General features: G+C 69.0%; 54 protein-coding genes, 8 pseudogenes and 1 riboswitch (1 of these 63 cut by a window edge). Of the genes and pseudogenes, 34 read left to right on the top strand and 28 right to left on the bottom strand.

All coding sequences use genetic code 11. The annotated features are described in order from the left end of the window. The 9 genes and pseudogenes from ADK54_RS30115 to ADK54_RS46325 all read left to right on the top strand — a co-directional run. Positions 1-614, top strand: the 3' portion of a protein-coding gene (locus tag ADK54_RS30115; protein ID WP_053728905.1) for a cupin domain-containing protein. It extends 100 nt beyond the left edge of the window; 614 of the gene's 714 nt are visible here — the last part of the coding sequence; the start codon falls outside the window, past its left edge; the stop codon is at positions 612-614. Beyond that, positions 611-1,384 carry an SDR family oxidoreductase gene (locus tag ADK54_RS30110; RefSeq protein ID WP_053728904.1) on the top strand — a complete coding sequence of 258 codons (774 nt, stop codon included), beginning with the start codon at positions 611-613 and terminating at the stop codon, positions 1,382-1,384. The genes ADK54_RS30115 and ADK54_RS30110 overlap by 4 nt, the downstream gene beginning before the upstream one ends. A 14-nt stretch (positions 1,385-1,398) precedes the next feature. Further along, positions 1,399-2,148: an SDR family NAD(P)-dependent oxidoreductase gene (locus ADK54_RS30105; RefSeq protein WP_107090652.1), complete on the top strand. Its 750-nt coding sequence runs from the start codon at positions 1,399-1,401 to the stop codon at positions 2,146-2,148. Between the two features lie 42 nt (positions 2,149-2,190). Further along, positions 2,191-3,480: an MFS transporter gene (locus ADK54_RS30100; RefSeq protein ID WP_234392256.1), complete on the top strand. Its 1,290-nt coding sequence runs from the start codon at positions 2,191-2,193 to the stop codon at positions 3,478-3,480. Then, complete coding sequence (locus tag ADK54_RS30095) at positions 3,473-4,627, top strand: aminotransferase class I/II-fold pyridoxal phosphate-dependent enzyme (protein WP_053728901.1); 1,155 nt, start codon at positions 3,473-3,475, stop codon at positions 4,625-4,627. The genes ADK54_RS30100 and ADK54_RS30095 overlap by 8 nt, the downstream gene beginning before the upstream one ends. Positions 4,628-4,637: 10 nt before the next feature. Continuing rightward, positions 4,638-4,955 carry a chorismate mutase gene (locus ADK54_RS30090; RefSeq protein ID WP_053728900.1) on the top strand — a complete coding sequence of 106 codons (318 nt, stop codon included), beginning with the start codon at positions 4,638-4,640 and terminating at the stop codon, positions 4,953-4,955. Further along, the gene (locus ADK54_RS30085; protein WP_053728899.1) at positions 4,952-5,245 is read left to right on the top strand and encodes a Dabb family protein; all 294 of its coding nucleotides are present in this window, start codon (positions 4,952-4,954) and stop codon (positions 5,243-5,245) included. The genes ADK54_RS30090 and ADK54_RS30085 overlap by 4 nt, the downstream gene beginning before the upstream one ends. Before the next feature lie 366 nt (positions 5,246-5,611). Then, positions 5,612-5,797: pseudogene (locus ADK54_RS30080) on the top strand (IS110 family transposase); the annotation flags it as partial. Between the two features lie 76 nt (positions 5,798-5,873). Beyond that, positions 5,874-6,038 carry a hypothetical protein gene (locus ADK54_RS46325; protein WP_159047937.1) on the top strand — a complete coding sequence of 55 codons (165 nt, stop codon included), beginning with the start codon at positions 5,874-5,876 and terminating at the stop codon, positions 6,036-6,038. 31 nt (positions 6,039-6,069) lie between these two features. Here ADK54_RS46325 and ADK54_RS47790 read toward each other — a convergent pair whose 3' ends face one another. Together ADK54_RS47790 and ADK54_RS47785 are read right to left on the bottom strand one after the other, a co-directional pair. After that, the gene (locus ADK54_RS47790; RefSeq protein WP_234392262.1) at positions 6,070-6,222 is read right to left on the bottom strand and encodes a hypothetical protein; all 153 of its coding nucleotides are present in this window, start codon (positions 6,220-6,222) and stop codon (positions 6,070-6,072) included. A 97-nt stretch (positions 6,223-6,319) separates the two neighbouring features. Beyond that, positions 6,320-6,373, bottom strand: a pseudogene (locus tag ADK54_RS47785) (hypothetical protein); the annotation flags it as partial. A gap of 229 nt (positions 6,374-6,602) precedes the next feature. Here ADK54_RS47785 and ADK54_RS30075 point away from each other — a divergent pair. Further along, the gene (locus ADK54_RS30075) at positions 6,603-6,863 is read left to right on the top strand and encodes a DUF6332 family protein (RefSeq protein WP_053728897.1); all 261 of its coding nucleotides are present in this window, start codon (positions 6,603-6,605) and stop codon (positions 6,861-6,863) included. A 370-nt stretch (positions 6,864-7,233) separates the two neighbouring features. On the opposite strand, the gene ADK54_RS30070 is transcribed toward ADK54_RS30075, so the two are convergent. Continuing rightward, entirely contained in the window at positions 7,234-7,704 is a 471-nt protein-coding gene (locus ADK54_RS30070) for a cupin domain-containing protein (protein WP_053728896.1), read from the bottom strand. Between the two features lie 582 nt (positions 7,705-8,286). Between ADK54_RS30070 and ADK54_RS30060 the strand changes: the two genes are divergently transcribed. Next, positions 8,287-8,538: a hypothetical protein gene (locus ADK54_RS30060; protein ID WP_053728894.1), complete on the top strand. Its 252-nt coding sequence runs from the start codon at positions 8,287-8,289 to the stop codon at positions 8,536-8,538. Positions 8,539-8,837: 299 nt separating this feature from the next. Here ADK54_RS30060 and ADK54_RS30055 read toward each other — a convergent pair whose 3' ends face one another. Then, positions 8,838-9,098, bottom strand: coding sequence for a hypothetical protein (locus tag ADK54_RS30055; RefSeq protein WP_053728893.1), 261 nt, complete (start codon positions 9,096-9,098; stop codon positions 8,838-8,840). A 583-nt stretch (positions 9,099-9,681) separates the two neighbouring features. On the opposite strand from ADK54_RS30055, the gene ADK54_RS30050 reads away from it, so the two are divergent. Next, positions 9,682-10,923, top strand: a complete 1,242-nt coding sequence (locus tag ADK54_RS30050; RefSeq protein WP_053728892.1) for an MFS transporter — start codon at positions 9,682-9,684, stop codon at positions 10,921-10,923. Positions 10,924-11,081: 158 nt separating this feature from the next. Here ADK54_RS30050 and ADK54_RS30045 read toward each other — a convergent pair whose 3' ends face one another. Both ADK54_RS30045 and ADK54_RS30040 read right to left on the bottom strand, forming a co-directional pair. Then, positions 11,082-11,636: a hypothetical protein gene (locus tag ADK54_RS30045; protein ID WP_053728891.1), complete on the bottom strand. Its 555-nt coding sequence runs from the start codon at positions 11,634-11,636 to the stop codon at positions 11,082-11,084. A gap of 620 nt (positions 11,637-12,256) precedes the next feature. After that, on the bottom strand, positions 12,257-12,553 hold the full coding sequence (locus ADK54_RS30040; RefSeq protein ID WP_053728890.1) for a hypothetical protein: 297 nt from the start codon (positions 12,551-12,553) through the stop codon (positions 12,257-12,259). Positions 12,554-12,649: 96 nt separating this feature from the next. Between ADK54_RS30040 and ADK54_RS30035 the strand changes: the two genes are divergently transcribed. Next, positions 12,650-13,567 carry a LysR family transcriptional regulator gene (locus ADK54_RS30035; protein ID WP_199827060.1) on the top strand — a complete coding sequence of 306 codons (918 nt, stop codon included), beginning with the start codon at positions 12,650-12,652 and terminating at the stop codon, positions 13,565-13,567. Positions 13,568-14,420: 853 nt separating this feature from the next. Here the strand turns inward: ADK54_RS30035 and ADK54_RS30030 are convergent. After that, positions 14,421-15,611 (bottom strand): DUF418 domain-containing protein, encoded by a 1,191-nt coding sequence (locus ADK54_RS30030; RefSeq protein ID WP_053728889.1) that lies wholly within the window; start codon positions 15,609-15,611, stop codon positions 14,421-14,423. A 166-nt stretch (positions 15,612-15,777) separates the two neighbouring features. Here ADK54_RS30030 and ADK54_RS30025 point away from each other — a divergent pair, with 166 nt between their 5' ends. The 4 genes from ADK54_RS30025 to ADK54_RS30010 are packed head-to-tail and all read left to right on the top strand — an operon-like array spanning position 15,778 to position 17,516. Continuing rightward, positions 15,778-16,008 (top strand): hypothetical protein, encoded by a 231-nt coding sequence (locus ADK54_RS30025; RefSeq protein WP_159047936.1) that lies wholly within the window; start codon positions 15,778-15,780, stop codon positions 16,006-16,008. Next, positions 15,992-16,174 (top strand): heavy-metal-associated domain-containing protein, encoded by a 183-nt coding sequence (locus ADK54_RS30020; RefSeq protein ID WP_053728887.1) that lies wholly within the window; start codon positions 15,992-15,994, stop codon positions 16,172-16,174. The genes ADK54_RS30025 and ADK54_RS30020 overlap by 17 nt, the downstream gene beginning before the upstream one ends. Then, the gene (locus ADK54_RS30015; protein WP_234392255.1) at positions 16,171-16,728 is read left to right on the top strand and encodes a hypothetical protein; all 558 of its coding nucleotides are present in this window, start codon (positions 16,171-16,173) and stop codon (positions 16,726-16,728) included. Before ADK54_RS30020 ends, ADK54_RS30015 begins: the two co-directional genes overlap by 4 nt. Before the next feature lie 44 nt (positions 16,729-16,772). After that, positions 16,773-17,516, top strand: coding sequence for a YcnI family protein (locus tag ADK54_RS30010; protein ID WP_053728885.1), 744 nt, complete (start codon positions 16,773-16,775; stop codon positions 17,514-17,516). 456 nt (positions 17,517-17,972) lie between these two features. Here ADK54_RS30010 and ADK54_RS30005 read toward each other — a convergent pair. Continuing rightward, a pseudogene (locus ADK54_RS30005) lies at positions 17,973-18,391 on the bottom strand (hypothetical protein); the annotation flags it as partial. 134 nt (positions 18,392-18,525) lie between these two features. On the opposite strand from ADK54_RS30005, the gene ADK54_RS30000 reads away from it, so the two are divergent. Further along, the gene (locus ADK54_RS30000; protein WP_053728937.1) at positions 18,526-18,927 is read left to right on the top strand and encodes an ArsR/SmtB family transcription factor; all 402 of its coding nucleotides are present in this window, start codon (positions 18,526-18,528) and stop codon (positions 18,925-18,927) included. Between the two features lie 35 nt (positions 18,928-18,962). On the opposite strand, the gene ADK54_RS29995 is transcribed toward ADK54_RS30000, so the two are convergent. Further along, positions 18,963-19,634, bottom strand: coding sequence for a mechanosensitive ion channel domain-containing protein (locus tag ADK54_RS29995; RefSeq protein WP_053728883.1), 672 nt, complete (start codon positions 19,632-19,634; stop codon positions 18,963-18,965). Positions 19,635-19,835: 201 nt separating this feature from the next. Continuing rightward, a riboswitch (M-box (ykoK) riboswitch) is annotated at positions 19,836-20,009 on the top strand. 295 nt (positions 20,010-20,304) lie between these two features. Here ADK54_RS29995 and ADK54_RS29990 point away from each other — a divergent pair. The 6 genes from ADK54_RS29990 (at position 20,305) to ADK54_RS29970 (ending at position 24,273) form a co-directional block, all read left to right on the top strand. Beyond that, the gene (locus tag ADK54_RS29990; protein ID WP_053728882.1) at positions 20,305-21,948 is read left to right on the top strand and encodes an NRAMP family divalent metal transporter; all 1,644 of its coding nucleotides are present in this window, start codon (positions 20,305-20,307) and stop codon (positions 21,946-21,948) included. A gap of 85 nt (positions 21,949-22,033) precedes the next feature. Beyond that, complete coding sequence (locus ADK54_RS29985) at positions 22,034-22,372, top strand: hypothetical protein (protein ID WP_234392254.1); 339 nt, start codon at positions 22,034-22,036, stop codon at positions 22,370-22,372. Positions 22,373-22,379: 7 nt separating this feature from the next. After that, on the top strand, positions 22,380-22,640 hold the full coding sequence (locus tag ADK54_RS45175; protein ID WP_053728881.1) for a hypothetical protein: 261 nt from the start codon (positions 22,380-22,382) through the stop codon (positions 22,638-22,640). Between the two features lie 177 nt (positions 22,641-22,817). Continuing rightward, positions 22,818-23,285 carry a winged helix-turn-helix domain-containing protein gene (locus ADK54_RS29975; protein ID WP_053728880.1) on the top strand — a complete coding sequence of 156 codons (468 nt, stop codon included), beginning with the start codon at positions 22,818-22,820 and terminating at the stop codon, positions 23,283-23,285. Between the two features lie 53 nt (positions 23,286-23,338). Continuing rightward, positions 23,339-23,461, top strand: coding sequence for a hypothetical protein (locus ADK54_RS48375; RefSeq protein WP_267887051.1), 123 nt, complete (start codon positions 23,339-23,341; stop codon positions 23,459-23,461). A gap of 434 nt (positions 23,462-23,895) precedes the next feature. Further along, positions 23,896-24,273, top strand: coding sequence for a hypothetical protein (locus tag ADK54_RS29970; RefSeq protein ID WP_053728879.1), 378 nt, complete (start codon positions 23,896-23,898; stop codon positions 24,271-24,273). 277 nt (positions 24,274-24,550) lie between these two features. On the opposite strand, the gene ADK54_RS29965 is transcribed toward ADK54_RS29970, so the two are convergent. Continuing rightward, on the bottom strand, positions 24,551-25,279 hold the full coding sequence (locus ADK54_RS29965; RefSeq protein ID WP_053728878.1) for an MgtC/SapB family protein: 729 nt from the start codon (positions 25,277-25,279) through the stop codon (positions 24,551-24,553). Between the two features lie 110 nt (positions 25,280-25,389). Here ADK54_RS29965 and ADK54_RS48900 point away from each other — a divergent pair, with 110 nt between their 5' ends. Next, the gene (locus ADK54_RS48900) at positions 25,390-25,626 is read left to right on the top strand and encodes an SGM_5486 family transporter-associated protein (RefSeq protein WP_107090649.1); all 237 of its coding nucleotides are present in this window, start codon (positions 25,390-25,392) and stop codon (positions 25,624-25,626) included. Between the two features lie 480 nt (positions 25,627-26,106). On the opposite strand, the gene ADK54_RS29960 is transcribed toward ADK54_RS48900, so the two are convergent. Next, positions 26,107-27,480 (bottom strand): FtsW/RodA/SpoVE family cell cycle protein, encoded by a 1,374-nt coding sequence (locus ADK54_RS29960; RefSeq protein ID WP_053728935.1) that lies wholly within the window; start codon positions 27,478-27,480, stop codon positions 26,107-26,109. 418 nt (positions 27,481-27,898) lie between these two features. Between ADK54_RS29960 and ADK54_RS29955 the strand changes: the two are divergent. Further along, positions 27,899-28,738: pseudogene (locus tag ADK54_RS29955) on the top strand (cytochrome c oxidase assembly protein). A 93-nt stretch (positions 28,739-28,831) separates the two neighbouring features. Here the strand turns inward: ADK54_RS29955 and ADK54_RS43905 are convergent. The 3 genes from ADK54_RS43905 to ADK54_RS29945 all read right to left on the bottom strand — a co-directional run bounded on the left by ADK54_RS43905 (position 28,832) and on the right by ADK54_RS29945 (position 30,232). Beyond that, positions 28,832-29,119 (bottom strand): hypothetical protein, encoded by a 288-nt coding sequence (locus tag ADK54_RS43905; RefSeq protein WP_199827059.1) that lies wholly within the window; start codon positions 29,117-29,119, stop codon positions 28,832-28,834. 197 nt (positions 29,120-29,316) lie between these two features. Next, on the bottom strand, positions 29,317-29,679 hold the full coding sequence (locus tag ADK54_RS29950) for a hypothetical protein (RefSeq protein WP_053728877.1): 363 nt from the start codon (positions 29,677-29,679) through the stop codon (positions 29,317-29,319). Positions 29,680-29,812: 133 nt separating this feature from the next. Further along, positions 29,813-30,232, bottom strand: a complete 420-nt coding sequence (locus tag ADK54_RS29945) for a sec-independent translocase (protein WP_053728876.1) — start codon at positions 30,230-30,232, stop codon at positions 29,813-29,815. A 288-nt stretch (positions 30,233-30,520) separates the two neighbouring features. On the opposite strand from ADK54_RS29945, the gene ADK54_RS29940 reads away from it, so the two are divergent. From ADK54_RS29940 to ADK54_RS29920, 5 genes are all read left to right on the top strand, one after another. Then, entirely contained in the window at positions 30,521-30,751 is a 231-nt protein-coding gene (locus tag ADK54_RS29940) for a hypothetical protein (RefSeq protein ID WP_053728875.1), read from the top strand. Between the two features lie 462 nt (positions 30,752-31,213). Beyond that, positions 31,214-31,663 (top strand): DUF6542 domain-containing protein, encoded by a 450-nt coding sequence (locus ADK54_RS46315; protein ID WP_159047934.1) that lies wholly within the window; start codon positions 31,214-31,216, stop codon positions 31,661-31,663. Continuing rightward, entirely contained in the window at positions 31,656-33,218 is a 1,563-nt protein-coding gene (locus ADK54_RS29930; protein WP_078966740.1) for an LCP family protein, read from the top strand. The genes ADK54_RS46315 and ADK54_RS29930 overlap by 8 nt, the downstream gene beginning before the upstream one ends. Positions 33,219-33,308: 90 nt before the next feature. After that, positions 33,309-33,533: a cold shock domain-containing protein gene (locus tag ADK54_RS29925; RefSeq protein ID WP_053728873.1), complete on the top strand. Its 225-nt coding sequence runs from the start codon at positions 33,309-33,311 to the stop codon at positions 33,531-33,533. A 299-nt stretch (positions 33,534-33,832) separates the two neighbouring features. Continuing rightward, the gene (locus tag ADK54_RS29920; protein WP_053728933.1) at positions 33,833-34,189 is read left to right on the top strand and encodes an ArsR/SmtB family transcription factor; all 357 of its coding nucleotides are present in this window, start codon (positions 33,833-33,835) and stop codon (positions 34,187-34,189) included. A 131-nt stretch (positions 34,190-34,320) separates the two neighbouring features. Here ADK54_RS29920 and ADK54_RS29915 read toward each other — a convergent pair whose 3' ends face one another. Continuing rightward, positions 34,321-35,688, bottom strand: a complete 1,368-nt coding sequence (locus tag ADK54_RS29915; RefSeq protein WP_053728872.1) for a hypothetical protein — start codon at positions 35,686-35,688, stop codon at positions 34,321-34,323. A 12-nt stretch (positions 35,689-35,700) separates the two neighbouring features. Next, entirely contained in the window at positions 35,701-37,248 is a 1,548-nt protein-coding gene (locus ADK54_RS29910; protein WP_053728871.1) for an LCP family protein, read from the bottom strand. Between the two features lie 145 nt (positions 37,249-37,393). Here ADK54_RS29910 and tatA point away from each other — a divergent pair. Further along, a pseudogene (gene tatA / locus ADK54_RS29905) lies at positions 37,394-37,677 on the top strand (Sec-independent protein translocase subunit TatA). An 11-nt stretch (positions 37,678-37,688) separates the two neighbouring features. On the opposite strand, the gene ADK54_RS29900 reads toward tatA, so the two are convergent. The 10 genes and pseudogenes from ADK54_RS29900 to ADK54_RS29855 all read right to left on the bottom strand — a co-directional run bounded on the left by ADK54_RS29900 (position 37,689) and on the right by ADK54_RS29855 (position 51,766). Then, the gene (locus tag ADK54_RS29900; protein ID WP_053728870.1) at positions 37,689-37,928 is read right to left on the bottom strand and encodes a hypothetical protein; all 240 of its coding nucleotides are present in this window, start codon (positions 37,926-37,928) and stop codon (positions 37,689-37,691) included. Between the two features lie 851 nt (positions 37,929-38,779). Further along, positions 38,780-38,949 (bottom strand): annotated as a pseudogene (locus ADK54_RS47775) (regulator); the annotation flags it as partial. A 288-nt stretch (positions 38,950-39,237) separates the two neighbouring features. Beyond that, positions 39,238-39,798: a GNAT family N-acetyltransferase gene (locus ADK54_RS29890; RefSeq protein ID WP_053728868.1), complete on the bottom strand. Its 561-nt coding sequence runs from the start codon at positions 39,796-39,798 to the stop codon at positions 39,238-39,240. Between the two features lie 4 nt (positions 39,799-39,802). Then, a complete protein-coding gene (locus tag ADK54_RS29885) occupies positions 39,803-41,020 on the bottom strand; it encodes an MFS transporter (RefSeq protein ID WP_053728867.1) in 1,218 nt (405 codons plus the stop codon). Positions 41,021-41,033: 13 nt separating this feature from the next. After that, positions 41,034-44,186 (bottom strand): amidohydrolase family protein, encoded by a 3,153-nt coding sequence (locus ADK54_RS29880; protein WP_063802080.1) that lies wholly within the window; start codon positions 44,184-44,186, stop codon positions 41,034-41,036. 126 nt (positions 44,187-44,312) lie between these two features. Next, complete coding sequence (locus ADK54_RS29875) at positions 44,313-45,773, bottom strand: NAD(P)/FAD-dependent oxidoreductase (RefSeq protein WP_199827058.1); 1,461 nt, start codon at positions 45,771-45,773, stop codon at positions 44,313-44,315. A gap of 77 nt (positions 45,774-45,850) precedes the next feature. Then, a complete protein-coding gene (locus ADK54_RS46895) occupies positions 45,851-48,046 on the bottom strand; it encodes an aminotransferase class I/II-fold pyridoxal phosphate-dependent enzyme (protein ID WP_078966739.1) in 2,196 nt (731 codons plus the stop codon). After that, the gene (gene pabB / locus ADK54_RS29865; RefSeq protein ID WP_053728866.1) at positions 48,043-50,190 is read right to left on the bottom strand and encodes an aminodeoxychorismate synthase component I; all 2,148 of its coding nucleotides are present in this window, start codon (positions 50,188-50,190) and stop codon (positions 48,043-48,045) included. Before pabB ends, ADK54_RS46895 begins: the two co-directional genes overlap by 4 nt. Positions 50,191-50,214: 24 nt before the next feature. After that, entirely contained in the window at positions 50,215-50,547 is a 333-nt protein-coding gene (locus ADK54_RS29860) for a chorismate mutase family protein (RefSeq protein ID WP_053728865.1), read from the bottom strand. A 1-nt stretch (position 50,548) separates the two neighbouring features. Continuing rightward, positions 50,549-51,766, bottom strand: coding sequence for a phenylacetate--CoA ligase family protein (locus tag ADK54_RS29855; protein WP_053728864.1), 1,218 nt, complete (start codon positions 51,764-51,766; stop codon positions 50,549-50,551). A gap of 924 nt (positions 51,767-52,690) precedes the next feature. On the opposite strand from ADK54_RS29855, the gene ADK54_RS29850 reads away from it, so the two are divergent. Then, complete coding sequence (locus ADK54_RS29850) at positions 52,691-54,037, top strand: class II 3-deoxy-7-phosphoheptulonate synthase (RefSeq protein WP_267887052.1); 1,347 nt, start codon at positions 52,691-52,693, stop codon at positions 54,035-54,037. A gap of 14 nt (positions 54,038-54,051) precedes the next feature. Here ADK54_RS29850 and ADK54_RS29845 read toward each other — a convergent pair whose 3' ends face one another. Then, positions 54,052-54,828, bottom strand: coding sequence for an alpha/beta hydrolase family protein (locus ADK54_RS29845; protein ID WP_053728862.1), 777 nt, complete (start codon positions 54,826-54,828; stop codon positions 54,052-54,054). A gap of 268 nt (positions 54,829-55,096) precedes the next feature. Between ADK54_RS29845 and ADK54_RS29840 the strand changes: the two are divergent. After that, positions 55,097-55,501 (top strand): annotated as a pseudogene (locus ADK54_RS29840) (hypothetical protein); the annotation flags it as partial. A gap of 132 nt (positions 55,502-55,633) precedes the next feature. On the opposite strand, the pseudogene ADK54_RS29835 reads toward ADK54_RS29840, so the two are convergent. Next, positions 55,634-55,954 (bottom strand): annotated as a pseudogene (locus ADK54_RS29835) (hypothetical protein); the annotation flags it as partial.

Below are 55,954 nucleotides of genomic sequence, written 5' to 3'. Positions count from 1 at the left end.
AAGTGCGGGTCTCTTACCTCCCGCCGGGTGCCGTGGTAGCGGCCCAGTCCCGAGCGGAGGCGCAGGTAGGGATGGTCTTCCATGGTGAACTCTCCGCGACGGTCGGGGGAGTGACGAAGCTGATGAAGCCCGAGCATGACGTCTATGTCGTTCCGCCCGGCGTCGAGCTTTCGGCCGTCAACACATCGTCGAGTGAAACCGTCGTACTTGAGATCAGGCGCGACAAGGCGGGAGAGAACTGCCCCGCCCCGAGCGGATACTTCCTCGAACCGCTCGAATCCCGCAAGTTCGTCAAGATGGACGTCACGTTCTTTCTGGCCGACTGGATCGAGCTGATGATCGCCGATATCCCCGGCGGCGGAGAGATGCCCTACCACAAGCACTCCCACGAGCAGATCGGGATATGCCTGGAAGGGCGGTACGACATGACCGTCGAGGAGACGAGCCACGAGTTGCGGTTCGGGGGTACATATTTCTGCGCGAGCCAGGAAGGGCACAGCGCGGCGAATCCCCATACCAGAATGGCGCGCTCCTTGAACATCTTCATTCCGCCTCGGTATCACCGGGTCCCCAAGCCGGGGGACGACCAGGACAGTGAGCAGGAATCCCCGTGACGCGGGTGGCGGTAGTTCTGGGCTCCAGCCAGGGCATCGGGCGCGCAACCGCATTGCATCTGCATTCCAAGGGCTACACGACGGTTCTGTGTGCGCGCAGCAAGAGCGCGTTGGAGAAAGTCGCGCAGGAATCCGGCGGCGGGCAGGACACTCGCGTACACGTCCTTCCGGGCGACATCACGTCGCGAGCCTTCCGCACCGAACTGGTCGGCGACGTCGAGCGCAGATTCGGCCGGATCGACGTGCTGGTCAACAACATGCCCGGCCCGGCACCGGGATCCTTCGACAGCGTGGATGCCGGCGACGTGACATCCGCGATGGACCAGAAACTGGTGCCATACCTGGACCTGATCAAGTCCGTTGCACCAGTGATGGTTCGCCAACAATTCGGCCGGATCGTCAACATCGTCGGCAACATCGGCAAGGAACCCGCCTCCGGCATGTTCCTCTCCGGCCTGGTCAACGCGGCCGTCTCGAATGCCAGCAAGTACCTGGCAACCCGGTACGCCAAGGACAACGTGACGGTGAACTGCGTGCACCCCGGGACCATCCGGACGCAGCGCTATGACCGTGCGGTGGACCAGGTGAGCCGGACCCGCGGACTCTCGCGGCAAGAGGCCGAGGACCGGATGAGACGGGCGATTCCCATGGACAGGCCGGGGGGCGCCGACGAGGTTGCCGCGGTCATCGGATTCCTGGCGTCCGACGAGTCGTCGTACCTCACCGGCCAGCAGATCTCGGTGGACGGCGGGCAACTGACATGCGTGTGAAAGGAGATGGGCTCGTGTTCAAGGACACCGTGGCCGTGGTCACCGGCGCCGCATCCGGCATCGGTAGGCAGACCGCGATCGAATTCGCCCGGCAGGACGCGAGGGTCGTCGTCGCGGACATCGACGAGAGGCGAGGCACCGACGTCGTCGCCGACCTGAAGAACGACGGACACGACGCGCTGTTCGTCAGGACCGACCTCACCAGCGAACCGGACTGCAAGAACCTCATCACCACAGCCGCCGAGACATTCGGCAGGGTCGACGTCCTGGTCAACAACGCCGGCATGGAGATCTCCACGCCCTTGCACGAGATGCCGGTGCACGAGTGGGACACGCTGGTCGACACCAACCTGAAGAGCATGTTCCTGTGCTCGAAGTACGCGTTGCGCGAGATGATCGAGGCGTCCACGGGAGCGATCGTGAACGTCTGCTCGGTGAGCGGGCTGGTGGCATGGCCCGGCATCGCCGCGTACAACGCCACCAAGGGCGGCGTCATGATGCTCACGAAATCACTCGCCGTCGACTACGCCAAGTACGGCATCCGCGCGAACTGCGTCTGCCCCAGCATCATCGACACCCCCATGACGGACGTGTCCATCGGCCATGACGCGGCAGTCAAGGAACAGAAGGCGAAGCTGAATCCGATCGGGCGCCTGGGAACACCTGAGGACGTCGCGAACGCGATCCTGTTCCTCGCTTCGGACAAGTCGTCGTTCATCACAGGTGCCGCACTCACCGTCGACGGCGGTTACACGGCCATCTAGCCGTCCTTCTCATTCACCCGCACCGAGGAAAGGTTGGCTGGAGTGTCGGACCGATTGACCGGCGAGGAGCGTACCGGGGGGTTCCCCGTGCTGACGGTCCTCGCCCTGATGGCGGGGATCTTCGCGGTCGGCTCGGAGGAGTTGGTGGTCTCCCCGCTGCTCGTGGACATGGCTGAGTCGTTCGACACGTCGGTGGCCGTGATGGCGCTGTCGGTCACCACGTACGGCATCGGTACGGCGATCGGAGCGCTGCTCTACGCCCCGCTCGGGGACAGGGTGTCGCGGCGTGTCGGTCTGGCGATCGGGATGACGGCGTTCATCTTCGGGACCGTACTGTGCGCGTCCGCCGCCGGACCGGGCGTGTTCTTCGCGGGACGGGCGCTGGCCGGCCTGGCGACGGGCGTCTTCGTGCCGACCGCGTACGCCTTCGTCGGTGACCAGATTCCGTACCGGCACCGCGCCAAGGCCATGGGCATCATCGTGTCGAGCTGGTCGATCTCGCTGGTCCTCGGCGTACCGATGGGATCGTTCGTCGGGCAATGGCTGAGCTGGAGGTGGGTCTTCGGACTGCTTTCGATCCTCGGAGTCCTCCTGACCTGCGTGCTGCTGCGCACCAACAGCCAGAACGCCGCCGATGACGCTTCCGCTGCATCGGCGGAAGCCAACACGGCCTCGCCGACGCAAGGCTGGCTGCGTTCCGCCGCCGGGGTCTTCCGTACACCGAAGGTGTCCGTCTATGTGGCGGCGACCTTCTTGAACATGCTCGGCTTCTACGGGATGTACACCTATCTCGGCAGCGCCCTGCAATTCCGGTTCGGCAGCGGAAGCTCCATGACAGGCATCATGATCCTTCTGTACGGCCTGGGATTCTCCACCAGCTTCGTCACCGGCAGATGGGCCGACGAACTGGGCAAGGAACGCGTCCTTGTCACCTTGCTGGCCGGGCTGGTTCCGGCCCTGGCGGTCATCCCGCTGGTCGTCCACTGGACAGTGCCCCTGGTGCTCTGCCTCTTCCTGTGGGGTGCGATGCAGAGCCTGGTCGTCACTCTGCTCAGCACCCTCCTGAGCGAGTGCTCGCAGCAGCACCGCGGGACCATCCTCGCCTTCTACAGCTTCGCGACCAACCTCGCCGTGGCCCTGGGGGCCGCCGTACTCGGCCCGCTGTTCACGGCGTACGGATTCTCCGCCGTGGGCTGGGTCTGCGCCGCCATCACACTCATCGCCTTCGCCCTGAGCGGATGGGCGCACCGCCGACGCGACGCGCAGGCCCCGGCCCGCGACGGCGAAACCGGCCAGGCTCTCCCGGCAAAGGCGGCGGCAATTGATGACTGAACTCGCGCAGCGGCTCCTCGATCTGCCGCGAAGCTCGTTCGCGACGACCACGGGCAGAATCGACCAACTCATCGGGGCAGGCGAGGACGTCGTCAACCTGTGCCAGGGAAATCCCGACCTCCCCACACCGCCCCACATCGTCGAAGCGTTGCGCGAGGAGGTGCTCGACCCCGCCACGCACCGGTACCCCTCTTTCTCCGGGCTCCTCGAACTCAAAGCCGCCGTCGCCCAGTGGTACGTGGACAATTACTCGGTACGGCTGGACCCGGAGAAGGAAGTCGCGATCCTCTTCGGCGCGAAGGCCGGCCTCGTGGAGATCAGCCAGTGCTTCCTGAACCCGGGCGACGTATGCCTGATGCCGGACCCGGCCTTCCCTGACTACTGGGCAGGCGTGGTACTCGCCAGGGCGCACATGCACACCGTTCCCCTCCGGCGGGAGAACAACTTCCTGCCGGACTATTCTGCTCTTGACCCGGCCGTGTGCGACCGGGCCAAGCTGATGTTCTTGAACTACCCGAACAATCCCACCTCGGTGACGGCGCCGGTGGAGTTCTATGAGGACACGGTACGGTTCGCCGCCAAGCACAAAGTGATCGTGGCATCCGATTTTGCCTACGCGGCGCTGGGGTTCGACGGACAGGCTCCGGTCTCCTTCTTGCAGGCGTACGGTGCCAAAGAAGTGGGCGTCGAATTCATCTCGCTCTCGAAGATGTTCAACATGGCCGGATGGCGGATCGGCGCCGTCGTCGGAAATCCTGACGTCATCGCGGCGATCAATCTCATCCAGGAGCACTATTACGTGTCGCTCCCGCCGTTCATCCAACGGGCCGCGGCCGCAGCCTTGAGTGGCCCCCAGGAATGTGTCCACGAACTCTCGAAGATCTACGAACGCAGACGGGACATCTTCGTGGCCGGAGTGCGGGCCGCCGGCTGGGACGTCGAGGTGCCCAGGTCGATCTTCGCCTGGCTGCCGATACCCGGCGGCGGCGGTTCCGTCGCGTTCGCGGACGACCTGCTCACCCGAGCCAAGGTGGCGGTGGCGCCCGGGCGTTGGTTCGGAAAGTACGGCGAAGGATATGTGCGGGTGAGCCTGCTGGCACCCGAGGACCGGCTTCGGGAAGCAGTTGCCAGGCTCGCCGAGTTTTGAAAGGACACAGATGGACAGCTCGACCATGACCGACACAACCGAACCCGAAGCCCGTATGGAGGAAGCCAGAGGAGCGATTGACCGACTCGACATGGGAATCATCGACCTGCTCGCCCAACGGGCCCGGATATCTGCCGGCATCCAGCAGAGCCGCATCAGTTCCGGCGGCCCGCGCACGGTGTTCTCCCGGGAAATGGACGTTCTGGCCCGCTACCGGAACGAGCTCGGTGCGGACGGAACGCAGATCGCAATGAACGTCCTCAAACTGTGCCGGGGCGGCGCAGATCCGGTTGATTCCTCTTCGCGACCCACAGGAGACGTTCTGTGATACGCCACGTCGTACTCTTCAAATTCAAGCCGGGAATCAACTGGGACGATCCACGTGCGGCGGCAGCGGAACGCACCGCGGCCAAAGTGGGCAGCGAGGTTCCCGAACTCCGCGACTGGCGCTACGGCCGCAACATATCCCCCCGGGATGTCGCCTACGACTTTCTCGTCGAGGGGCTCATGGACGACATGGCGACCGTCGAGCAGTATCTGATCCACCCCTTCCACCAGGAGGCGATCCGCCAATGGCGGGAGATCAGCGAGTGGGTCATCGCCGACGTGGAGGTGTGACAGACGACGGCGGCTCGCCTGGTCATGACCGCTGGGGTACCGGTGGTTTGTTGGACCCGGAAGGGATCAAGGGCGGCAGTGAGGTGACCCTCGGAGGAACTCTGAGGCGAAAACCTTCCGCAGTCGGTCGTCAGACTGCTCTACCTTTTTGCCCGGGTTGGTCCTCCTCCTCGCAGGGTGAGGACACCCAAGGGTGCCGGGTGCGGCTGTCAGGCCGCCGCCGACTGTGGCTTCTGTCGCTTCGCCGCCCGGCGCCCCACGACGACTCGGCCGCCGGTTAGGAAGTGCGAACAAGTCGCTGAGTAGAGCAATGCCGGCGAAGTCGTCCGTGGTACGTACAGCACCAACACGCACGTCAGGAGCACGATGAGCCGGATATGGGCGGGGATCGGCAGAGGCACGAGCCACCATCACGGCCTCGCGCTGGACACCGAGGACAAGTCCCTGCTGTCGAGGTGGGTCGCCAACGACGAGCCCGAGCTGTTGAAACTGACCGGTGATGTTGTCGACCTGGCCGACGGCCGGCCGATGACCTGGGCCATCGGGGGCACGAGTCCCAGGGCCCTGGTCGGGCACCCGTTGGGGGAGCGGCTCGAACTGGATACCACGCGGGGAGCGTGAACGAGACATGGCTGATGAAGCCAAGGTCCTCCTGGTCGACGACCGCGACGACAGCCTGTTCGCCGTCGCGAGCGCCCTCGCCCCGCTCGGTTGTCACCCGGAGCGGGCCGCGAGCGGGCCCTCAAGGCCCTGTTGCACGGCAACGTCGCGCTCGTACTTCTGGACGTACTGATGCCGGATGTCGGCGGGCTGGAAGCCGCCCGCTACATCCACCGCCTTGACGTGTGATGGTTGGTCATGAACCAGGTTCCGCCCTTGCTCTGGCGGCCCATGTAGTCGTCGGGGTGCTCGAACGCTTCGGCCGCGAAGTGGCCGATGTCGTCGGTCTCGATCGTCTGCAGGGTCGTTTCGGGCAAGAGCCAGGGTCAGGGTGAGTTCGCCGCCCTGCCAGACCGGGCCCATTCCGGCGAAGTTCTCGATGAACATGGCGGGGCGCAGCACAGTGGCGGGCAGGCCGAGCGCGGTGATGTGTTCTTCGATGCGGCCCTTGTTCTCGAAGTGCTGCACTCCGCTTGCGCGTTCCGCGCCGGAAGCTACCGGGTTGGCAGCGGCCGGCTTCGCTCAACATCCGGGCCACGAACGGCGTCGGGGTAGATGAGGAGGTCTGGCGCTGCGGGACTGACACCGGCCCGCACGTTCGGGGGGCGGGGTCCATGGGCGAGGCGAACACCTGGTCCATGGGCTCCGCCTCTGCAATATTTTTCGGGATGACACGCGCGGGGCGGGAGCGATTGCCATGACCAACACACGCACACGCAGGACTCAGGCCGAACGGGACGCGATGACCATCGAGACCGTCTCCGCGCTGTTCTCCTCGACGCTGTATGCCGGCGCCACGTTCCTCCTGGTCATGCTGCCGGTGCTGTACGGCCTGGTGTCCGGCGCGGCGAAGAGCGGACTCGTCGCCGCAGCGGGAGCTGCAGCAGCCGTGGCGTTCGTCGCCCGGATGGTGGAGGCGCTGTGGCGGTTCGGGCAGCGCGCCCCGGAGACCGACTAGCTGGACGAAGGAGCGGGAGTGCTTGCTGTCACCAGCTCATCCTGAAGCTCTGCACCTCGCGGTGGTGAGGCGACCAGGGGCGCGAGGGACCGAGGCTCCCCCCTCGATCGGTCCTCGCGCGGGTGCCCTTCCAGCAGAGGGCCGGGGCTGGGGGAGTTGCCCTGCTTGTCGTCGAGCCCGCAGGGCGGCGGCCGGAGCCGTGGTGTCGGCGGTACGGCTCCAACTGGTCGCACTGACCCGGCACGGCCCGGGGGCTGGGAACCGCAGCGTGCGGGCCAGAGCCCAACTAGGCGTGACTTCAGGGTAGTTGGGTGGTCGGGATGACCGGAAGCGGGGTTTCTGGTCGTGGGCGGAGGTTTCCGCTGAGGCACTACGGCATCTCGAAGTCCTGGAAGTCGAAGCCCGGGGCGACGACGCACGTCACCAGGACCGGCTCGTCACCCGCGGGTTCGGCGCTCTGCCAGACGCCGCCCGGAACGAGGAACTGCGGCTGCTCCCCGTGCTCGATCCCGTTCCCCACCATCACCTCGACCGCCCCGCCTTCGTCCGGGGCGTCACCGGGTCCGCTCAGCCGCATCCGCAGCGGGCCGCCCCGGTGCCAGAGCCAGAGTTCGTCCGAGCGGACGCGGTGCCAGCGGGAGACCTCGCCGGGGTGGAGCAGGAAATAGATCCCGGTCGCGAAGGCTCGCGGTCCGCCGTATCCGTCGGGGACCGTCCCGCCCGAGGTCTTCCAGGTCTCGCGGAACCAGCCGCCCTCGACGTGTGGCTGCAGGCCGAGAAGGGTGACCAGTTCGGAAGGGGCCGACGCGGAGGGATCCGGAGTATCAGCAGTGTCCACCATGGTCACACATCCTCGCGCACGGCCGCGGCCACCGCATAGACGTCGACGGGGCTGTCGTGATGAACGGGGGGATCCGGCCCGACAGCTGGCGGATCAAGGCGTTGTGGCTGCCCTTGGGCAGCCAGGTGCGAGTGCTCCGCAGGTCCATGAAGAGGTACGTCGTGACGCTCTCGCCCGGCACGCGGAACTGGACGAGGAACGTCATCGGTTCCCCCGTTGCCGGACGAGAGGGGCCACTGCGGAACGTCCAGCCACGCTGGCTCACCGCCCAGTCGGCTCAGGGAGCTTCGTCCGTCGCCGCCTGCAGGGGCGAAATCCAGCGGGTGTGCCGGGACCACGTCACGGCTGCCCGAAGGAGTGCACCGCGAACGCGCCCAGCGCCGCCAAACTCACACCGGCAGTGCTGATCTGCTCTGGCGGCGGGGGTTCGGTTTACCCCACCCTTCGGTTTCGTGCTGGCACCATCGATCCGGCGCCGTGGATCGGTGAGCCTGGATCTATGAACGTCACGCAGCAGCACACCGCCCCCACTCCCGCTCCCGCCCGGTGTCGGCCCGGCCTCGTGGCCAGGGCCGTGGGGAAGTGCTGGACACGCACGAATACCGGCATTCCTGGGGCGGGCCGACCCTGATCGGTGCCTGGGCCGTACACGCGGCGCTGGCTGTGCCGCTCGTTCTCGCCGCCGCCTGGGCGCTGCGTGGTTTGGCCACCCTCGACGTGTACAACCAGCAGGAGTTGAGTGGTGCGAAGCGTCGCTGGTGGCCGGTGCCGCTCTCGCTGGTGGTCGTCTTCGGGGTGGCGCAGCTCGTGCAGGCGTGGGTCAGCCAGCGGTGAACCCGGAAATCCGGGACCAGTCGTCGGCCGGTACGTACGCCGCCACGGCGCCGTCACCGGTCCGGCGGGGCTTTTCTCTACGAGAAGGAGGGAAGGGCGATCGGACCGCCGGCACCTTTCCTCCACGCGATAGCCGTGGAGAAACCGGCTTTCCAAGCGGGGTGTGTCCTGTCCAAGGCGCCGCCCCTGGCTCCGCGTTCTGTGTCCTGCCCGGGGGCCTGCCGGTGCTCCCACCTCATCCGTCCTGCCCGCGGACCCGCTTGGACGGGACGACCGGCCACGGCCGCGGTCACCGCGGCCTACGCCCAGTCGATGCCGAGTTCGGCGAGCTGTTTCTGCTGCTCCGCATTCAGCCGACCAAGGTCGCTTTGCTGGCGGGCGGGCCGGCGCCCGGTGTCATCACCGCGGTACGTCACCCGGGCACGAACTGCGCGAGCTGTGGCCCTGTCGTCCAACAGAGCCTTCAGGCCGACATAGTGGCGTTGCCAATCCACCGTCCACCTCAAGACCGCAGGGTTCCGGTCCTCTTCGATCGTCGTGAGCGGAGTGAGCAGGTGCATCCGTACGCCTTTCGAAGAGCACGCCGGGTTCGATCAGGGGTGGGAAGCCGCCGGTCTCGGTGTCGGCGAGTTGGGCGAGGACGCGGTCGTGGGTGCCAGTCCGGTGGCCAGGGGCAGTTCCAGTCGGGTCGATGTCGGTGAGCTGTTTCGCCCGCTGCTCCGCCCGGTTCTCGTTCTTGCCGAGACCACCATGGCGCCGGAGGCTGGCCTTGATCTGGCCGACGGGTACGGGCTCGGTGATTTCGCTGTCAGCGCTGACCGATTACGACTTCGGCAGCCTTCAGCCGGGCCGTCTTTGCCTCCGCCTCCGTGAGTCCCTTATGCGGCTGCCCGATCCACGTCGCGCGGCTCGCCGGACACGCCCGAACGCCACCGCGCAAGGGCCGTGTGCTTGCGCGCACTTGGCTCCGGGCCTCCAGGTTGACGGGTCGTTCGCCGATACCGAAGGAGGGCAGGGGTGACGCGGGCGAAGCACATGGAGAGAGGGGAGATACGGAGCATGGTGGGGGAGCAGGTGGGAATCGGGAGGCAGGGCGGCGGCGGGGGCAGGCGGAGGGCGGGGAGCCGCAGCCTGTGGGCGGCCATGGCGGGCAGCGCGGTCGAGACGTTCGACTGGACGCTCTACGCGCTGCTGGTCCCGTACTTCTCCGGCCAGCTGGTCGGGCCCGGCGCGGCGGGGACACTGGTTTTCTACACCGGATTCGCCGTGGGCTTCCTGGCGAGGCCGCTGGGCAGTGTTGTGCTCGGACGGTTCGGTGACCGCCGGGGCCGGCGGGCTGCCATGCTGCTGTCCATGACGGTGCTGGCGGCCGGCTGCTTCGCCCTTGCGGCCCTGCCCACTGCCGACCGCTTCGGCCCGGGCTCTGTGGTGCTCCTGGTGCTGGTACGCATCGTCCAGGGCCTGGCCGTGGGCGCCGAGAATTCCACCGTGGCCGCGTACGTGACCGAGACGGCTCCGCCGGAACGACGGATGCTCTACAGCGGCGTCTCCTACGGTGGCGTGATTCTCGGGACGGTGCTGTGCTACCTGGTGCTGGCGGCTCTGCTCGCCCACTTCGGGCCGCAGCAGCTGCGCGACGGCGGCTGGCGGGCCGGATTCGCCCTGGGCGGACTGCTCGGTCTCGCCGCCGTGCTGATTCGCCGCTGGGCCGCGGAATCCCCGGAATTCCTGGCCTGCGCCCGCTCCGACCGCCACGACAGTGACGCACGGGGCTCCCGTTCCCGGCGCCTGGTCAGGCGCAACGCCACAGCCGTCTTCTTCATGACGGCCGGCCTCACCTCCGGCTACTACCTCACCATCACCTACCTGCCGCAATACGTACGGCACACCGCGGGAACGGCCGACGCACGGGGCACCGCGGCAATGGTCGCACCGCTGCTGTTGCTCCTCGCCCTGATGGCCGCCACAGGAGCACTGGCGGACCGCGTCGGCGCCCGGCCGGTCTTCCGCGCCGGCCTGCTGCTCACCGCGCTGGCCACGGTCCCCGCCTACGCGGCGGTCAGCGCACGGCGCCTTCCCGCGTGGATCGCGGCGACCCTCGTCCTGGCCTGCCTGGCCGGCCCCCTCGCCACCGCCAACGTCTTCTTCGCCCGCCTCTTCCCCGTACGCATCCGCGTGGTGGCCATGGGCCTGCCCCTGACCCTCTCCATCGCCCTCTTCGGTGGTGCCTTTCCCCTCCTGGCCGAAGCTCTGGCCGACGCCGGACACGTCCGCCTCGTCCCCTGGGCCGCGACCGCCGCCGCCACCCTCTCCCTCGCGGCCACCTGCCTGGTACGCGAACCCATCCAACCCTGCGCGGGCCAGGACCCGATCCCGGCCGGCTGAGCTTGTTACTTGCTGCCACTGGACGAGACGGTGGCTCGTGTGATGACTGCTGGTATCCGGGAGGCGATCGGCGATGCCCGCCGTTCCGTCGTGGTGCTCGCGGAACGGGTGATGGCCGCGCACGTGGCCCGTGTGTGGGTCGGGGAGTCCGCGGACACTCACCGTTTATGGGTGGCTTGAGGCGGTGGCGTGTTCGGCGCGGCGGGCCACGGCGCGCAGTACCTCGATCCTGAGTATGCCGCCCCGCCCAGCTGGATGAGCAGCCAGTAGGCCGGGAAGGCGCGTCGGGCATGGGCATCGGTGGAGTGCACCCGGGTCTCGAACGACAGGAGCGAGCCGCCGGTGTCCGGGACGACGCGCAGGTTCAGGGCGGCTTTGGCCCAGCCCGGCTCGTCGAATGCGATGAACGCCGCGACGTCCCCCGGGGTGACCGGGGCGGGCTGGGGGCGGGTCTTCCAGAACCGGGCGACCATGCCCTTGACCAGTTCCTCGCCGTCCACGGTGACCAGGGTGGGGGTGGGGAAACCGTCGACGAACGGCCCCTGGACCCTGCCCCGGCCACCCAGGCGCAGCCGCATCAGCGTCCGGTAGACGGGCAGTTCCCCGGCGGTGACCTCGGTCAGTGCCCGCCACACGGTCGCCGGGTCCGCCGTGATCCGCCGGGCGAACCGGGAGCGAAGGTCGTAGACGGGAAGCAGGCGGTCGAGTTCCATCGCATCACTCCGGATAGATCGAGCCCGGCAGCCACTGCGCACGTGGTCCGCGCGGCGACCGGGCAGGATCGGTGACCAGGCGCCAGGACGTGCGCCCGGGTTTCGGCAGGTGTCTGTTCGGACGGGCCGTCACGGCACTCGCGCGGACAGCACGCCCTTCGGTCGGTGCTACCGCATACGTGGGCCGCGCCCCGTCCGCGACACGGGGCAGCAGGGCCCCGACCCGCAAAGCTATTGGTTCATACCCGCACCGATACCGCGGACACTCCCGGTCACGGAGTCAGTCGGAGATCGTGGCGTACTGGTAGTGGGTTGGGCCGTGCTCGTCGCCGGTGTGCTATTGGCCGACCATGATCTCGTGGTCACCCCGGAACACCTACCGTTTCGGATCAATACGTGGTGATCGGTTGACTGTCGTGAAGCGCCTAGCGCAAGCGCCGTTTCCTGTCGTGGAGTTGCCTGTTCCTGCGCGTGCGTTCTGGGGTGCGGCGTGTGATGGCTGGTATGGCGAAGAGTCGGCCGTCGAGTGCGGAGGATCCGTCGATCGAGTCTGTGCCTGTGGCGCCGCAGGAGGCCGTGGTCTGGCGTCTGCTCTCAGCTACAGGGAGTGCCCAATTCGACTATGTGGCAAGGTTGATGGCCAGTGCGGTGAGGCCGGTGGCGAGGCCGAGTGCGGCCTGTTTCGTGCCGACGCCGTTGAGGCGGCGGGCGTTGGCCAGTCCCGTGGCGGCGAGGGCGATGGCGGGGACGGCGAGGCTGCCGGTGAACTGTCGGACGGCGGGGAGAATGCCGGCCGTGATGGCGATGATGCCGTAGGCGAGGGCGAGGGTGGCCAGGCCGTTCAGGGGCGGAAGCGCGGGCCGAGGCTGAGCTGCGCCCCGTTCGTCGCGTGTGGGGGTGGGGGTGGGGGTGGTCATGGAGGAGAGTCCTTTCGTCCAAGTCGCCCTCCACGTTAGAAACGTCGCCGGTATAGTTCAAAGACGAAATTTCACATCAACCCATAGAGTTTGCCTATGTCGATGACCACGCTCAGGCAGCTCGAATACCTCCTCGCCGTTGTCGACCACGGCTCCGTCACCGAGGCAGCCGCGCACCTGCGTGTCAGTCAGCCCACCCTCTCCCAGCAGCTCAAGGCCCTGGAGCGCAGCGTGGGCACGCTGCTCCTTGAGCGCACCCCGCGCGGTGTCCACCTCACCCCGGCCGGTCGTGCTTTCCTGCCGGGTGCCCGCCACGCGCTGTCCGGTGCCCAACGGGCCACCGGCGCCGCCCGTGCTGTGGCCGGGATGACCCACGGCGAGCTGCACCTCGCGTCCGTGCTGTCGGTGACGCTGGGGGTGCTTCCTTCCGTGCTGGCCTCCTGGCATCAGCACCACGGGCTTGTCGATGTCGTTCTGCACGAGTACGCGGACCTCGACGACTTTGCCGCCTCCATGACCGACGCCACCGCCGACGTCGCAATCGGCCCCCTGCCGGAAGACTGGTCCGGGCCGCACCACCCGCTGGGGGAGGAGGAGGTCGTCGCGATCGTGCCGCCCGGCGACGCCCTGCACAGTCGCCGGACAGTGCGCCTGACCGAGCTGGCCGCGCGCCGCTGGGTCCTGTACGACTCCGCACACGGCCTGGCCGCGACTGTCCAACACCTATGCTCCCAGGCCGGTTTCACCCCCAGCGCCGCGATCCGCTCCCGCCAGACCGCCGCGATTCCCCGACTGGTGGCCGCAGGCCTGGGCGTCGCCTTGGTGCCTGCCAACATCCTCACCCCGGACTTTCCCGGCACCGTCCTGCGTCTCACGCCGCGCCAACGCCGGGCGCTGGCCGTCTTCGCCCGACCTGCTCCGCACCCCCTCGTCAGCGAGTTCCTCACCCTCGCCCGCGACAGCGCCCGTCTTCTCCCGCACCACCTCGCTGACCTGCTGGATACCCGCGCCTGAACATCGGCACCGGCTCGCGTACGCCCTCGTGGTCACCGCCCTCGACGGAGAGTCTGGGCTGACGTGCCGGTCGGTGAGCGGCTCGCGTATTCTCCCAGGCCAGCCCGCCGCCCCGCTCGCACAGCAGGTGCACCAACTGGTCGGCGCGCAAGTCGAGTTCTGCGTACGTCAGCTGCTCCGCTCCGCACACCACGGCGATGGAGTCCGGTGAGCGGTCGCACGATCGCTCGAAGAACTCGGCCAGCGATTGCGCTGGGGGCACGTCGTATGGATGAGCCTGTGCGGCGGGGGCGGATCTGATCTCTGTCACGAGCCGTGCCTCCCCAGGGGCCGGGGCGTCCCCATGTCCTCGGTCGATGGATGTGGGGCTCGAACGGCGAAACATCGTGGCAACGCTGTGAAGTCATGACGCACCGTCAAGTCGCACACGGATACGTCGATCCCCCGCGGGGAGGGTCCGAATCAGGCTGCGTCTCATTTGAGGCACGTAAAGGTTGCTCCGGAAGCACCCTCGGCTTTTGAAAAGCCCGGCAAAGGAACCCCATTTCTGTAGTCCTTCGGCAATGTCCGGAGGGCTGGCGGCGGTTTGTACGGCACCGCGACGGAGCCGGATCCGCAGCGCCCGCTGGGCGCTGGGCCTCCCTCTGGCATCTACAGATGTGATCACCGATTCCGTCATGGCTGAGCACCGCGCCCACTCGTGCGTTCGACTCGGTCGGCGGCGGGGTGCGGGAGACTCCCGGCCGGTGGCGGAACGAGTGGGCCCCGCGCATCCGGCCGTCGGTAGGCACCGCCGGTCTTCCCTTCGCCCTCGGACAACTGTGGCGCGGGGAATCCATGCCGCGCCGCCGCGCTATCCCGGTTGGGCGGTACGCGGTGCAGGACGAAGACCGCGTACCGCGAGGCTGGCCGTTCCGGAGGAGGCGTGGTGGAGAAGGTGCTCAAGAGGCCCGCGGGAGAAGAGGCGGAGCCATACCGTGGCGAAGAGGGATATGGCTGACAGGAAGCCGAGGAGGACGAGCAGAGAAGAGCCCGGAACGTTCTTGATGTTCAGGGCCGCTATACCGGCGATGTTGAGGACGTAGGCGGTCAGGGACATGGTGCCGACGGCGATGACGGGACGAGCCGCCCAGCGTGCCCGGGGAAAGCGGTCGGTGAGGGTGACGGACAGGGCGAGGACGACTAGCGCGACTCCGGTGTTGCCCACGATCGAGAACGTGGTCTCACTGTGCGGGGCGCCGACCACGAGCCAGGCGGCGGTCGGTGAGTCGGGGTTGCCGACGGTGTCCGACCACCATGCCGCCGACGCGGAGCCGTTCCCGTTGCCCGTGGCGGCGATGACGGCGCGGGCGTGCGGGAGCAGGTGCAGGGCCAGCCACGATCCGCCGTACCCCAGTACGGCGAGTGCCGCCCCGCCCGCTGCCAGCCAGCGGCGCACCCGCGCCGACTCCAGGTCGATGCGGGCGACGGCCATGCCCGCGATGACGTAGGGCATCCAAGTCAGCACTGGGTAGCTGCCCGTGAAGAGGAGATCGACCACCCCGTTCGTGCCCCTGATCCGGGCCAGGGGGTCGTAGGAGATGACGGTGGAGGCCCACTGCCCGTCGTTGATCCAGCTGCACATCGCATACAGCGCCTGTGGCAGAGCGAGCGCACCCCCGGCAGCTATCAGGGCCAGGCGGCCGGCCGACAGCTTGCGCAGCGGCAAGGCCAGCAGGAAGTACACGGCGTAGTAGGCGAGTATCACTTCGACTGGCGTCCCGGTCGCGGTGAGGGCACTGCCCAGGGCGAGGAGTATCAGGGCGCGGACGACGACCCGCGCTACTGCCCGGCGGCCTGCTTCGCCGGTCTTGGTGGCGCGGCGCCCGGTGATGAGGATCAGCGAGAAGCCTGCCAGGACGGCGAAGAGCGCGGAGGCGCGGCCGTGTCCCAGTTCCATCAGGGGCCCGACCGGGCCGCCGGCGGATGGATCCGGCCCGACGTGAGCTGCGTACATGCCGAAGACGGCGAGGCCGCGGGCCAAGTCGACACCGATGAGGCGCACCGTCGGCCCGCCGGACGGTGCGTCGAGGGGTAATGGAACCGGGAGCGGGGGCTGTGTGTGAGGCGTGTATTGGCGCATGACCCGAGCATGCGCTACCCCTCTTCACGAAAGGTGCGGCACCGGATGTTCTCAGGAAACTGTGAGGGAACGGAGGGAGGGGCGGCGGGTGGTCGACAGCCTTATGGCGGCCGCGTACGCCATGGGTGAGTTGATGCTCGAAGTCGCCCCTGCCTGCCTGGTCGACAATGAGCCCGGCGTCCGTGTGGCGCTGTTCTGCGGGCAGATCGGCGAACCCCTCGAACAAGGCCTCGCGGCCCGCTACTACGCGCTGAGCGGCGACCGCCGCGCCCTGTACCGGCCTATCGGACAAGGTCTCCGCGGTGGCGGGCGTCCGTGAGGTCACTGTGGACCTGGCGACCCGTACGGTCGTGGTCGACGCCGTGGAAGGGGCCGATGCCGACGACGCGGAGGCCGGTTACGGCGTCGTGGAGGCGGACGCCGACTTGTGGGCCTGGTCGCCGGTGCTGCGTGGGAGGATGCGGCCACTATGGGTGTCTCCATGACGGTACGAGGCGTGCGCGCGGCGGTGTTCGCCGCGATGTGCGTGCTGCTCGCCGTCGGGGGTCATGGCCTGGCGATGGGGGAACTGCCACCGCTGTGGGCGGACGGCGCCGGATTCTTCGGGATCTTCGCCTTCGGCTTCCTGCTCGGGGGCCGGGAGCGTTCACTGGCGGGGATCGGGGGCGCGACACTTGCCGGGCAGGCGGGCCTGCACTTCGCGTACGAGGCCGCCCGGCCCCGTACCGCCATGGCCATGCACGGCATGCGGATGACGCACGCCCACGCGGTGACGCCCCATGCGTTCGCGGCCCATACCGCGGCGGCGCTGGTGGCGTCCTGGTGGCTGCGGCGTGGGGAAGCCGCCGTCTGGTCCCTGCTGCGCAGGGCCGTGGCGTTCGTACCCGGCCTCGCGGCCTGGTGGCGGGCCGGGACGGATGCGCTTCCGGATCCCGCGCGCCGTGGACCTGTACGACGGGCGGCGGCTCCGCAGGCGCTGAGGCAGGTGCTGCTCCGGTACGCCGTGTCTGGTCGGGGGCCGCCGGCGGCGCGGACGTAACCACGCTGACCCCAACCCGACTTCTCCCCTTCGGAGCTCCGCTCATGATCCCCATACGCACTTCCCTCCGGCGTGCCCTGCGCCGGACCGCGCTCACGGCAGCGCTCGCCTCGGCCGGAGTCCTGGCCGCCGCCGGAGTGGCCTTCGCGCACGTCACCGTCCACCCCGGCAGTTACGCGAAGGGCGCCACGGACGGCGTCCTGACCTTCCGCGTCCCCAACGAGGAGGACAACGCGAGCACCACGAAGGTCCAGGTCTTCGTGCCCACCGACCACCCCGTGCTGGGCGTCCTCGTCACTCAGACGCCGGGCTGGACCGCCCAGGTGGCGACCGCCAAGCTCAAGACCCCCGTCAAGACCGACGACGGCACCATCACCGAGGCCGCCTCGGAGATCACCTGGACCGGCGGCAAGATCGATCCCGGCCAGTACCAGGACTTCAACGTCGCCTTCGGCCAACTGCCCGACGACACCGACCAGCTGTCGTTCAAGACCCTGCAGACCTACTCCGACGGCAAGACGGTCCGCTGGATCGACGAGGCCAAGCAGGGCCAGCCCGAACCGGCGAACCCGGCGCCGGTCCTGAGCCTCACCAAGGCGGTGACCGGGGACAGCGGGGCGGCCCCCGCGTCCCCGAGCGTCTCGCCCGCCGCCCCCAAGGCCGCCACCGCGTCGTCCAGTGACGGCACGGCCCGTGGTCTGGGCATCGCGGGACTGGTCGTCGGCGTGCTGGGTCTGGCCGCCGCCGTGATCGCGATCCGTCGCGGACACCGGTCGCCACAGGTCTGACCCGACGGTGGTCCGCCCCGTCCCGGTGAACCGGTTACGGGGCGGACCACCGCGCTCCTGTGACCCGCGCCACCCGGGCGGCCCGGAACCCGCGCCCCCGACGGGCCGACTCCTCGAAGGGCGCGCGGTGCCGGAGTGCCGCCGACACCGCGCGACTTGGGGGAGAATGGTGAGCTGGCGTCAGCGGACGGGCCTCCCGGTCCCGACGGCGACCACCCTCCGCAGATGGGGAAGTTCCCCGGCATCGGGCGAGCAGGTCGGCCGCATGACTCACCTGCCACTCGCCGACTGGCTGGGCGCGGTGGCCGGACTCCCATCGGCGGTCGTCGCCCTCGGCATCGCCCTGGTGCCCTCGGCGACGGCCTGCTGCCAGGCGGCGTCGCGCAGCAGGCGCAGGCCGTTGAGGCCGACGATGACGGTGGAGCCTTCGTGGCCGAGGACGCCGAGCGGCAGGGGCAGGGTGCCGGCGAACACCTCATCGCCCAACTCCTTTGCCACGGGGAGCGGTTCACCGGTGATGGTCGCCTGGTCGACGTCGCTGGCCCCCTCCAGGACCCGGCCGTCGGCGCCGACGCGCTCCCCGGGGCGTACGAGAATCGTGTCACCGACCGCCAACTCCTGGACCGCGACGGGCTGTTCGCCCCGGTCGGCATCGAGCCGGGTGGCGGTGGCGGGCGCCAGGTCGAGCAGGCAGCGCACCGAGTCGGCGGTCCGTGCGGTGGCCAGAGCCTCCAGGGCACCGGAGGTGGCGAGGCTGTGGCCGCGGCTGCCCAGCGGGCCTCCGGCAGTGCGAAGGCCCGGGTGCGGCGCCGGGGCGCGGCGGTTTCGAGGGCGGGTGCCGCCTGGACCGGCGACGAAGTGAGTGTGGAGGTCATGACGGGGGCGGTCCTTCATGGGGGCTCAGTGGGCGCCACGGCGTACGGGCGCAGGAGCGCGCCTGGGCTAGCTCTTCACCATGCAGGAACACGTGAACACTCATTCATGATTTCATGTCCGTAGGATGGAGGGCATGGGCCACGGAGCTGACGACAAGAACGCCGCCACTGCACGCGACCGCCTCGAAGCAGTGGGCGCCGCCGATGTCGCCGCCACCCTCCAGGCCCTCGCCACCCCGTCCCGGCTGCGGATCCTGGCCCGCCTCCAAGAGGGCCCCTGCGCCGCGACCGAGCTCGCCGGCGCCGTCGGAATGGAGCAGTCGGCCTGCTCCCACCAGCTGCGCCTGCTGCGCAACCTCGGTCTGGTCACCGGCGAGCGGCACGGCCGTTCGGTGATCTACGCGCTGTACGACAACCATGTGGCCGAACTGCTTGACCAGGCGCTCTTCCACGTGGAGCACCTGCGCCTCGGCCTGCGCGACACCCCCGCCACCGCCGCTCGGGCCGACCGGACTCCGACCGCCTCCGTGCGCTGACGCCGCTCAGCACGGCGCGTCGCGAACGTCGGCCTTCAGGCCGTGGGCGTCTCATGGGCGGGCGGGCCGATGGCCGAGCCAAGTACCGCGTTGTTGGGCAGGAGCATCTTGCCGTCGTCGGTGTGGAGTTGGACGAACAGCAGGGTCATGTCGGTCACTTCGCCCTCGATGCGGCCGCCCAGCGGACCCGACTGGACGCTGATCCGCTCGCCGATCGTGAACGGGTGCGCGACCAGGAGGACCAGGCCCGCGAAGATATTGCCCAGGACCGGCTGGGCGGCGATGCCCAGAATCACTCCGGTCAGCGCACCGCCGACCAGCAGCTTCTCCCACGGCACCCGGACCAGGCTCAGCGCGCCCAGGATCACCAGGGCATAGCCGGACAGGAGGCATATCACTCGCAACGCGGCGGACCGGTTGTCGCTGATCCGGCCGGTCAGCAGTTTCACCAGGTCGTCCGTGGCCCCGCGCACCGCGATCAGCGCCCCCACCAGGAAGACGCCGGCGCTGATGCCGGCGACGACCCGGGACGTCACGGACTGGTGGCTGTCCGGGTTCCCGAGCAGGCCGCCGAAGGTGAGCGACACGACGAGCCCGCCGAGGGCGAGCGACGTTGTGATGACAGCGCGCCTGGTCCGGATCACCCCGCGCCAGTGCACGTGATGCCCAACGGCGGTGCTGCCTGCGGTCTTGTGGTCGTGGTTCACCGATGAGCCCCCTGTGGTGCGGATGTTCGCGGAGCAGAGTAACCGTGCCCGGGGTGGCAGTCGGGCGGCAGTGTCCACTTGGCGGGCGCAGGTGGCAATGACTCCGAGCGGGGATGCTCATAGACGGTCGCCCGTGTCAAGAGTTCACCAAGTAGTTGCGTGATCGCGCAAGAAGGGGGTTATGCTTCTGGAGGTTTGAAGAGGGCACCTCGTTCGGTGAGGCGTCTGTACGGACACAGGCCACTGACCCCACGACGTCGAGAGACGCCCAGGGTCAGGACAGGTCTCCCCGACTTAAGGGGTGACTCCAAGTGGCTTCCCCGGTAGGGGGATTACGCCGTGCAGTGCCAAAGCTCTGACGAGTTGGGGTGAACCGGGATGGGCCCGGTCCGCTCCTTGCCGCGTCGTCCAGCACCCGCGTGTGCTCCGGCCGGAAGGAGGCGAGAGACGTGGACTGTAGTTGCAGTAGTCCGGGCCACAGTCGGCCCCGCATCCGATCGACCTCGCCCGTCCTCGGCACGCGATAACGACACTCCCTGCGCACACTTCTTTTCACCCGCACCCGTACGGCCTCTGGCCGTCCCGGGCGGCCGGGCTGCTTCGGTGTGCCGTACGTGACTGCCGCGTGCCCCCATGTTCTCCCCCTGCCAGGGGAATTGGGAGGCTCACCATGACCACCGCACCCACCAGGCCCGTCATTCCGGAGCCCCGCACTGCCGTACTGGACGACGCCCACGTCGGCGACATCCGCGGCGCGCTCGGCACCATCAAACTGGACGACCACGGCGAGCGCCGGGGACTGTCCGCCAAGCTCAAGACGCTCCTTGCGATAGTCGGCCCGGGCCTGATCGTGATGGTCGGCGACAACGACGCCGGCGCCTTCGCCACCTACGGCCAGGCCGGGCAGAACTACGGCACCAGCCTGCTGTGGACCCTGCTCCTGCTGATTCCGGTGCTCTATGTGAACCAGGAGATGGTGCTGCGCCTGGGTGCGGTCACCGGCGTCGGGCACGCCCGCCTGATCCTGGAGCGGTTCGGGAAGTTCTGGGGCGCGTTCAGTGTCATTGACCTGTTCCTGCTCAACGCGCTGACCCTCGTTACCGAGTTCATCGGTATCACGTTGGCCGCGGGGTATCTGGGGCTGCCCAAGGCGACGTCGGTGATCCTGGCCGCCGCGGTCATCATCGCCTCGGCGTTCACCGGGTCCTTCCGCCGGTTCGAGCGCATCGCGATCTTCCTGTGCGCGGGTTCGCTGCTGCTGGTTCCGCTGTACTTCATCATTCACCCGGCCTCTTCACAGATGGCACACGACTTCGTGGTGCCCAACATGCCGGGCGGATCAGGGGAGTTGGCGACGGTGATGCTGTTGATCATCGGCATCGTGGGCACGACGGTGGCGCCGTGGCAGCTGTTCTTCCAGCAGTCGTACGTCATCGACAAGCGGATCACCCCGCGCTTCATGAAGTACGAGAAGGCCGACCTGTGGATCGGCATAGCCATCGTCATCATCGGCGCCGCCGCGGTCATGGGCATGGCCGCCGCTGCGTTCGCCGGGACCAACGGCTTCGGCAACTTCGACGACACCGCCGGTGTCGCGGCCGGCATCGAGGCCCACGCCGGCAAGGTTGCCGGCGTGCTCTTCGCCGTGGCCCTGCTGGATGCCTCGATCATCGGAGCGTTCGCGGTCTCGCTCTCCACCGCCTACGCCATCGGTGACGTGTTCGGCATGAAGCACTCCCTGCACCGCGGGGTCAAGGGCGCCAAGGGCTTCTACGCCATCTACGCCGGCCTGGTGGCCGTGGCCGCCACGATCGTACTGATCCCCGGCTCCCCGCTCGGCCTGCTCACCCAGGGCGTGCAGACCCTGGCCGGAGTCCTGCTGCCCTCCGCGTCCGTCTTCCTGCTGCTGCTCTGCAACGACAAGGCCGTCCTTGGCCCCTGGGTCAACGGTCCCAAGACCAACGCCTTCACCGCAGCGGTCGTCGGCGTCCTGGTCACCCTCTCCGTCATCCTGACCGCCTCCGTCCTGTTCCCCGACATCACCGCGAACGCGATCCTCGACATCATGGCCGCCTGTGGGGTGGCCGGAGTCCTGGCGGCCGGGTACTCCTTCACCCGGCGGCGCACCGGCACCAAGGAAGACCCCATCGACCGCACCGGCCGCGACGGTTGGCGGATGCCACCCCTGGAGACACTCACCAGGCCGACCATGTCCACCACCCGCAAGATCGGCATGGGCGCCCTGCGCACCTACCTGCTGATCGCGATGATCCTGGTCGTCATCAAAATCGTCCAGGTCGCCCTCGGCCAGTAAGCCCCGCGCGGGGCGGCGACCAACGCCGCCCCGCGGGCCGGAGCGCCAGACCGCCCCCAACTCCCCTTCGACAAGGGAGGATTCCATGCGCTTTCTCCAGTACGTCACGAGACTGACCTCGTCGGCCGTCCGGCGTGTCGCCCCTCCAGGATGCGCCTGTCCGTCGCTGCCCCTGACGCTGTTCGACGGCACCCCGCGCACCTATCTCCTGAACGACCCGGCCGACTGCACCGGCCCGCACGCCCGGCACGCCGCCTACCACCCCCGCGTCCACCTCGCCTACCTGCTCGCCCGTCAGGGCCGCGAAGCGCGTTGGGTGGCCCAGTTCACCGATCTGCCGCTGACGGCCGCCCAACGCATCAGCCGAGCCGCCACCGCCACCCCGTCCCCTTCCGCCCGCGCCCTGCGCCCCGCACGGAGGTGAGTCGCCCATGTCCGTCCTGACCGCCATCCACTTCCCCGTCCGCCACGCCACACCCCGCAAGCACGGTGCCGTACGCGCACGGCTCACCAGCATTCTGCGGCGCCTCGCCGACAGCCCGCTGGACAGCACCGTCATCCGCGCGGCTCCCGGCCCGGCGGCAGTGCGAACCACTACGGGGCGTGCCCGGAGCGGCTCAGCCCCGCACGCCCACTGGCACCCCGCCACCGGCCCCGACGGCCGACGTCACCTCGAAGCCACCTGGCACTAGCCCCGGCTCCCGGTCCGGCAGGCGGCAACGCCCATGAGCGCCCCGGAGCCCTTCGCCCGGCACGGGGCTGCCCGCTTCAAGCTGCCCGCACCGATCCGCTGGGGGCGGCTTCACTTCCCTGGGGCCCGATGCCCGCAGCGCGCACTATGCCCCTGTGCTGACCCGACAGGAGGGGACATGCCCTTGAACTACCGATTGGTCCACCGAGTTCACCGCGATCTGCTGACCGCACCCACGGGGGCGCGGTGGTCACGTGGGGCCCGGCCGCCCGTACCGCAGTCGGCCTCCCGGCCCGAAGCCGCAGAACTTCCCAAGGCCCCGGTGCACCGTGTGGGCGGCCTGGTCGTCGACTGCGGAACCCGCCGCGTCTCCGCCGAAGGGTGCCAACTGCAGCTCACCTGCATGGAGTTCGAGCTGATCGCCCATCTCGCCGCGCACCCGGACCGCGTCTACACCCGCCAGCAACTGATGGAACTCGTCTGGCAGCAGCGTCCCATGGGCGACATGCGCACCGTCGATGCCCACATCGCCCGCCTGCGCCGCAAACTCGGCCCCGGTCACCGGACTCTGATCCGCACCGTACGGCAGGTCGGTTACGCCCTCGACCCGTCACCCGCCGCGGCGCCACCCACGACCGAACACTGACCCGTCCCCCCTAGCCGACGCCCGGCGAAGGGTATGTCTCAAGGAGGTGCCACGTGCGATTCCTGCGCCGCGTACGGGCGAGGAGGGCGGGGCGGCCCGCCCCTTCGGCGTCGTCCCTTTCCAACGTCCACAGCGACTACGACCGGCGTGCGGAGATCAAAGTACGGGCACTGTGAGCGCTGGCCCTCACTGCGCCCAGTGCACATCTGCTTGGCTTGAACATCAGCCGCCACGACACGGCCACCGCGCATCTGAGACTTGCGATCGCCCTGGACGGCCCGGGAACCGCACCCCTGGACCGCTGGTGGATCAGCTGTCCCGGGAACCCGGCGTGCGCGACCTGCACTGGCGCCAGCACCGTGAACCCAACGCCCGGATGCGCAAGCCCCAGTCGACAAGGAGGCCCTTCCATACACACTGCCACGGAGCCCGACATCATCCTCCCGGCCCTCGCGGCGGCCGTGCCGCTGAAGGACGCCGAAGTGGGTTCGGCGGTAGCCGTGTTGAAGGCGCTGGCCGGCTCCATCCGGTTACGACTGCTCCAGGCACTGGATCATCGGGAACTCTCGGTGGGAGAGCTGACGGAGCAAGTGGGTGCGCGCTACGCCGCATGCTGCGTCTCGCCTCACCGGGACTGCGCCCCGGGATTACGGGGTTTCTGCTCGGCGCATCCGTCGCCGTTCTCGTCATGACGGCCGTCCTGGCACACCGGCACCGGAGGATCGTTGCCCGCCACAGCCCCTCCGTGTCGCCGGAGTCGGTTGACGCGTCCTGGTTCACCGCCCGGACCCTGGACGGCTTCCCGATGGAGGCTGTTCGCCCCTTGCTGCTGGGCCCCGATGCCCCGGACCTCAACCGTCTCTACACGGCGTGGGTCCTGGCACTCCACGGCCACGACACCGCCTGGATCGTCGGACGCCTCGGCCTGCCGCACAACGTCGCAGCCCTCCTGGTCGACGCGGCCCACGCACACCAAGACCGCGACTGATGCCAGGCCGCGGAGGGGCATGGGCGCCTGCCGAATCCCGGCGACGGCGGCCACACAGGCACGTGGGCGAGGGCAGCCGCGAGTCCTCGGCCATCGTGCTGCGGTGGGATGCCTGCCCTCCACGCGGTGAGCGCGGCCTGCCGCAGGGTGTCCGCGCGGGCGGCCAGGCCGGCACGGAGCACGTCGGCGGAGGCCGCCACCAGATCCGGCGCCTCCTCGGCCAGGTGGTGGGCGGCGAGCCGCACGGCGCGGCGTTCCGGTGGAAGGCCGTGGTCGTTCATGCCACGGCGTCCCGTTCGTCTTCGGTGGCGGTTGGGTCCAGGTGCCAGTGCAGGTCGTGGATGCCGGGTTCGAGCGACAGCCGGGCGATGAGCTGTTCCAGGGCGCGGGCGGGGTCGCCGCCGACTGCGACGACTGCCCGCAGTTCGGTGGTGTCGTCGTCCTCGCGGCGCACGCGCAGGCCGGTGGGGGTGAGTCCGCTGCTCGCCATGGACTGCAGGAGCAGGGCGCGGATGTGGGCGTCCTCGCTGCGGTCGCACACGAGGTGGACGGTGGCGCGTACCCCTTCGGTGTCGGGGTCATGCTGGGGAACCCGGTCGATGAGCCGTCCGGCGGGCCGCAGCGCCAGGTGGACGGCGAGGACCGCGCCCGTGCCGATCAGGGCCAGTTCCAGGTGGCTGGAGGCTGCCAGGACTCCGACGGCGGCCGAACACCACAGGGTGGCCGCGGTGTTGAGGCCGCGTACGGAGGCGCCGTCGCGCAGGATGACGCCACCGCCGAGGAAGCCGATGCCGGAGACGACGTAGGAGGCGACTCTCGTCGGGCTGCCCGCGTCGCCGACCGCCTCGCTGTAGAGGACGAACAGGGTCGCACCGGCTGCCACCAGCGCATTGGTGCGCAGTCCCGCCATGCGGGCACGCCACTGCCGCTCGATACCGATCAGGGCCCCGCAGCCGACACCCACGGCGAGCCGCAGGGCGAAGTCGAAGGTAGTCAGGTCAGCCATGGCGGCCTCCTATCGCCCCTTGCCGGCAGGGTGGCCGACCAGACAAGGCGCACAACGGACTGGCGTTACAGCGTGTCGGAAAGGTGTGTGGACAGACGGATGCGGGGCCGATGCCGGCCCTGTCTACTGTGACTGTCATCCATGCGCCCCGCCTCCTCACCGGCTCCAGGCTCCTACGGGGAGCTTCTGGGGCGCAGTTCGGTCCTCGTGTGAGGCTGAAGCGCCTGCCTGTTCTTGAACCGAATCCCATGGACGGTCACCGAAAGCTGCTGAGGATGCTCGCCGTGATCGCGGGCATCCTCGGTGCCATCGCCATCGGGGCGGTGATCGCTGCGCGGATGGCGTGAAAGACCGCAGGGAGCGAGACCGCCCCCTCACGCCCCATACCATAAGAAGCACAGGCCCGCCCACGCTCGTCGCCGAACGCTGGGGCGGGTCAGGCGCTCTCCCGGTCCCCGCCGGGAGAGGGGTGCTGCTACTTCCCGTGCTTCCAGATGCGGTGCTTGGCGTCCCAGCGGTCCGCCTTCTTGTCGACGGCCACGTCCCAGCCGAGGTGACGGTGCAGGCCGTGGTCCCCCTTGTTCCTCGTGTGCGTCTCGGGCTCGCAGGAATCCGCACGCTTGGTACGAAGTGCATCTTCGAGCCGCCTCGGCCGGGATCGACGAGATCCCGGCGGTTCCCGCCTGACCGGATGACCTGACGGTCCGCTCGCTGACGGCGGGTTCACCCTTGACCTCCCTGCTGGGGTCGCTGTAAGGGAGGAGCGGCGCCTCTGAGGGGTATTCATCGGCCCATGGGTTCGTATCCTGTCGGGTGGGTGTGGGATGTTACGGCTGAGGTGAGGGTTTGGCGGTCGGTTCGCGCCGGCGCTGGGCGCTGTCGCTGATGCGGATCAGCAGGGCCACCATCAGCCAGTTGGCGACCATGGAGGAGCCGCCCTTGGCGAGGAACGGCAGGGCCTTGCCGGTTAGCGGGATCAGGCCCATGACGCCGCCCGAGACGACGAATACCTGGAGCAGGAGCGCGCTGGACAGGCCGACCGCCAGGAGTTTGCCGAACGGGTCGCGGGCCAGGACGCCGATGCGCAGTCCGCGCTGCGCGAGGAGGCCGTACAGGAGCAGGACGGCCATCACCCCGGCCAGGCCGAGCTCTTCACCGACGGTGGTGAGGATGAAGTCGCTGTTGCCTGCGAACCCGATGAGTTCGGGGTGGCCCTGGCCGAGGCCGGTGCCGGTGATGCCGCCGCTGCCGAAGCTGAACAGGGCCTGGCCGAGCTGTTCGGAGATCCCGGCCTTCTGCCCGGCGGGCGTGAAGGCATCCATGGGGTGCAGCCAGGCCACCACTCGGCCGTGGACGTGCGGCTCCATCGAGCCGACCACCCCGGCCCCGACCACGGCCATGAGCAGGCCGCACACCACCCAGCTGGTGCGCTCGGTGGCCATGTACAGCATGATCACGAAGAGGCCGAAGAAGATCAGGGACGTACCGAGGTCTCGCTCGAAGATGAGCACCAGCAGGCTGAGCACCCAGATCGTCGCGATCGGCGCCATCTGCCGGCCGGGCGGCAGCCTCATGCCGAGGAGGCGTCGGCCGGTCAGGGCGAGCGCGTCGCGGTTGACCGTGAGATAACCGGCGAAGAACACCGCGATCATGATCTTCACGAATTCGCCGGGCTGCACGGACAGCGGCCCCAGCATGATCCACCGCTTGGCGCCGAACTGGTCGGCGCCGAAGAACGCCGGAGCCATCAGCAGTACCAGGGCGACCGCCATCATCAGATACAGGTACCGCTGCAACCAGCGGTGATCACGCAGGATGACCAGCACGCCGACGCAGACGGCCACCCCGATGACCGTCCACATCAGCTGGCCGCTGCCGGCCTGGGGGATCCTCAGGCGGGGCTCGGCCGCGTAGGTGATGTCGAGCCGGTACATCAGCACCAGGCCGAGCCCGGTCAGCAGCAGGGCGAGCGGCAGGAGCAGTGGATCGGCCCTCGACGCCCAGCGCCGCACCGCCAGGTGCGGCACCAGCGCGAGCAGGAAGACGGCGGCGGCGAACCCGGGCAGCCCCGAGGGCAGCCGGCCGTCCATGGAGAGACCGGTGCAGGTGTAGCCGCCGACGGTGATCAGTACGACGAAGCCGAGCAGCCATGCCTCGGCGCGCCGCCGGTTGGGCGCCTGCGCGAGCGCCGCGAACGACATCGTGTGCCCGTAGTCGTCCTCGGAGCCCGCACCCATTGCAGACCGAGATCGGGTCACGTTCGCCACTCTCCGCACGAAAACCTCCCACCCTGAAAGAGCCACAGCCCCGGGTGCATGGCTACGCCGTTGCTCGCGATGCCAACGCATCGAAGGACGGCGGGCGGCCTGAGCCGGTTCCGGGTGTGGCTCTCTTCATAGACACTTGCTAAGTTGCGCCATTATGCAACTAATCGCGACCACAATACGGCCCGCCGTCCGAAGCGGCGGACACCGGGTGAGCCGCCTAACGACGGAGCACCTGGCGCTGGGAAGGCGCTGCTGCCCTCTTGCCCGCTCCCGCGACACCCGGCCCGCCAGGCGGGTCTAGCGTGAACCGGGTTGGGGCCCCAGCGCGAGCCGGGAGCGAGGGGCGGTCGGCATGGCATGGAGTGCGGCTGAGGTGAAGGAGCTGACCGCGGGAACGGCCGTGTCCTGCTGGGAGTTGGACGTTCCGGCGCTGTTCTCGTCGCCGTCCTGGGCGGGCTGTACGGCTGGGGGGCGCTGCGTCTGGAACGGCGCGGTGTGCGCTGGCCGCTGGTTCGTTGTGCTGCATTCGTGCTGCTGGGGCTTGGCGCGCTCGTGGTGGCGACGATGTCTGCGCTCGCTGTGTACGGCCGCGCGCTGTTCTGGCCGGCCGCGGTCCAGAACGTGCTCCTCGACCTGATCGCACCACTCGGCCTCGCGCTCGGCGACCCGCTGCAGCTGGCTGCTCGCGCGTTACCCGACCGCGCGGCACAGCGGGTCCGGCGGGCGACGACCGGGCTCCTGGTGCGGCTGCTCACGTTCCCGCTCGTCAGCACCGTCCTGGTGCACGCATCCGGTACGCGGGGCACTGGTCTTCCTCGACGGCATCGTCGACGCCCTGCCGGGCATCGTGGTGATGGCTGGCAGCACCTTGATCGCGGGCGACTGGTGCCGGCACCACGCGCCGTCCTGGGCGCCCGATGCCCACCATGACCAACAGCTCGGCGGCGGCGCGATGCTCAGCATCGCCGAACTGGTCGCGGTGCCCTTCCTGCTCGCGATCCTGGTCCAGTGGGCCCGCGCCGACCGCGCGGAGGCGGCTGCGCTGGACCGCCGCCTTCAGACGGAACTCACCCCCTCACCCGCCCTTCCTGGGCAGCCACAGGGGCAGAACGTGGACCTGGTCCGCCCTTGGTGGGAATCCGAGGACAGCGAGATCGCCGAACGTATCCGCCGACAGCGCCCACGTGGGTAGCAAGGCGTTCCGGTCGTCATCCACGGCGTAAAGTGCCGGTTGCAGACTGGGCTTGAGGTTCACGACCGCCGCCCCCGCAGCCCCCTGCGGGTCTTACATAGGTGGCATCCCCTTGCCGGATGCCCCTTTTTCCTTTGGGCTCGGGCCGTCGGGTGTGGGCCGGGAGGTGCGGGTGATGAGCCAGTTGGCTCCGCGGGCCGCGAGCGCACGGCGGCGCTGCCAGCGCGAGCGCGGCGGGATGATCACGTCCGCTCCTGCGGTGGCGAGGGCTATGGCGGAGAGCCTCTGGGCGGCGCGTGCGAGATCGGCAGCCAGCTGCTCCCTGCGAGGGCCGGGGCCGGTGAGGCGCAGGGCCGTGTAGAGGCCCTCTATCTGGGCCATGGCCGCCCCAATGCGCAGGTTCGCGCTGCCCGTTGACGGAAGCTGTTCCTGTGGCAATTGCACCCCTCGGCGTTGACGGTTACACCCGAGAGGGTTGCCCAGTTGCGTAATCCGGCAATCATCTGGATGTGATCATGCGCCAGGAAGTCGTGCCGAACGAGCAGGTGCCCAGGTGCTGCGGGGAGTCCGGCGGCGGTCTAGCGGCCGGTGATCCGGCAGGGCACGACCAGGTCTTCCGTCAGGTGGTAGGCGGCACAGACTCGGTGGTAGCCGTCGGCGATGACCAGCGGAGTACCGGAGACCAGGAGCACGGGGGAGAGCTTCTTGCCGGACTTGACCTTCTGGATGTTGTGCTTGACGTGGATGTTGTCGGCAGGCAGCAGCGGCAGAGTCGAGGCCCGCATGATGTCCTTCGCCTTCTTCGTCTGGGTGGGGGCCGTGCGCAGGGCGTCGACGATGCGCTTCACCTCGTCCGCGTTGAGCAACAGGCTGAGGTAGTCGGCCGCCGCCGGAAAATCGTGCTCCTCGGGCTCCTGGAGCCACAGCTTCGTCCACTCCACGGCGCTGCCCCCTGTCCTGGTCGAGCACCACAACCGAGGGGGAAAGTCTAGAACGGGCACGCCCAACTCGTTCCTGGCGTGCGGCACTTCGTCGGAGGGCGTCAGTGGTGTGAGCTGCCTGGCCGGTCGGCGGTCACGTGGCGTCGGGGTCGAACACGTGTCGCGTCGGCGGCGTTGCTTGTGCGCCCTTGGCCAGTGAGCCGGCACCCGGCGCCCGGCCGTCGGCTGTGTCGCGCACGGCGGCCGTGATCTCCGCCAGTTCGGGGCGCGGGTCGAGGGCGCTGCGGATCTCCTCCACCCCGGCGAGGCTGTCGCCGTCCAGCACGTGTTTGCGTACGAAGGTCTTCGGGTGGAGGTCCTCGAACTCGAAATCCTTGAACTCCGGGCCGAGTTCTGAACGGAGGTCCTGTTTGGCGCTGTCCGCGAAGGCCCGCACCTTGCGCAGGACGCCGGTCGCGTTGCGGATGAACTCGGGCAGCTTGTCCGGCCCGAAGATGAAGATCGCGACGATGGCGATGGTGACCACTTTCATCGGGCTCAGTTCACTGAACATCCGCTCGCTCCTTGATCGACAAAGCGCCCGCACGCCGCGAGCACGGCGAGCCACACCCTCAACACTTTAAAGGTTGCGCAAGTAGGGAACCATCCGGTGTCGCGGTTCGTCCTCCCAGCCGTAGTAGAGGAACCACTGCGTGTTCAGCCCGGCGGAATCCGGAGGTTCTGGCATGAGTGCAGAGTTCGGCGCGTCCGCCCCTCCCGCGGGTGAGCCGGGGGCCAGGATGGGGGGCGGCGCCCGTCGAGTCGCTGACGGATATCGCCCACCCTGAGGGGCGTTTCGACCGTGCCCTCGCTCTGCTTCCGCGTCCTGGCCGGCAAGGCGCATGGCGTCTTCCTGACCGCACTCGGCATCTGTCTGATCGTGCTGCCGCTCGCGCATATCCTCACCCCGAGCGGGACGGTCGAGCTGATCGGCGGCAACTGCACCAACGTGACGAGCGGAGTCGGGGCCTGCATCGCGGCGGGAGGCACCCTGCATCCGGTGCGCGCGAACCGCAGGCGCTCCCGTATGTAGGGGGAGTGGTTGCGGCTGGCCCGTGAGACGCACCGCCTGCTCCACCGCGTGTACGCGAGCCAGGTCCGTGAGCTGGAACACGACTGCGGGGGTGGTGTGGAGCTGTGGCCAGGGCCGGAGTGAAGCAGTTCGCGCCGCGCCGTCCGCGGTTACCGGCCCGTCCGGCACGGATCAGCCCGAGGGCTTCAGGCGGCCAGTCCGGGCAGCCACCCCGGGTTAGTGACTCTCGTCACAGCCGTGATGCTTGCGAGATTGCGTAAGTCTGCAACTAATGGGGTGGGCGGCTCGTCTTCCTCTGCGGTAACGGCATGAGGGGTGGCCGTATTGGGGTCGCGGGAGGGGAGCCTCTCGGACTGAGTCATGAGGGACGGGTGCATGCAGCAGCGATCTCCGGCCGTGCCGGGCGGCAATCCACCACGCCGGGGCCCCGGTGGTGGCACGCCCGTACAGGGGGAGCGGCCAGTGCCCGATTCTGTGCCGCCGGGAGTGTCCGCCGGGCATCGGTCCGGCCCGGCCCGCGGCCGAGGGCCCACGCGTTCGGCCCTGGCGCTGGCCCTGCTGGTCCCGCCGCTGGTGGGTGCCTGTGTCGATGCCGTAGGTGGTTCCGGTTCCGGATGGGGGCTGCTGGTGGGCGGTGTGGCCGGTGCGGCCGCGTCGGCCGTGCTGGGGGTGAGGCGAAAGGCTCTGTCGTGGGTGGCGCCGCTGCCTGCCCTGGTGGTCGCCGCGCTGGCCGCGGCCGTGCACCTGTTGACCGGGCCTTCCAGCTCCGGCGGCAAGTCGACGTCCACGGACCTGATCCGGTGGGCGGTAGCCGCCTTCCCCGCCATGGCCGCCGCAGAGTGCACGGTACTGGCCGTGCTGGCGGTACTCGGCCTCCAGTCCCTGCGCAGCAGGAGGCGCGACCATGCCTGACAACCCTTCCTCCCGCCCGCAGAACCGCCGCCGCAAGTCGTCGCCCGGCTCACCGGCCGACGGCCGTACCCGCCGACCGCGGTGGGTCCTCGCCCTGCGCGCCATGGTGTGGCTGACCTCCGCCGTCGTGCTCATCGCCTGTGGCGTGACGTGGTTCGCGTACCGGTCACTGACGAACGGCCTCACTACGTCGGATGCCCTGGACGCCGTGAAGAAGAACGCGCCCAAGCACCTGGACAGTTCGGTGAACCTCTTGCTGATAGGCCTCGATTCACGCAAGGACATGGACGGCAACGACCTGCCCAAGGAGTTCGTCCAGGACCAGTTGCACGCAGGGTCCAGCGATATCGGCTACTACAACACCAACACGCTGATCCTGATGCACATCCCGGCGGACGGCGGCAAAGTCAGCGCGTTCTCCATTCCCCGGGACGACTACGTGGAGACCCTCAACGGCGACGGCTCCTCCCAGGGCGAGCACAAGATAAAGGAGGCGTACGCCAACGCCTACACCGGCGCCAGCGAACGCCTGTCCAAGCAGGGCATCAAAGGCCCGGACCTCGAAGGCAAGAGCCGCGAGGCCGGGCGCGAGGCGACGCTCGCCACCGTGCAGCAGTTCACCGGCGTGCCGATCGACCACTTCGCCGAGGTCAACCTGCTCGGCTTCTACGACATCGCCAAAGTCCTTCAGCCCATCACCGTCTGCCTCAAGCACCCGGTCAAGGACCGCTATTCCGGCGCGGACTTCCCGGCCGGGGTACAGAAGGTCGACGCCAAGCAGGCCCTCGCCTTCGTCCGCCAGCGCCACGGCCTCGACAACGGCGACCTCGACCGCACCCGCCGCCAGCAGGCATTCATCTCCAGCGTCACCCACCAGCTCAAGGACGAGGGCCTCTTCGGCGACCTCGGCAAGCTGCAGGGGCTGTTCGGGGTCGTGAAGAAGGACCTGGTCCTCGACAGTGCCTGGCACGTACTGGACTTCGCTCAGCAAGCACCCAACCTCACCGGCGGCAACGTCGAGTTCCACACCCTGCCCATCACCGGATTCGCCACCCGCAAGGGCGAATCGGTCAACCTCGTCGACGCCGAGAAGATCAAAGCAATCGTTCAGCAGACCTTCGGCCCCAGCCCCGCCTCGTCCGCCGCGCCCGATGACGGCGACTCCAAGGCCGGCGCGAAGGCCGCGCCGGCCACCGTGGACGTCCGCAACGGCAACGGCACCGGCGGTCTCGCCGACACCGAGCTCAACGCCCTGACCGCACTCGGCTACACCGCGGGACAGACCGGCAACGCGCCCGCCCAGGCCCACACCACCGTGGCCTACGGGGCAGGCGCACAGCAGGCCGCCCAGCAGATCGCGTCCCGCCTCAAGTCGGGTACGGCCACCGCCAGCTCCGCCATTCCGGCCGGACACGTCCGCGTCACACTGGGCCGCGACTACACACCCCCGAACAGCAAGGCGCCTGCGCCCGCTCCCAGCGACTCCGCCTCCGCGGCGGACAGCGGGGACAGCGGGCCGGCGGTGAAGGCCGGTGGCGTGCCCTGCGTCAACTGACCCGGCGCTTCCGGCGTGCGCCCCCCAGGAAAGGGCATCACAGGCGGCAGAGGGACAGGTAAGTCCAGTACACAGCGGGGAGGAAGAGGAGTGAACGACAGGGTCAGCGGAGTGGTCCGCTGGTTCAACCAGGCCAAGGGGTACGGGTACATCGACGGGGACGACGGCCGTGAGGTCCTGGTCCGCCGCGAAGCCATCGAAGGCGCAACCTTCCTCACCGAAGGACTGCGCGTCACCTACGTGGCGGTGACCGGCTCCGGCGAGCTCCATGCCGAACACGTCCACCTAGCAGAGCGCGTCCGCATGGCCGAATGAGCCCCCTTGGGACCCGCCGCCATCGGCGGGTCCCAAGGCTCCGCCCGGCGCCGACGAGCCATGTTCATGCGCCCGCACAGGGGCAGCACGCGATGCCTCCGTGCCATCGTTGTGGCGCGGCAGAAATCCGGCCGCGTCCGGGGACGCCGGATGCCTGGCGGCAATAATCCGTTGCACGGTTGCGTAACTATCTGGAGCCCGCGCAGGGCGTCTCCCTGTAAGACGGCAAGTGCCGTGCCTACACTGAGGCTGCCCCCGGGCACGGGACGTGACCGGGACGCGACGGGAGGGTGGACGAGATGGCAGCGGGCAGCGGCGAGCGCATGGACCCGACCGCGGAGGTCCTGGCGGACGCCGCAGCGGCGTTCGGCCTGCTGGCTTCGCCCGCGCGCCTGCACATCGTGTGGGCGCTGGCGCAGGGCGAGAGCGATGTGTCGGGGCTCGCGGAGCGGCTGGGCGGCGCGCTCCCTGCGACGAGCCAGCACCTGGCGAAGCTGAAACTCGCCGGCCTCGTGGGCTCACGCCGCGAAGGACGTCGCCAGATCTACTACGTGGACGACCAGGACATCGTCGCCGTCGTGCAGTTGATGGTGCGTCAGCTGAGGCGGACCGCCGATGAGGCCCCTGAACGTCTCCTGTGTTCTGTGGGGTCCTGAGGCCGGGAGCCGTTCGACCTCCGTCGGCAATGCAGGGGAGCTAGTGGAGCTTGAGAGTGAACTGGCCGACTGGCTGCGGGGTGGAGCCGGCCCCGGTTGCGGCACCGGGGCCGGGCCTGGGGCCGTGACGGCTACCAGTCGCCGCCGCCGAAGTCGCCTCCCGAGTCACCGCCGAACCCGCCGCCGCCAAAACTTCCGGAGAAGTCGGCCGGGTTGAAGTCGGAGCCGCTGGACTCGCCGCCGCCGGGCAGGCTTTCGGGCCCGGCGAAGCCCGGTTCGGCGAACGCGCTCGGCGCGCTGATGAGGCCGCCGAGCACGGTGCCCACGAGGAGGCCGCCGAGGATGCCGCCGGCGGCGCCGCCGAAGTAGCCGCCCGCCCAAGGGGCGTAGGCGGGCCCGGCGTTCCAGTACGGCTGCGGGCCCTGGTCGGTGTGGACCGTGCGGGCTTCGGGGTCCTGCCCGGAGTTGACGCGTGCGGTGTCGTCGGCGCAGGCCGGAACCGGGCGCGGGCTGCCCCCGGGCGGGGCCCACTGAACGTCGGTCACCGAAGGGCCGTGCCGGGGGTCGAAGAAACACGGCAGTCGGCGCTCGGGCAGAAGTCGGCCGCCGCGCCTGGCTTCCAAGGTGGCCAGGGCGAACCGGCCGTCGGCGAGCGTCTCGGTCACCGCCTGGATGTCCTGCGGCACACGGGCCGCCGCCGTCTGCTCCTTCGCCTTGTCGTAGGCATCGAGGGCGTGCTCGTAATCCTTGCGCATGGCGTCGGTGGCGCCGGACTCGGAGGGCGTGAAGGCGAGTCGGTCGAGTTCTTCGCCGTAGGCGGTGATGTCCTCGTCCACCACGGTGCGCAGGGCGTCCAGTTCGGCGCGCTCGCGCTCCTCACGCTTCTTCCGCGACCGCCTCAGAATGGCGTATCCGGCGCCGCCGCCCACCACGAGCACCCCGCCGACGGCGAGCCAGGCGGCAGTGGCGGAGCCGTCCTCGCCCCCGCCCGACCAGGAGCCGGGTGCCTTGCCCTTGGCCTGGTGGAGGGCCTGGTCGACGAAGGCGTTCAGCTCCGTCTTCGCGTCCGGAGGCGAGGACCGCTTGACGGCGCCCACCAGGTTCTCGACGGCGTTCTTGGCCATCACCTGCCGATCGGCTCCCGCGTTGAAGCCGTCGCCGAGCCGGATCGCGTACAGCCCGGTGATGCCGGTGAGCGAGCGCACGTCCTTCAGGACGGAGCCGGAAGGGAATTCGGCGCTCTGCGGCAGGACGGCCACGAAGACGGGCTTACCCGCGTCCTTGATCTTCTTCGCGAGCGCCTCGGCATCCGGCTTCGGCAGCTGGGCCTCGGCCCGCGGATCGACGTAGACCGGGCTCTTCTTGAGTGCGTCGGCCACCGTCGCCGTGCCGCTCGCGGCATGTGCGGGAACGGGGATGAGCGCGGCGGCCAGGGCGAGCAGCGACGCGGCCAGAGCCGTGGCCCAGCTCGGTCGTGCGGCCCGGGGGTAGGCGGGCATGGGGGATTCTCCTCAGGTGCGTCGGGCGGGTGGGACTCGTACTGAGCCGTACGAGAGGTTGGAGCAGGGGTCGTCGTCGGCGGAGCGGGCGCCCCCGGCGATACCGGAGGGCACCGCACTCGGTGCGGTTGATGCCGTCGAGGTGGGGTCGGTGGCGTAGACCTTGCCCAGGATGATCTTGACTCTGGGCTTGGCCGTAGCGGTGACTTCCGCGCCGGGGAAGATTTGGGCGGCCTTCTCGGCCTGGTCCTTCTCGCCGGGCCCGTACTCGATCACGGTCTTGCTCTGGGTGCGGACCGTGGCGGTGCCGGTGCTGGTGACGGTGAAGCCGTGCTGCTTGAGGGCGTCGGCGGCGCGGGCGGCCAGGCCGGTGACGGTGGTGCCGTTGTACACGGCGACGGAGATGCCCGTGCCGGACACCGATTCCGTGGCGCTGGGTGACGGGGACGAGTCACTGGCCTGCTCGTCGTGGTGGTTGCCCGCGTCCTGGCCGTCGAGGGTGCGGTCGGCCTTCAGCGCGGCCCACAGGGCTTCGGTGTCCGGGTGGACGATGGCGACACGGGCGCCCTGGTAGCGCCATGGGAGGGTGACGAACTTGGTGTTGTGCAGGTCGATGTTCTTCATCGACATGGCGAAGGAGATGAGCTTCTGGGCGGAGCCGAGCCCGGGGTCCACGGTCAGCGACTCGGTGGCGGCGTTGGCGAGCGGGAGCAGGCTGGTGGGAGTCAGGCCGTCGCTCTTCACCTTTTTCAGCAGGGAGGCCACGAAGGCTTGCTGGCGTTTGATGCGGCCCATGTCGGAGCCGTCGCCGATGCCGTGGCGGATGCGCACGTAGTCCAGGGCCTTCTGGCCGGAGACGGTCTGCGGACCCTTCGCGAAGATCTGGGCACCGCGGGTGGGGCGGTTGGGGTTGAGGTCTTTTTGGTAGAGGTCCTGGGGCAGACAGACCTGGACGCCGCCGACGGCCTCGGTCATCTTCGCGAAGCCCTTGAAGTCGACGACCACGGTGTGGTCGACGCGCAGGCCGGTCAGCTTCTCGACGGTGTTCTGGGTGCAGGCGGGGTTGCCCTTGGGGGTTTGCCCCACGGAGTAGGCCGCGTTGAACATGGTGTTGGCCTGGGGCTTGGTCCAATTGCCGTCGGGGAGTTTGCACGGCGGGATGTCGACCAGAGTGTCGCGGGGGATGGAGACCGCGACGGCGTGCTTCTGGTCGGCATAGGCGTGCAGCAGGAGGGCGGTGTCGGAGCGACCGATGTCACTCTTGTCGCCGCCACCGAGGTCGCTGTTCCCTCCGGTCCGTGCGTCCGTGCCGATGACCAGCACGTTCGACCCGTTCGCGGAGGCGGGCGGCCGGTTGTTGGAAATTCCGTCCGCACCGAAGGTCTCGATGTTGCCGTCGAGCTGAAGGTAGATCCAGCCAGCGCCGGCCGTCAGCAGCACGAGCAGCGAGACCGCGACCCAGATCCCGACCTTCGTCTTGCTGCGCTTGCGCCGCCGGCTCGCCTCCAGCGCCCGGCCACCACCACGACGCCGACTCGACGCCTTACGACTGCCTGCCACTCGCGCGCCCCTTGTCCGTACGGCTCACCAAAGAAGGGGCCGATTCAACCCACCCCACAGTTGTACAGTTGCGCAATGTAGCAATCTTTCCCGTGGGCGCATCCCGTCGAGGTGTCCTGGTTCGACGGGGGGAAGCGGGGGCGGAATGTTCCGCAACGGGCTGGAGCCATGGCATCTGCTGATCCTGGCGATTGTGATCATCCTGCTGTTCGGCTCGTAGAAACCGCCGATACGGCCCGGGCGTTGGGCAAGTCGCTGCGCATCCTCAAGAGCGAGACGAAGGCGATGAAGCAGGAGGGTGCCCAAGCGGCGGCCTCGGCGGATTCTCCCCCGGTCGCGCAGCCGGAGGCGCCTGACTGGACGATCCAGACCGCTCCCGGCGATGCGGCCTCGGCCCGCACCGTCCAGCAGCACGTCGACGGCAGCTGACGGGCCAAGGCTCAGGGGCTGGCCGCATCGAAGCCGTAGCGCACCGGCTGATCACCGCCGGTGCGTCGCCGCGTGTCCCGCCGGTAGATGAACAGCGCCTGGACGCTCACGTTCTCCGCCTGCGGCTCCACCGCACAGGGGTACGTCACCTGGAGCACCCCGGGCTGGCCGGCGATCCGCATGCGCAGCCCGTGCGCCGGCCCGCCGTCGAGCTCAGCCGATTCCCAGCCCGCCGTGTCGTCCGCATCCATGGCAACACTTTAGAGGTTGCGCAACTCGATAATGATAGTGAGGCCGCTCACGCAACGTCCGCCGGCGCCCACGGCGGCATGTGCGCAGGTCTCGCCTGCTTCAGCACACAACGGGGGGAGAACGCATGCACGAAACGTGCACCGGGAACACGCGCAGCGGGTGGTGTGACCACCTCGGAGAAGAGGACCTGCCCGCCTTCGAGGAGGTCCTCCAGCAAGCCCTGGAGCCAGCCGAGATCCAGCAGGCGCTACGCGCCATGGGCCGGATGATCACCGCCGGAGATCTGCGCGCACTGACCTGGGAGGCCAGGGAGAGCGTCGCCGCAACGGCAGCCGCCGCATATCACGGAGTGCTGCGGCTGCGCCGCACCAACGTGTCAGCCCGCGCCTCCGACCAACTGCCCGCCGTGCTGGCCGTGCTCGTACCTGCGCTGGCAGGGATCGCCGCAGTCGTCTTCCTACTCGTCGGCTATGGCCTGCATTTGGCGAGCAGCCATCCTCAACTGGCCGGAGAACGCCAGGCCATGGGATGGATCTGCGCGGGCGTCACAGGTCTCGGCCTCCTGGCCGACCTGATCTGGCTGATGATCACAGCGATACGCAACCGCCCGGCGGCTGGCCCCGGAACTGCCCCGCGTGTCGACCCGGACGCCGACGACTCGTTGAAGGTCTGGCGGCAGGCACAGCACTGGCGGCGGGCTCTGCTGGTGCGAGGGATCCTGCCCTTCCTGCGCGCGCGTAGAAGAGACCCGGAACACCGATACCACCACCCGCTGACCACACGTCAGCGGCAGCAGCCCATCTCGCACGCTGCACAACACAGGGAACTCCCGGACCTTCCGCAGGATCCCGGCCGGGTCGGCGTCCATCATCATCCGCACGGCGCGGCGTCGAATTCGTGGGCGCGTACAGGTGGCATCGCCTCGACGCCGAAGTGCCAGGTGTAGGAGCGGAACAGCCAGGACCAGCCGACCAGCTCACCGGGACCGGAACTCTCAATCACCGCGGGCGGTGCGGCCGGATGTGAAAACCGTCGTGGCGCGAATCATCGCGGGTTCAAATCGCACACCCACCGCTGGCAGAAACGGTCCTTGACCAGGTGACACGGTCAAGGACCGTACTGCTGCTCGGTGCCCGTCGGTGATTTCCCGTACTTCCCCGCCCGAACGGGCACGCGAGGGGTGCAGCACTCCTCCTGGCCGTGGTCGGGCCCGTTGGACAGAACGCCCACACTTCGGCCCGTTCGACAGCGACCGACAGGCCGCCGCCCCGCCTTCGCGGAGCGGCGGCCCAGGGCCGGGCGCAGTGGTCAGTTGTCCGGGTGCCATTCGCGGGCGAGGATCGCGTAGATGACCTCGTCGGTCCACTCGCCCTTGACGAACTCGTTCTCCACCAGGTGCGCCTCGCGCCGCATGCCCAGCTTCTCCAGGACGCGCATCGAGGCGGCGTTGCGGCCGTCGAGGCGGCCGACGATCCGGTGCAGGTCGAGCTTCTCGAAGCCCAGTTGGATGAGGGGCCGGGTCGCCTCGGCGGCGTACCCCCGGCCTCGATGGTCGGGGTGCAGGACATAGCCGATCTCGCCCTGACGGTGGGTTCGGCTCGTCCAGTGCAGGTTGACGTCGCCGATGAGGGTGCCGGAGTCGCGCAGGGCTACCGCGAGGAGCAGGGTGTCGCCCTCGTCCTCCAGCGTGGTGAAGGTGATCCGCTCGACGAGCTTGGCCCGCACCTCGTCACGGGTGCGCGGCGAGGAGTACAGGTAGCGGTTGACGTCCTCCCGGCGCTGGATGTCGTACAGCGCGTCGAGGTCGTCCTCGACGAACGGACGCAGCACGAGGTGTGCGGTGGTGATCGGGTGGCCCAGGCTGATCATTCGGTTACTCCATGACCGTTGCGGTGATCGAGGCGGATTCCTCTGGGGCTGGGGTGAACGAGCGACCACCGACCGCGGTGGTGAGGGCGGCCAGCGCCCCGAAGCCGACCACGAAGGCGAAGGCAAGCCGACTGCCCCCCAGATCGGCGAGCGTACCCGCGACGGCGTTTCCGGCGGACATGCCAAGGGTGAGCGCGCTCCCGACGACGGCGAAGCCCTCGGCGAGCGCCTCGCGCGGCACGATCGAACCGACCACCGTGCTGCCGGTGATGAGGACCGGCGAGATGCCCACGCCGGACAGGATGACGAACCCGTACATGGCCGCCATCGAGTCGACGAACACCAGTGGCACCATCGTCAGGCACAACACCACATTGGTGGCCAGGAGTTGGCGGACCACCGGCAGCTTCCAGTTCACCAGGCCGAAGGCGAATCCGGCGATCATGCTGCCCACGATCATCAGCGCGAGCAGCAGGCCGGCCCTCCCCGATTCGCCGTGTTTGTCGGCGAAGTTGAGGACGGCCACGTCGGCCGTGCCGAGCAGGGTTCCGGTGGCGAGGTAGCCGAACGTCAGGAGCGGCATCCCGCGCATCCGGATCACGCCGATCCGCGGCAGGTCCGCGTCCGGGTGGATCTTCGGCTCCGATCGCCGCAGCGTCGCCATGACCAGCGAGCCGCCCACGGTGAGGGCGATCGCGCCGATCAGGCCGGCGCTCGGGAAGATGTCGACCGCGAGCCAGACCACCAGGAGCGGGCCGACGATGTACACGACGTCGTCGAGCACCGCTTCCAGGGCGTACGCAGTCTGCATGCGCTTGCCCTCGTTGAGCACGGCGTTCCACCGGGCTCGCACCAGCGACCCCAGCGGCAGCGCGGAGGCCCCCGCCAGGATCGCGATGGGGAAGTACGTCCAGGAGGGCATCCCCGACTCGGCTGCCAGGACGATGCCGAGGATTCCGCAGGTGTGGACGAGCGTCGACCAGAGGATGACCGGCCGCTGGCCGCGGCGGTCGGCGAGCCGGGCGAGGAGCGGCGCGGTCAAGGCGTTCGACAGACCGAACGTCCCGGCAACCGCGCCGCCCAGCGTGTAGGAACCGGTGAGCGCCTCGACCATCAACAGACAGCCGAGCGTCCGCATGGACATGGGTATCCGACCGATGAATCCGGCGGCCACGAAGGCCGCGGCACCGGGCACGGTCATCAGGTCGCGATACGAGCGCATGAGCACAATCTCCTTATCGGGCCCGGCAGCAGCCGTTGTGCGCCCACTCCGGCTCGTGCCAGTAGTGGTCGTCGCGGTGGAGCGCGGTGGGGGCGTCGGCACGGACCTTCACGCCGGGGCCGGCGATGCCCTTCGCCGCGGAACTCCGGAAAGGGGCGAGGATTTCGGGGACGGTCCGGATGTGACCGCCGACCAGCACGGTCCTCACGGCGGCCGCCGCGCGGATGTCGTGCAGGGGGTCGCCCTCGACGAAGACGAGGTCGGCGAGCTTCCCGGGGGCGATGGAGCCGACCTTGTCGTCGATGCCGAGGCACTTGGCCGCGTTACCGGTCGCCGTGGTCAGGGCGTCGCGGGGCGTGAAGCCGTACTTCACCATCGCCCGCAGGTTCTGGTGGAGGCTGATGCCGACGTCGTCCAGGGCGGCATCGGTCCCGGCGACTACGAGCCCGCCGGCCCGGTGCACCCGCAGCAGCATGTCGGCGTCGCCCATGGTCCATGCGTGGTTGACGTCGGACCCGGGACCGCCGTCGGCGTCCGCGGCCTTCTGCAGGAGTCGCTGGTACTCCCAGTCGGGATAGAGCACCTTGGTCCGGTCGTCGTCGAGCAGCGAGCGGTCCCCTACGAACAGCTCACTGGCGAAGATGGTCGTCGTCGAGATCCACATGCCGCTCGCGGCCAGGATCGCGACGGAGTCCGACGCGGTGCGTCCACCGGCGTAGCTCAACGTCCGGGAATAGCCCAGGCGGTTGCCGCCGCCGGTGTGCTCCATGCCGTCAAGTCCCGTGTGGGCAGCGGGATACAGGTAGTGGGACGTCACCGGGATGCCCCGGTCGTGCGCCCAGGACACCACGCGCTGCTCGAACGACACCGGCAGCCGCATGTAGGACTTGACGAGGTCGTAGTCGAGGCCGCGCGCCCGGTCCAGCTCCCGTTCGAGTTGCTCGGGCGTGAACACCGGGCGCATGAAGTTGTAGTACGCGCGGGTGCCGTCGAGCGTCTCACCGGTGCCCAGGTACCGCGGGCCGACGCGGGAGCCGCTTGCCAGGGCCTCCCTCGTCTCGACCATCTGGTAAGCGGGGTCGCCGGGGGAGCGGCTGGTGGTGATGCCGTACGACAGCCAGAGCCGCCCGGCGCGGTCGCCCCACTGGCGGCCCCGGATGTGCCAGTGGTTGTGCGTGTCGATCAGGCCGGGCATGACGGTCAGCCCGGACGCGTCGATCACCCGGCCGCCGGGTCTGGCGCCGCGGGGCAGGATCGCCGCGATCTTGCCGTCCTCGATCACCAGGTCGACGTCACGGCGCAGCTCCGTGCTGCTGCCGTCCCAGATCGCCCCGGCGCGGACCACGACCCGCTCGGGGCGGTCGGCCGCGCGCCAGGTCAGGTTGACCGGGATCGTGCGGGGGTGCCCGCCGTCGATGGAGACCGTGCGCAGGGCCCCGTTGCAGAGGTAGAGGACGGTCCGGCCGTCCGCGCTCACTGAGATCGAGTCGGTGACCTCGTCGGTGAGCCTGCTCGGCGCGCCGGTGATGTGGCCGGTCGCGTCGACCGGCACCCGCCACGCCAGGCTCTCCATCGCGAAGACGAAGTACTTCCCGTCGCCCGTCCACACGGGGCCGTCGTCGCCCCGGGTGGCGATGGACCGGTCGGTCGCCACGGCCTCGTACCGGATCTCGTTGCCGCGCAGGTCGACGGTGAGGACCTGGTTGTGACCCGCGAGGGAGCGCTGGGAGTACGGTCGGATCGCGGCGAGCGACAGGCGGGTGGAGTCGGGGGACCAACTTGGCCTGCCCGGCTGGTACATGGCGGGCAAGACCTTGGTGGCGGCCTTGGCCGCGAGGTCGAAGACCCAGGTCGCGCCGCTCTCGTCCTGGTACGCGATTTTTGCGCCGTCCGGCGACCAGCGGGGCGTGAGCTGGGCGTTGGGCAGGTCGGTGAGCCGCTCGGAGCGGCCGGTGACGATGTCGAAGCGCCAGAGGTTGGCGGTGCCCGCCCGGTCGCTGACGTAGACGAGCGAGCGGCCGTCCGGCGACCAGTCGGGGTCGGTGTTGAAGTAGCCGTCCGACACGATCTTTTGGGGCCGGCCGCCGATCGTCAGCAGCCACAGGGCGTTGAGCGCGCGGAAGACGATCCGGCCGCCGTCCGGCGAGAGGACCGGGCCTGCGATCCCCTTGACGTCGAAGGGGCCCACGGCGGTGAGGTCCCTGACCTTGCGGCGGTAGTTCCGGCGTGCCAGTGGCACGACCGCGGTGAACGCGATGTCCCGTACGCTGCCTCCGAGTTGACGGCGGCGGATCTTCCCGTCGGACGTGTAGAGGAGCTCCGTGGCGGACAGCCAGCCCGGCGCGAACGGCGACACGTCCTCGTCCCCGCTCACCACGGTGTTGCCGACGACGAGTTCGCCGCGGGGTCCGGTCACCCGCATGTAGCTGAGCGTCTTGCCGTCCCGGCCGATCTGCGGGCCGTAGAACGTCGCGTCGCCTTCGGCGGTGACCAGTTGTTCGCGGTGGCCGGAGGCGACGTCGACGGCCTCGATGATGGAGAAGTCGACGACGTAGACCACGCGGGAGCCGTCCGGTGACCAGGACGGCGTGGTGTAGGCGTGGCCCTCGTCCACGAGCGCGCGGATCTTCCCGGTGGCCAGCTCCAGGAGGCGGATCCGGCTGCGCTGGTCCTGGTCCGAGGCGTAGACGACGTACTTGCCGTCGGGTGAGAACCGGGGCTCCAGGTCGTAGCCGGGGCCGCTGGTCAGCCGGCGCAGACCGGAGCCGTCCGCGTCGATCCGCCACAGGTTGTAGACGCCGTCGCGGAACGACTGGAAGACCAGGCTCTTTCCGTCGGGTGACCAGTCCGGCTGGGTGGAGTCCTGTACGTCGTCGGTGAGCCGGCGCGCCTGCCCGCCGTCCGCGGGCATCAGCCAGATCGAGTTGAGGGAGTCCATGGCGATGGTGCGGCCGTCGGGCGACATCACCGCACGGAGGTTGGAGCCCTCGTGCACAGCCACCGACCGTGCGGTCTCGTCCGTGACCTGGGCGGCCTCCGCCTGACCTGCCCTGCCCACCAGCGAGGGGGCGAGCCAGAGGGCTTCGGCCGCTACCGCCAGTCCGCCGCTGTAACGCAGCAGCTCGCGACGTCGGATCTGGTTCGGTTCACTATCGCGTGCGGACACCAAGACCTCGATCTTTCAATGTCGTGAACGGGAAGGAACGGTAAGAAACAGGAAGAACGAGAGAGGGCGTGCGGGAAGGACGACAGGACGCGGGGCGGCTTTCGCCGCCCCGCGGACCGTGGTGGATCAGGCCTCGGCGCGACTGGCCTCGTAGTAGTCCTGGAGCATCTTGACCAGACTCGGGTGGATCCTGGACGCGGCGAGCAGCTCGGGCGGCGGTGTGAACTGTGGGTCGAAGTCCTCCGCCCACTTCTGGTACGACGGGCGCATGTTGTACTCGACGATGACCGGCCAGTCGACCGTGACCTGCCAGTTGTACTCCCAACCGGTGGCCAGCATGTGGGTCACCGCCTGATTCACCGCCTCCTCGCGGCTCATCGGCTGGATCGGCGCCCGTACCGGCCGGAAACGGTCGATGTCCAGCTCCGGCTTCTCACCGAGGATCCGGCCGGCTATCTCCTTGGCGAGCAGCGGGGACAGGTGCAGACCGTCGCGGTAGGTGCCGGTCATCATCCACAGGCCGGCCAGGCCCTCCGTCTCGCCGAGCAGCGGGAAGGCGTCCAGGGACACCGGCCGGTTGCCGACCTGCAGCTTGGCGAGACCGCTGTTCCACAGTCCGGTACGGACCTGGCGGTGAGCACAGTCGAGGAGGAACTGGACGTCCCGCAGGACGGGGGTGTCCATCGGCTCCGGTGAGATGATGTTGGTCGCGCCCACATACACCTGGCCGTCGCCGCGCGGCACGATGTGCAGACCGCAGGCGAACGCCCGGTTCGGGGTGCGGATGACGCTGCGCGGCACGGTGTTGTCGTCGGTCTGGATCAGCGCCGACACGCCGTATCCGCTGACCAGGCGGGGCACCCGGCGGGCGATGTCGGGCACCGTGTCGAGGAGGTCTTGGGACCGGACGCCCGCCGCGAGCACGACGTCCTTGGCGCAGAGGGTGCCCCCGGACTCCAGGACCACGCCGTCGATCTTGCCTTTGCTGTATTCGAGGCGCACGGCGTGCTCGGCGATGAGCACCCCGCCGGTGCTCAGGTAGGCCGCCTGGAGCTGGTCGAGGAGCCGGTGGGAGTCCACGGCGTGCTCGCCCGGGATGAAGAACGCCTTCAGTGAACGCTGGCTCGCATGGGCCTCCATCCACTCGATGTCGGCCGGGTCGATGTCCTCGTAGGGCTCGTCATAGCGGTCCAACTCGGCGCGGATGGCCTCGTAGTTGCCCTCGTCGATGCCCGGGTGGCCCACCGTGTTCAGGTGGACGACCGTTCCGTCGGCGGTCTGGACGTTGGGTTGGCCGGTCTCCTCGGCGAGCTGCTGCGACCACTCGGGCCACATCTTCCGGGCCTGGATGTCCATCTCCAGCTTGGACCGGCCGTGTTCGCTGGCCACGAGGGTGGTGGTGACCTCGCCGAAGCAGCCGTTCATCGCGCCGGCCGCGGTCGACGCCGCCCACGGGCGGTGCGGCTGTCCGAGGAGGGCGACCCGGATCTTGCGGCGGGCCAGTGTGAGTGCCAGCGAGAGGCCGAGTGCCCCGTTGCCGACAACGATGACGTCGTACGAGTGCCTGTCTTCCTGAGTGATCGTCACGGTAGTGCTGTCTCCTCATGGATGGGAAAGCAAGGTGCGGGATCAGGAACGAGTGCGTCGGCGGATGTGACGATAGGTCAGTCCTGGGTGGGGGTCAGCGCCAGAGCTTCGGCTGCGGTCTCCAGGTGCTCGCGCTCGTGCAGGGCGGACAGGGCGAGGCGTACCAGCCCGGTGCCCTTGGCCACCGTCGGGAAGAATGCGGGCAGGACGAGCACTCCGGCCGCCCGCAGTCGCCTGGCAGCGGCGAACCCCGCCTCCTCGGTGGGGTAGTGCGCGCCCCGAACCGGCGAGCGCAGACCGGCGTTGACCAATTGCCCGCCGGTGAGCGCGTCGAGTACGTCGGCGTTGTGCCACAGCCGCTGCTGCAGCGCCGCCACCTCGCCGCTGAGGTGCAGCCGGGCGGCGGCGACATCGGCGGCCAGCATCGGCAGCATGATCGAGTGGCCGAATACCAGGGGGTTGGCGAACTTGCGCAGCACGCGTACATCGGCGTCGCCGGGAACCAGCGCGAAACCGCCCGCCCCGCCGAACCCCTTGGACAGCGAACCCGCGATGACCACGTTCGGCGGCAGCTGGTCGCCGAACTCCTCGAAGGCGTAACCGCCCCCCAGCGGGCCCGCGATGGAGATGCCGTGCGCGTCGTCGACGTACAGATGGCCGCCGTACGGTTCGAGGGCCGCGCGCAGACCGACCACGTCGATCAGACCGCCCATTGAGCCGACGCCGTCGACCAGCACGATCGGGGTGCGCCCGGCCGCACCGCAGTCCCGAAGGATGCCGGCCAGCGCCTCCTGATCGGCGAGGTCGAAGCGGTGCAGGGGGCCGATCTGCTCCAGGATGCCCCGGATGACCTGCATGGAGGCATGGGCCGTGCGGTCCACGATGAACGTCACGCCGCCGGGCGAGACCGGATAGCTGGGCAGCGCACCGGACCCGAGCAGTGGCAGCAGCCCCAGGTGGACGTTGCCCACTGAGGTGAAGGCGACGGCCTTGTTGCCCTGATACACGGTCGAGAGGAGCTCTTCCAGCTCACCGAGGTACACCGGGCGCATCCGGTTCCGGGACGACGACAGGTGCGCGCCGTACCGTCGCAGCGCCTCGGTGGCGGCGCCGACCAGGGCTGGGTGCTCCTCCAGGCCGAGGTAGGAGCAGGAGACGAACTCCACCGACTCCGAGCCGTCCTGCAGGCGGACGCGCTTGCCCGTCCGCTCGGTGACGACGTGGCCGGTCAGGCCCTCGTCGAAGGCGCGGTCCATCGAGTCGGAGGTCTTGCTGATCCGGGACTCGACCCAGTTCGCCGGGTTCGACTCCTTCTCTGCCAGGGGCATCGTTCCTCTCCCGTCTCCCGGGGGATTGTGCGAGGTGGGCGAACTCGCGGCGGAACGTGTGGTGTTCATCTCCGCGAAGGCGTGGGCGCAGACGGCGGCGTAGTGCTCGCCGTGGGAGCCGAGGAACCCCCGGCACTCGTCGAGCAGAGTGGCGAAGTCCGCCACGCCCCCGATGTGGTCGGCGATCCGTCGCAGCCCCCCAGCAAGTGCCTCGCGGGCGGCAGGCGCCTCCGGGTTGGCGGCCTGTACGTCCCAGTACACCTCCGGGGAACCGGCGGTGATCCGGGCGAGCAGCGCGAGCAGCATGGCGGCCGGCGGCGGTGCGATGGCGCGCAACTCCTTGATGTCCACGTCCAGTTGGGACATCGCGAGGCCGAAGCCGAGGACGGCCGCGTGGGTGAGCGCCTGCGACGCGGCCGCGAGCCGGTCGTGGTCGTGCTCGTCGACCAGGACCACTCGGCCGCCCCAGCCCTCGATGAGTCGCAGCAACTCCAGGCCGCGCGGGCCCTCGTTGACGACGAGGGTGGCGACCGGGCGGCCTTCGATGCCGAGCGAGGGCGCGAACATCGGGTTGAGACTGACCACTTCGAGCGCACTGGCCGACTCGCGCACCTGCTTGATCAGTGGGGTCTTGACCGACAGGGTGTCCACGAGCAGCGTGCCGGGCCGGAGCAGCCCGGTCAAGGGCTTGATCGCCGACAGCGCGGCCTGTTCGGGGACGGCCAGGAACACCGTGTCCGCACGGCTCAGCTCACGGGCGAACTCCGCGTCGATGTCGGTGACATCGCCCTGCAGGAACGCGGGGAGCGCGGAGGAGTTGGGCGAGGCGGGCGTGCGGTCGACCACCAGGACGTCGGCGCCCGAGCGCGTGAGCAGCCGGGCGAACATCGCGCCCACCGCTCCGGCCCCAACGACGATGCACCGGCCCAGGGAAAGGGCGTTCATCGGCTCAACTCCGCGTGCTCGACGGCAGTTTGGACGGCGGACTCGGACGCGCTCGCGGCCGCCGCCGCGAGCATGGCCCGCGACTTGACGACTGTCTCCGCGTACTCCTCCTCCAGGTCGGACAGTGCGACGATGGCGCCCCCGACCCCGAAGGTGGTCCGCCCGTTCGCCGACACCAGTGTGCGGATGACGATGCTCAGATCGGCCGCCCCGCTGAGCGAGAACCAGCCGAGCGCCCCCGAGTAGACCCCGCGCGGCCCGCCCTCCAGCCGGTCGATGATCTCCATGGTGCGCAGCTTGGGCGCCCCCGTCATCGAACCGCCCGGAAACGCCGCCCGCACGCATGACACCGCGGACTCCGACGGGCGAAGCCTGCCCCGGATCGTCGACACCAACTGGTGCACCGGGGCGTACGTCTCCACGTCGAAGAGCACGGGCACGTGCACACTGCCGACGTCGCACACCACATTGAGGTCGTTGCGGACCAGGTCCACGATCATGAGGTTCTCGGCCCGGTCCTTCTCGTGGCCGAACAGGTCGGCTCGCAGCCCCTCGTCCTCGCTCGGTGTCGCACCGCGCGGCCGCGTCCCCTTGATCGGCTTGGACTCGGCGACCCGGTCGGCGCCGATGGACAGGAATCGCTCGGGCGAGGCGCTCAGCACCGCGAGGTCCCGGAAGTCGAGCAGCGCCCCGTACGGCACCGGGCTGATCCGGCGCAGATGGGTGTAGGTGCGCAGTGGGTCGATCGCGCCGGCCGCACCGACCATGTTGGTCAGGCAGATCTCGTACGATTCCCCGTCACGGATCTCGCCCAGGCACTGGGAGATGAGCTTGAGGTACGCCTCCTTGTCGTGCCGCGGACGGGCCTCGCGCTGGTCGGGCTCGGCGGTGAGCACGGTGGGCGGCGCCTCCCGGGACGCCTCCCGTGACGGTAGCGCGCACAGCCGGTCCGCCGTGTCGGCCAACCAGGACTCGGCCTCTGCCTCGCCGGTGCCCGCTTCCTCGCCGTCGCTGAGGGAGAGCAGATAGGTGGTCCGCTCCAGGTGGTCGAGGACCACGAGCCGGTCGACGAACAGCATGGCCGCGTCGGGGGTAGGCGACCGGTGGGCCGCCTGGCCGCCGGTCTCCGCCTTCAACTCGTAACCGAGATAACCGACATAGCCCAGGTTGAAGTCGAACGGCAGCCCCTCGGGCGTCGGCACCGCACGCTGCCGCAACCGCTCGTCGAGGTAGTCGAAGAACTGCTGCCGGATCTGCTGGGTCCGGCCGTCGGCGCGCAGCACGGTGACCGTGCGGTCCGCGACGTCATAGGTGACGTACTCGGCCAGCGGCCCGTCGGCTGCCCCGAGGAACGAGAACCGGGACAGCCCGTCGAGCACGGCACTGCTGTCGAGCCAGAAGCTGAGCCCGGAGTCCGCGAACAGTTCCCGGTAGACCGCGTCGGCGCCGGGCAGGTGGGGCACCTGGCGGACGTGCACCCGAAGTGGGCTGTCACCGGTTTGAGTCGGCGTCCGGGTCCCCTCTGCCGCGGCACGTGGGACGCCGGCAGCGCGCGTTGCGCGTCTGCGGGGCCAACTGCTGGCCAAGTCACGGAAGTTGGCGAGAAGTTCCCTGCCGTACTCGCTGCCGATGGACTCGGGGTGGAACTGCACCCCCCAGATGGGCTCGGACCGGTGCCGCAGCGCCATGACGATGCCGTCCGGGGTCCACGCGATGGTCTCGAGGTCTTCGGGCATCTCGGTCACCGCGAGCGAGTGGTAGCGCACCACCGAGAACGGTGAGGGCAGGCCCTTGAGAATGTCCACGTCGGTGTGGATGACCGGTGAGACCCTGCCGTGCATCGGCTGCGGCGCGTGCTCCACGGCTCCGCCGAACAGATGGCTGATGCCCTGGTGGCCGAGGCAGACGCCGAGCGTGGGCAGACCGCTGGACCGGATGGCCGCCGCGCTCACACCGAAGTCCCGTTCCCGGTCGGGCCGGCCGGGGCCCGGAGACACGACCAAAGCGTCGAATTGGTCGAAGTCGATGTCTTGGACGTTCACGTCGTTGCGCACGACGGTCGGCGGACGGCCGTTCACTTCGCCGAGGTATTGGTAGAGGTTGTAGGTGAATGAATCGTAGTTGTCTATCAGGAGTGTACGCATCCCAGACTTCCCCCGTAGTAAGGCTCATTCTGGACTACTGCCGCCGCCCGTCGTCGGAGAGGCGATGGGACCCGCTATCACCAGGTCCTCCACGCGGCAGGTCTCATCGATGATCACTTCGTAGAGGCGGCGAAGGAAATCGCGATCGACATGGTGGGCCGCGCCGTATTCTGCCGCCCTTTGCTGCACGACCCCGATGCGATGGGGCTGCATCATGGGGACGTCATTCTCGCGCTTGTAGTCCGCTATGCGCATACAGCATTCGATGCGCCGCCTGATGATGTCAAGAAGTTGTTCATCGATGCGGTCGAGTTCTCCACGTAGCACTTCGAGTGGGTCCGAATTGCCGACGGGCATGTCACATCCTCTGGTAGAGAACCGGGACTTTGTTCCGTTCGGTCTGTGCGAACTTCTCCAGGCCCGTCCGCTCCACTGTGAATTCGACACACCGCGGACCGGTGATGACCTGGTGGATGTGATGGGCTTCGTGCAGTGACTGGGCGACGGCCGCCGTGGTGATTCCTATCGGCGTCCGGGGCGAGAGCAGCAACCGCACTCTGTAGTGGGGGAATTCCCAGAGCACCTGAAATTGGCAGTCGGCCGGGTCCAGGACTCCCAACGCGGCCAGCCGCTCCATGAGTTGGTCGGACGATACCTTCCAGGTGTCTACGATCAGCGTCTGGCCGGTCCGGCCCAGCAGCGTCAGCCGCTGCGCCTGGCTGCCGCACGCGCATCCCGGCGGGTCCAGCCGGCCGCGGTCGCCGATCCAGTAGCGGAACAGGGCCATTCCGGTGGTCGCGAGTGGAGTGACGACCACCGCCCCGGGACGGCCCGCGGGCACGGGTTCACCGGTGCTTTCGTCGATGATCTCCACCACGACCGCGTCCTCGTGCACATGGTGTTCCGTCGCGGAGAGATGGGCGCACTGGTATCCGATCGGACCGGTCTCGGTCGTCGAGTACGCGAAGGAACGGACCGTCAGTTCCGGGGCCACGGCGGCGATCGCGTCCCTGCGCACCTGTCCGACCGGCTCGCCCATGTAGAGGAGTCGCCTCAGGTGCGGAACCGTCGCCACGGTCTCGGTCGTCACGAGTTCGGCGCCGTGAGACGGGGACGAGACGATCGTGTCAATTCCGTGCTCGCGCACCAGTTCGGCTATTTGCGCCATGGTGGGCTTGCTGCCGAGCGGGAAGGCGAGTGCGGGCACCAGCTGGAGAACGTCCTGCACGAAGGTGAAGGCGCCGCCCAGTTCCGCCGGGTGCATGCAGTTCGCCGCCCGGCGGGGCAGCTGGGGCGCGGTGGCGTGTATGCCCCTGGCGCCGAGCCGGTTCACCTGTCGGGTGAACTCCCAGGAGTGGTAGAGGACTTTGTTGAGGCCCGAGGTTCCGCTGGAGCGGATCACCAGGCCCGAATCCCCACCGTCGATGAGGAATTCGTCCGAGCCGGGCGGACAGCCCGTGGCGAGGTCCTGCGGCGTCAATATCGGTAACCGGGCCAGCTCGGAGAGGTGGGTCACCTGGTCGAGCGCCGGCCAGCGCCGGTTCACCGAGGGGCTGTTGCGCGCCGCTGCGACCATGGCCCGAAGATTGTTGTCCCGCAGTCGCTCCAGATCTGATCTGCTGAAGGTATTGAGGTTATCGGCGAGCCTTATCGCGTGATCGCCGACAACGTTGTTCGAGCGTGCGTGTGTCTCGGTTGTCATAATGCGCGGGCCGATATCCCTTCTGGTAGGTGCACGACGGTTTCGCATGGGGCGCATACGGCCTACAGCCTTGTGCGCTCGGCCTTGAGATCGATATTTCAACGCGGTGCACAGTGCGGGTATCACGGCCGGAGGCCGGCTATCGACGCAGTTATCCACGGATGTGATGCGGAGATCGACACGGTCAAACGGATCGTGATATTCCACAACCGTCACCATCCCCGCTGCCGCCGCAGCATTGCATGGCGCACGGCTGGTGGCAAGGGCTTTCCGGTTCGTCCGAAATTTATTGTCGGCATTCCGGTTTGGTGGTACTTCGCAGGGATTCGCCGGGGTGTAGACAAGCCAAGTTGCTTATTTGCCATGATCGTGGTGGCTGGTTGTCGCCGTGTCCGTTCCGTATGGGGAGTGGGCTGGCTATCCTGGCCACTATCTGACGCAGCGCGTTTCGGGGGACCCTGGGGGAAGGGGTGGCGCTTCGCTTCACGTGGCTCCGTGGCCACGCCTCTGTGATCGACTTTCCAAGAGAGCCGCCGTCGACCGAGTGCCGACGGCGCTGCTGCCACGCCGATTGAATCGACGCCGGCCGGGTGCCGGAAACTGAGGGCGCGCGTTCCTTTAGCGCGCCTCGATACAAGGGCGCCGCGTGATCTGACCGCGACGCCCCGGTGTGCTGCTTATGGACGTCAATCGACGAATTAGGTGCCTATGAAAAGTACCGTGCGTTCCGATGAGGTGTTCGGCCTGGTGGAACCGCCGCCGGACCCGGCTCCGGAGGCGGTGTCGCTGCCCGCCGAGTTGCGGCGTCGGCTACGCGAAGCGTTGGCCCGCCCCGCCGCCCATCAACCGGATTGGCCTGATCCGGCCCAGCTGTCGCAGGCGCGGACGGTGTTGGAGAGCGCGCTCCCCATCGCCGTACCCGCTGAAGTGGACCAATTGCGCGAGCGCTTGGCCGAGGTGGCGCTCGGCCGGGCATTCATGCTGCAGGCCGGCGACTGCGCGGAGACCTTCGCCGGGAACACCGAAACCCATCTGCGGTCCACGATCCGGACCGTGCTGCAGATGGCGGTGGTGCTGACCTATGGAGCGAGCCTGCCCGTGGTGAAGGTGGGACGGATCGCCGGACAGTACGCCAAGCCCCGCTCCTCGGCGACTGATGCGCAGGGCTTACCGTCCTACCGGGGCGACATGGTCAACTCCGCCGTGCCCACCTCGGAGGCCCGCACTCCGGACCCATCACGCATGGTCCGGGCCTACGCCAACGCCGGTGCGACGATGAACCTGGTGCGGGCCCTGAACACGGCAGGCATGGCTGACCTGCACCAACTCCACGAGTGGAACAAGGACTTCGTGCGGGACTCGCCGGCCGGCCGGAAGTACGAGGCGGTGGCTGCCGAGATCGACCGGGGGCTGCGCTTCATGTCCGCCTGCCGCGCCGACGACGCCCGGGTGCGGGGCACGGAGATCTTCGCCAGCCACGAGGCGCTGCTCATGGACTACGAACGGTCGATGCTCCGGCTGGACACCAGCCGGGGGCCCCAACTCTACGACGTATCAGCGCACTTCCTCTGGATCGGAGAGCGCACCCGGCAGCTGGACGGAGCCCACATCGCGCTGGCCGAGCTGATCGCGAACCCGATAGGGGTGAAGCTCGGGCCGAATGTCACCCCCGAGCTGGCGGCCGAGTACGTGGAGCGCCTGGACCCGCACGGGGTGCCGGGCAGGCTGACGCTGATCGCCCGGATGGGCAGCGAACGGGTCCGCGACGTGCTGTCCACGGTGGTGGAGAAGGTGACCGCGAGCGGCCATCACGTGATCTGGCAATGCGACCCGATGCACGGCAACACCCACACCTCGACCAGCGGCTACAAGACCCGGCACTTCGACCGGATCGTGGACGAGGTGCGCGGCTTCTTCGAAGTTCACCAGCACCTGGGGACCCACCCCGGCGGCATCCATGTCGAGCTGACTGGGCAAGACGTCACGGAGTGCCTCGGCGGCGGGCAGGAGATCGGCGACACCGACCTCCCCGGACGCTATGAGACCGCCTGCGACCCCCGGCTGAACGCCCAGCAGTCCCTCGAACTGGCCTTCCTGGTAGCCGAGATGTTCCGCCCGGCGAAGGACGGCGGGACCAGCCGTTGAGGGCCTCCTACGCGTCACGCCTTGTCCAGGACATGATGCACTGCGGCCTGGACGGCGGGCCAGGCCGCGGAACCGGGCCTGACGACGTCGACGTGGCTCGCGCCCGGCACCTCGATGAGCGTGCCCCCGGCCGCGGCCTGGTAGCTGCGGGAAACGGACACCGGCACCATCTCGTCCAGCTCGCCGTGCACGAGGAAGACCGGGATCCCCAACTCGCCGAGGCCGGCCGGGTCAGCGGCCGCGTACCGTTCGGGCACGTCCTCCGGGCCGCCCCCGAGGAAGTGGGCCACCGCACCTTCGCCAAGGTTCAATCGATGCGATTCGGCCATGTCCGCCACAGCGGCCAGTGCGACGACCCCGGCCACCTTGGCGGGATTCGCACTCCAACCGGGCGTCCCCGGGGCGAGGCGGTGGCGAAGCGCCGCCCACAGCCCGAGCTGTCCGCCGGCCGAATGCCCGACGTACACCACCCTGTCGAGGTCGACCCGGCCCGGATGCTCGCGCTCGAAGAGAGCGGGGAGCACGTCGAGAGCCTGGGCGACATCGGTGAACGTCGTAGGCCAGCCGCCGCCCGCGCCGGTCCGCCGGTACTCCACATTGGCTACGGCGATGTTGTCCCCGGTGAGTGAGTCGATCGCCTTCGTGAGGTAGTGGCGGTCGTACTGGTCGCGCCAGAAGCCGCCGTGCAGCAGCACCACCAGGGGCACGGGTCCGGTCGCCCCCGCCGGGACGGCGAGGTCGGCGACCTGATCGCCTTCGGGACCGTAGCTCACCGTGGAGCGGTCGTTCACCGTGGCGCACCTCGCGATGTAATGGGGAACGTGAGGCCGCCTACGATCCCGGCCCGGCGCGCGGACTTCAATACCGCGTTCCAGCCGTACGCGCCGGATCCGGCCAGTGCTTCGAGGACGTCGCCGCTCAAGGGGGCAGCGCCGACGGCCTGGCCGAGCTGGATGGTGGCGTTGGCCAGCCCTGAGGCGGATCCGGCGTGTTCGTGGGGGAATGCCGGAGAGGATCAGGGCCGGTGAGCGGGCGATGATCATCCCCATGCCCAGACACGGAGCCCGGGACCGGCTGGAGCTGGCCGCCGGTGCCGCCGCCGAGCTCGGCCTGGAGGTCTGGTTCTCGCCCTATCCGCTGGAGCTGGATCCGGAGCAGATCCTCACGCGCTTCCGTGACTGCGCCGAGCGAGCGGAACGGCTCCGGCAGCAGGGGGCCACAGTCGTGTTCGTCGCGGGGGCCGAGCTGAGCGTGATGAACCGCGGGTTCCTGCCCGGAGAGAGCCCCGAGGAGCGGGTCGAGCAGCTGATGAGCCAACCCGAGCGGTGCGCCGAAGCGATGCGCGAGCTCGGCGTGCGCATCAACGCATTCCTCCGCGACGCCACGGCCACGGTCCGCGAGCGCTTCCAGGGCAAACTCGCCTACGCATCCATCCAGTTCGAGCAGGTCGACTGGACTCCCTTTTCGCGGTCGTGACGCCGTGGTCCACCAGGTCGCAGGCGGCGTGTACCCGGGTCAGGTTGTGGTCGATCACGGCCTGGGAGTCCTGGGGCAGAGCCGGCGGTGGAAGGGGGCGTTGCTCCCACGCGGGCGGAGCTAGCGTTGAGTGGCAGTGCGCCTGCCGTGCCCGCGTTGCCGTCCGAGGAGAGCTGCCTGCTCGGACTTGAGTCGTGGGAAGTTCTCGCGGGCGTAGGCGCGTATCGCGGTTGCCGGGAACGCGTGGGGCGGATGCTCGATGGTCGGGTCCCCGCGTTCCCATTTCGCGGCGGGCAGTTCGTGCCAGGCCGCGTGCGCGTAGACCTCCAACAGGACGGGTGCCATCTCGGCCTCGTCCATCAGGTCCGCTCTGGTGTTGACGAGGTCGCGGATGGCGCGGTGGGTGGGCAGGAAGACGGTGGTGATCCACAGCCGCCACTC

It is taken from the genome of Streptomyces sp. WM6378, from assembly GCF_001279695.1.
Classification (GTDB): Bacteria; Actinomycetota; Actinomycetes; order Streptomycetales; family Streptomycetaceae; genus Streptomyces.
This window is presented reverse-complemented; position numbering and strand designations above follow the sequence as displayed.

Bases quoted from the DNA above. Each gene is read 5' to 3' on its own strand.
- ADK54_RS29915 (WP_053728872.1), bottom strand. From the start codon at position 35,688: ATGCCCGCCTACCCCCGGGCCGCACGACCGAGCTGGGCCACGGCTCTG.
- ADK54_RS29855 (WP_053728864.1), bottom strand. From the start codon at position 51,766: ATGGTCGCAGCGGCGCGCAACAGCCCCTCGGTGAACCGGCGCTGGCCG.
- ADK54_RS45175 (WP_053728881.1), top strand. From the start codon at position 22,380: ATGTCCGTCCTGACCGCCATCCACTTCCCCGTCCGCCACGCCACACCC.
- ADK54_RS29945 (WP_053728876.1), bottom strand. From the start codon at position 30,232: ATGTTCAGTGAACTGAGCCCGATGAAAGTGGTCACCATCGCCATCGTC.
- ADK54_RS29920 (WP_053728933.1), top strand. From the start codon at position 33,833: ATGGCAGCGGGCAGCGGCGAGCGCATGGACCCGACCGCGGAGGTCCTG.
- ADK54_RS29985 (WP_234392254.1), top strand. From the start codon at position 22,034: ATGCGCTTTCTCCAGTACGTCACGAGACTGACCTCGTCGGCCGTCCGG.
- ADK54_RS30015 (WP_234392255.1), top strand. From the start codon at position 16,171: ATGACGGTACGAGGCGTGCGCGCGGCGGTGTTCGCCGCGATGTGCGTG.
- ADK54_RS29890 (WP_053728868.1), bottom strand. From the start codon at position 39,798: ATGATCAGCCTGGGCCACCCGATCACCACCGCACACCTCGTGCTGCGT.
- ADK54_RS29885 (WP_053728867.1), bottom strand. From the start codon at position 41,020: ATGCGCTCGTATCGCGACCTGATGACCGTGCCCGGTGCCGCGGCCTTC.
- ADK54_RS29975 (WP_053728880.1), top strand. From the start codon at position 22,818: ATGCCCTTGAACTACCGATTGGTCCACCGAGTTCACCGCGATCTGCTG.
- ADK54_RS30040 (WP_053728890.1), bottom strand. From the start codon at position 12,553: ATGACCACCCCCACCCCCACCCCCACACGCGACGAACGGGGCGCAGCT.
- ADK54_RS46895 (WP_078966739.1), bottom strand. From the start codon at position 48,046: ATGAACGCCCTTTCCCTGGGCCGGTGCATCGTCGTTGGGGCCGGAGCG.
- ADK54_RS30090 (WP_053728900.1), top strand. From the start codon at position 4,638: ATGGACAGCTCGACCATGACCGACACAACCGAACCCGAAGCCCGTATG.
- ADK54_RS30000 (WP_053728937.1), top strand. From the start codon at position 18,526: ATGGGCCACGGAGCTGACGACAAGAACGCCGCCACTGCACGCGACCGC.
- ADK54_RS30010 (WP_053728885.1), top strand. From the start codon at position 16,773: ATGATCCCCATACGCACTTCCCTCCGGCGTGCCCTGCGCCGGACCGCG.
- ADK54_RS43905 (WP_199827059.1), bottom strand. From the start codon at position 29,119: ATGGCCCAGATAGAGGGCCTCTACACGGCCCTGCGCCTCACCGGCCCC.
- ADK54_RS30045 (WP_053728891.1), bottom strand. From the start codon at position 11,636: ATGGAACTCGACCGCCTGCTTCCCGTCTACGACCTTCGCTCCCGGTTC.
- ADK54_RS48900 (WP_107090649.1), top strand. From the start codon at position 25,390: ATGCCGGCCCTGTCTACTGTGACTGTCATCCATGCGCCCCGCCTCCTC.
- ADK54_RS29960 (WP_053728935.1), bottom strand. From the start codon at position 27,480: ATGTCGTTCGCGGCGCTCGCGCAGGCGCCCAACCGGCGGCGCGCCGAG.
- ADK54_RS30035 (WP_199827060.1), top strand. From the start codon at position 12,650: ATGTCGATGACCACGCTCAGGCAGCTCGAATACCTCCTCGCCGTTGTC.
- ADK54_RS29930 (WP_078966740.1), top strand. From the start codon at position 31,656: ATGCCTGACAACCCTTCCTCCCGCCCGCAGAACCGCCGCCGCAAGTCG.
- ADK54_RS30075 (WP_053728897.1), top strand. From the start codon at position 6,603: ATGACCAACACACGCACACGCAGGACTCAGGCCGAACGGGACGCGATG.
- ADK54_RS29965 (WP_053728878.1), bottom strand. From the start codon at position 25,279: ATGGCTGACCTGACTACCTTCGACTTCGCCCTGCGGCTCGCCGTGGGT.
- pabB (WP_053728866.1), bottom strand. From the start codon at position 50,190: ATGCGTACACTCCTGATAGACAACTACGATTCATTCACCTACAACCTC.
- ADK54_RS30050 (WP_053728892.1), top strand. From the start codon at position 9,682: ATGGCGGGCAGCGCGGTCGAGACGTTCGACTGGACGCTCTACGCGCTG.
- ADK54_RS29970 (WP_053728879.1), top strand. From the start codon at position 23,896: ATGCTGCGTCTCGCCTCACCGGGACTGCGCCCCGGGATTACGGGGTTT.
- ADK54_RS30095 (WP_053728901.1), top strand. From the start codon at position 3,473: ATGACTGAACTCGCGCAGCGGCTCCTCGATCTGCCGCGAAGCTCGTTC.
- ADK54_RS29990 (WP_053728882.1), top strand. From the start codon at position 20,305: ATGACCACCGCACCCACCAGGCCCGTCATTCCGGAGCCCCGCACTGCC.
- ADK54_RS30070 (WP_053728896.1), bottom strand. From the start codon at position 7,704: ATGGTGGACACTGCTGATACTCCGGATCCCTCCGCGTCGGCCCCTTCC.
- ADK54_RS29860 (WP_053728865.1), bottom strand. From the start codon at position 50,547: ATGCCCGTCGGCAATTCGGACCCACTCGAAGTGCTACGTGGAGAACTC.
- ADK54_RS29900 (WP_053728870.1), bottom strand. From the start codon at position 37,928: ATGGATGCGGACGACACGGCGGGCTGGGAATCGGCTGAGCTCGACGGC.
- ADK54_RS30055 (WP_053728893.1), bottom strand. From the start codon at position 9,098: ATGCACCTGCTCACTCCGCTCACGACGATCGAAGAGGACCGGAACCCT.
- ADK54_RS46325 (WP_159047937.1), top strand. From the start codon at position 5,874: ATGGCTGATGAAGCCAAGGTCCTCCTGGTCGACGACCGCGACGACAGC.